Annotated in this window: 52 protein-coding genes and 1 tRNA gene (1 of these 53 only partly in view); 22 read left to right on the plus strand and 31 right to left on the minus strand. The window is 65.8% G+C overall.

The features are described from left to right. Together AC1RQC_RS24085 and AC1RQC_RS24090 are read right to left on the minus strand one after the other, a co-directional pair. Positions 1–223 (minus strand): hypothetical protein (locus AC1RQC_RS24085; protein ID WP_492884835.1); only part of this gene is annotated, 223 nt, incomplete at its 3' end. Positions 224–228: 5 nt separating this feature from the next. Then, a complete protein-coding gene (locus AC1RQC_RS24090) occupies positions 229–2,289 on the minus strand; it encodes a hypothetical protein (protein WP_492884837.1) in 2,061 nt (686 codons plus the stop codon). 294 nt (positions 2,290–2,583) lie between these two features. Between AC1RQC_RS24090 and AC1RQC_RS24095 the strand changes: the two genes are divergently transcribed. Together AC1RQC_RS24095 and AC1RQC_RS24100 are read left to right on the plus strand one after the other, a co-directional pair. Continuing rightward, positions 2,584–2,784, plus strand: coding sequence for a DUF6566 family protein (locus tag AC1RQC_RS24095; RefSeq protein ID WP_492371160.1), 201 nt, complete (start codon positions 2,584–2,586; stop codon positions 2,782–2,784). Between the two features lie 142 nt (positions 2,785–2,926). After that, positions 2,927–3,002: transfer RNA gene (locus AC1RQC_RS24100), tRNA-Met, on the plus strand. Between the two features lie 65 nt (positions 3,003–3,067). Here AC1RQC_RS24100 and AC1RQC_RS24105 read toward each other — a convergent pair. From AC1RQC_RS24105 to AC1RQC_RS24130, 6 genes are all read right to left on the minus strand, one after another. Further along, a complete protein-coding gene (locus AC1RQC_RS24105; protein ID WP_492371161.1) occupies positions 3,068–3,253 on the minus strand; it encodes a hypothetical protein in 186 nt (61 codons plus the stop codon). 244 nt (positions 3,254–3,497) lie between these two features. Beyond that, complete coding sequence (locus AC1RQC_RS24110) at positions 3,498–4,823, minus strand: CsgG/HfaB family protein (RefSeq protein ID WP_492826757.1); 1,326 nt, start codon at positions 4,821–4,823, stop codon at positions 3,498–3,500. A 37-nt stretch (positions 4,824–4,860) separates the two neighbouring features. Further along, a complete protein-coding gene (locus tag AC1RQC_RS24115; RefSeq protein WP_441631495.1) occupies positions 4,861–5,535 on the minus strand; it encodes a hypothetical protein in 675 nt (224 codons plus the stop codon). Between the two features lie 80 nt (positions 5,536–5,615). Beyond that, positions 5,616–6,689: a hypothetical protein gene (locus AC1RQC_RS24120; protein WP_441631497.1), complete on the minus strand. Its 1,074-nt coding sequence runs from the start codon at positions 6,687–6,689 to the stop codon at positions 5,616–5,618. Beyond that, positions 6,680–7,840: a hypothetical protein gene (locus AC1RQC_RS24125; RefSeq protein ID WP_492371163.1), complete on the minus strand. Its 1,161-nt coding sequence runs from the start codon at positions 7,838–7,840 to the stop codon at positions 6,680–6,682. The genes AC1RQC_RS24120 and AC1RQC_RS24125 overlap by 10 nt, the downstream gene beginning before the upstream one ends. A gap of 312 nt (positions 7,841–8,152) precedes the next feature. After that, positions 8,153–8,803, minus strand: coding sequence for a TetR/AcrR family transcriptional regulator (locus AC1RQC_RS24130; protein WP_492371164.1), 651 nt, complete (start codon positions 8,801–8,803; stop codon positions 8,153–8,155). Positions 8,804–8,995: 192 nt separating this feature from the next. Here AC1RQC_RS24130 and AC1RQC_RS24135 point away from each other — a divergent pair, with 192 nt between their 5' ends. Together AC1RQC_RS24135 and AC1RQC_RS24140 are read left to right on the plus strand one after the other, a co-directional pair. Further along, on the plus strand, positions 8,996–10,567 hold the full coding sequence (locus AC1RQC_RS24135) for a flavin-containing monooxygenase (RefSeq protein ID WP_492884839.1): 1,572 nt from the start codon (positions 8,996–8,998) through the stop codon (positions 10,565–10,567). Positions 10,568–10,620: 53 nt separating this feature from the next. Next, on the plus strand, positions 10,621–11,559 hold the full coding sequence (locus tag AC1RQC_RS24140) for an alpha/beta fold hydrolase (protein WP_492811858.1): 939 nt from the start codon (positions 10,621–10,623) through the stop codon (positions 11,557–11,559). 41 nt (positions 11,560–11,600) lie between these two features. Here the strand turns inward: AC1RQC_RS24140 and AC1RQC_RS24145 are convergent, their stop codons facing one another. Next, a complete protein-coding gene (locus AC1RQC_RS24145; RefSeq protein WP_492371167.1) occupies positions 11,601–12,578 on the minus strand; it encodes a tripartite tricarboxylate transporter substrate binding protein in 978 nt (325 codons plus the stop codon). A gap of 193 nt (positions 12,579–12,771) precedes the next feature. On the opposite strand from AC1RQC_RS24145, the gene AC1RQC_RS24150 reads away from it, so the two are divergent. Further along, positions 12,772–13,029: a hypothetical protein gene (locus tag AC1RQC_RS24150; RefSeq protein ID WP_416052717.1), complete on the plus strand. Its 258-nt coding sequence runs from the start codon at positions 12,772–12,774 to the stop codon at positions 13,027–13,029. 26 nt (positions 13,030–13,055) lie between these two features. Here the strand turns inward: AC1RQC_RS24150 and AC1RQC_RS24155 are convergent, their stop codons facing one another. The 4 genes from AC1RQC_RS24155 to AC1RQC_RS24170 form a co-directional block, all read right to left on the minus strand. After that, on the minus strand, positions 13,056–13,262 hold the full coding sequence (locus AC1RQC_RS24155) for a hypothetical protein (RefSeq protein WP_492371169.1): 207 nt from the start codon (positions 13,260–13,262) through the stop codon (positions 13,056–13,058). Between the two features lie 187 nt (positions 13,263–13,449). After that, complete coding sequence (locus AC1RQC_RS24160) at positions 13,450–13,986, minus strand: MFS transporter (RefSeq protein ID WP_492884841.1); 537 nt, start codon at positions 13,984–13,986, stop codon at positions 13,450–13,452. A gap of 132 nt (positions 13,987–14,118) precedes the next feature. Then, positions 14,119–14,874 (minus strand): hypothetical protein, encoded by a 756-nt coding sequence (locus tag AC1RQC_RS24165; RefSeq protein ID WP_492371171.1) that lies wholly within the window; start codon positions 14,872–14,874, stop codon positions 14,119–14,121. A gap of 255 nt (positions 14,875–15,129) precedes the next feature. Further along, positions 15,130–15,306, minus strand: coding sequence for a hypothetical protein (locus AC1RQC_RS24170; RefSeq protein WP_492811863.1), 177 nt, complete (start codon positions 15,304–15,306; stop codon positions 15,130–15,132). A 312-nt stretch (positions 15,307–15,618) separates the two neighbouring features. Between AC1RQC_RS24170 and AC1RQC_RS24175 the strand changes: the two genes are divergently transcribed. Further along, entirely contained in the window at positions 15,619–17,043 is a 1,425-nt protein-coding gene (locus AC1RQC_RS24175) for a DUF1254 domain-containing protein (protein ID WP_492884843.1), read from the plus strand. 74 nt (positions 17,044–17,117) lie between these two features. On the opposite strand, the gene AC1RQC_RS24180 is transcribed toward AC1RQC_RS24175, so the two are convergent. Both AC1RQC_RS24180 and metE read right to left on the minus strand, forming a co-directional pair. Then, positions 17,118–19,235, minus strand: coding sequence for a TonB-dependent receptor family protein (locus AC1RQC_RS24180; RefSeq protein WP_492884845.1), 2,118 nt, complete (start codon positions 19,233–19,235; stop codon positions 17,118–17,120). A gap of 258 nt (positions 19,236–19,493) precedes the next feature. Further along, entirely contained in the window at positions 19,494–21,881 is a 2,388-nt protein-coding gene (gene metE / locus AC1RQC_RS24185) for a 5-methyltetrahydropteroyltriglutamate--homocysteine S-methyltransferase (protein ID WP_492884847.1), read from the minus strand. A 153-nt stretch (positions 21,882–22,034) separates the two neighbouring features. Between metE and AC1RQC_RS24190 the strand changes: the two genes are divergently transcribed. Continuing rightward, positions 22,035–22,958, plus strand: a complete 924-nt coding sequence (locus AC1RQC_RS24190) for a LysR family transcriptional regulator (RefSeq protein ID WP_006156332.1) — start codon at positions 22,035–22,037, stop codon at positions 22,956–22,958. A gap of 10 nt (positions 22,959–22,968) precedes the next feature. Here AC1RQC_RS24190 and AC1RQC_RS24195 read toward each other — a convergent pair whose 3' ends face one another. After that, entirely contained in the window at positions 22,969–23,898 is a 930-nt protein-coding gene (locus tag AC1RQC_RS24195) for a diacylglycerol kinase catalytic domain-containing protein (protein ID WP_150984653.1), read from the minus strand. Positions 23,899–23,978: 80 nt separating this feature from the next. Further along, entirely contained in the window at positions 23,979–25,010 is a 1,032-nt protein-coding gene (locus AC1RQC_RS24200; protein WP_492884849.1) for an SPFH domain-containing protein, read from the minus strand. A gap of 182 nt (positions 25,011–25,192) precedes the next feature. On the opposite strand from AC1RQC_RS24200, the gene AC1RQC_RS24205 reads away from it, so the two are divergent. Further along, entirely contained in the window at positions 25,193–25,906 is a 714-nt protein-coding gene (locus AC1RQC_RS24205) for an NUDIX hydrolase (RefSeq protein WP_492884851.1), read from the plus strand. A 54-nt stretch (positions 25,907–25,960) separates the two neighbouring features. Here AC1RQC_RS24205 and AC1RQC_RS24210 read toward each other — a convergent pair whose 3' ends face one another. Next, positions 25,961–26,281: a hypothetical protein gene (locus tag AC1RQC_RS24210; protein ID WP_492371179.1), complete on the minus strand. Its 321-nt coding sequence runs from the start codon at positions 26,279–26,281 to the stop codon at positions 25,961–25,963. A 172-nt stretch (positions 26,282–26,453) separates the two neighbouring features. On the opposite strand from AC1RQC_RS24210, the gene AC1RQC_RS24215 reads away from it, so the two are divergent. Then, complete coding sequence (locus AC1RQC_RS24215) at positions 26,454–26,924, plus strand: Lrp/AsnC family transcriptional regulator (protein WP_045240794.1); 471 nt, start codon at positions 26,454–26,456, stop codon at positions 26,922–26,924. 16 nt (positions 26,925–26,940) lie between these two features. Here AC1RQC_RS24215 and bluB read toward each other — a convergent pair whose 3' ends face one another. The 7 genes from bluB to AC1RQC_RS24250 form a co-directional block, all read right to left on the minus strand. Next, entirely contained in the window at positions 26,941–27,618 is a 678-nt protein-coding gene (gene bluB / locus AC1RQC_RS24220) for a 5,6-dimethylbenzimidazole synthase (protein WP_492371180.1), read from the minus strand. Between the two features lie 121 nt (positions 27,619–27,739). Further along, positions 27,740–28,159 carry a type II toxin-antitoxin system VapC family toxin gene (locus AC1RQC_RS24225; protein ID WP_492371181.1) on the minus strand — a complete coding sequence of 140 codons (420 nt, stop codon included), beginning with the start codon at positions 28,157–28,159 and terminating at the stop codon, positions 27,740–27,742. Beyond that, complete coding sequence (locus AC1RQC_RS24230; protein WP_492371182.1) at positions 28,156–28,401, minus strand: FitA-like ribbon-helix-helix domain-containing protein; 246 nt, start codon at positions 28,399–28,401, stop codon at positions 28,156–28,158. Before AC1RQC_RS24230 ends, AC1RQC_RS24225 begins: the two co-directional genes overlap by 4 nt. A gap of 57 nt (positions 28,402–28,458) precedes the next feature. After that, positions 28,459–29,676 (minus strand): cystathionine beta-lyase, encoded by a 1,218-nt coding sequence (gene metC, locus AC1RQC_RS24235; RefSeq protein WP_492884853.1) that lies wholly within the window; start codon positions 29,674–29,676, stop codon positions 28,459–28,461. Positions 29,677–29,781: 105 nt separating this feature from the next. After that, on the minus strand, positions 29,782–30,789 hold the full coding sequence (locus tag AC1RQC_RS24240) for a Bug family tripartite tricarboxylate transporter substrate binding protein (protein WP_492811876.1): 1,008 nt from the start codon (positions 30,787–30,789) through the stop codon (positions 29,782–29,784). Between the two features lie 284 nt (positions 30,790–31,073). Beyond that, entirely contained in the window at positions 31,074–32,714 is a 1,641-nt protein-coding gene (locus tag AC1RQC_RS24245) for a rhodanese-like domain-containing protein (protein ID WP_492884855.1), read from the minus strand. Positions 32,715–32,850: 136 nt separating this feature from the next. After that, the gene (locus AC1RQC_RS24250; RefSeq protein WP_492371186.1) at positions 32,851–33,438 is read right to left on the minus strand and encodes a cysteine dioxygenase family protein; all 588 of its coding nucleotides are present in this window, start codon (positions 33,436–33,438) and stop codon (positions 32,851–32,853) included. Between the two features lie 137 nt (positions 33,439–33,575). Between AC1RQC_RS24250 and AC1RQC_RS24255 the strand changes: the two genes are divergently transcribed. Beyond that, the gene (locus AC1RQC_RS24255; protein ID WP_492884857.1) at positions 33,576–34,442 is read left to right on the plus strand and encodes a LysR substrate-binding domain-containing protein; all 867 of its coding nucleotides are present in this window, start codon (positions 33,576–33,578) and stop codon (positions 34,440–34,442) included. A 51-nt stretch (positions 34,443–34,493) separates the two neighbouring features. Here AC1RQC_RS24255 and AC1RQC_RS24260 read toward each other — a convergent pair whose 3' ends face one another. Next, positions 34,494–36,050, minus strand: coding sequence for a methyl-accepting chemotaxis protein (locus AC1RQC_RS24260; protein ID WP_492371274.1), 1,557 nt, complete (start codon positions 36,048–36,050; stop codon positions 34,494–34,496). Positions 36,051–36,295: 245 nt separating this feature from the next. Between AC1RQC_RS24260 and AC1RQC_RS24265 the strand changes: the two genes are divergently transcribed. Both AC1RQC_RS24265 and AC1RQC_RS24270 read left to right on the plus strand, forming a co-directional pair. After that, complete coding sequence (locus AC1RQC_RS24265) at positions 36,296–37,837, plus strand: methyl-accepting chemotaxis protein (protein WP_492371188.1); 1,542 nt, start codon at positions 36,296–36,298, stop codon at positions 37,835–37,837. Between the two features lie 264 nt (positions 37,838–38,101). After that, positions 38,102–41,095, plus strand: a complete 2,994-nt coding sequence (locus AC1RQC_RS24270) for a transglycosylase domain-containing protein (protein WP_492811883.1) — start codon at positions 38,102–38,104, stop codon at positions 41,093–41,095. A gap of 23 nt (positions 41,096–41,118) precedes the next feature. On the opposite strand, the gene AC1RQC_RS24275 is transcribed toward AC1RQC_RS24270, so the two are convergent. The 3 genes from AC1RQC_RS24275 to AC1RQC_RS24285 all read right to left on the minus strand — a co-directional run bounded on the left by AC1RQC_RS24275 (position 41,119) and on the right by AC1RQC_RS24285 (position 42,877). Beyond that, positions 41,119–41,298, minus strand: coding sequence for a hypothetical protein (locus AC1RQC_RS24275; protein WP_492371190.1), 180 nt, complete (start codon positions 41,296–41,298; stop codon positions 41,119–41,121). Between the two features lie 123 nt (positions 41,299–41,421). Then, positions 41,422–42,564 carry a DUF1275 domain-containing transporter gene (locus AC1RQC_RS24280; protein WP_492371191.1) on the minus strand — a complete coding sequence of 381 codons (1,143 nt, stop codon included), beginning with the start codon at positions 42,562–42,564 and terminating at the stop codon, positions 41,422–41,424. Between the two features lie 25 nt (positions 42,565–42,589). Beyond that, positions 42,590–42,877, minus strand: coding sequence for an HPr family phosphocarrier protein (locus tag AC1RQC_RS24285; RefSeq protein ID WP_492371192.1), 288 nt, complete (start codon positions 42,875–42,877; stop codon positions 42,590–42,592). A gap of 220 nt (positions 42,878–43,097) precedes the next feature. On the opposite strand from AC1RQC_RS24285, the gene AC1RQC_RS24290 reads away from it, so the two are divergent. Further along, the gene (locus tag AC1RQC_RS24290) at positions 43,098–44,465 is read left to right on the plus strand and encodes a M20/M25/M40 family metallo-hydrolase (RefSeq protein ID WP_492371193.1); all 1,368 of its coding nucleotides are present in this window, start codon (positions 43,098–43,100) and stop codon (positions 44,463–44,465) included. Positions 44,466–44,506: 41 nt separating this feature from the next. Here the strand turns inward: AC1RQC_RS24290 and AC1RQC_RS24295 are convergent, their stop codons facing one another. Next, positions 44,507–47,074 (minus strand): sensor domain-containing protein, encoded by a 2,568-nt coding sequence (locus AC1RQC_RS24295; RefSeq protein ID WP_492371194.1) that lies wholly within the window; start codon positions 47,072–47,074, stop codon positions 44,507–44,509. 242 nt (positions 47,075–47,316) lie between these two features. On the opposite strand from AC1RQC_RS24295, the gene AC1RQC_RS24300 reads away from it, so the two are divergent. The 8 genes from AC1RQC_RS24300 to AC1RQC_RS24335 all read left to right on the plus strand — a co-directional run bounded on the left by AC1RQC_RS24300 (position 47,317) and on the right by AC1RQC_RS24335 (position 54,894). Continuing rightward, entirely contained in the window at positions 47,317–48,006 is a 690-nt protein-coding gene (locus AC1RQC_RS24300; protein ID WP_492371195.1) for a cobalt-precorrin-7 (C(5))-methyltransferase, read from the plus strand. A gap of 164 nt (positions 48,007–48,170) precedes the next feature. Beyond that, positions 48,171–49,022 carry a universal stress protein gene (locus AC1RQC_RS24305; protein WP_492371196.1) on the plus strand — a complete coding sequence of 284 codons (852 nt, stop codon included), beginning with the start codon at positions 48,171–48,173 and terminating at the stop codon, positions 49,020–49,022. A gap of 96 nt (positions 49,023–49,118) precedes the next feature. Beyond that, positions 49,119–49,439 (plus strand): metalloregulator ArsR/SmtB family transcription factor, encoded by a 321-nt coding sequence (locus AC1RQC_RS24310; RefSeq protein ID WP_492371197.1) that lies wholly within the window; start codon positions 49,119–49,121, stop codon positions 49,437–49,439. 14 nt (positions 49,440–49,453) lie between these two features. Continuing rightward, on the plus strand, positions 49,454–49,888 hold the full coding sequence (locus AC1RQC_RS24315; RefSeq protein ID WP_492371198.1) for a YeeE/YedE family protein: 435 nt from the start codon (positions 49,454–49,456) through the stop codon (positions 49,886–49,888). An 8-nt stretch (positions 49,889–49,896) separates the two neighbouring features. Beyond that, positions 49,897–50,361 (plus strand): DUF6691 family protein, encoded by a 465-nt coding sequence (locus AC1RQC_RS24320; protein ID WP_492371199.1) that lies wholly within the window; start codon positions 49,897–49,899, stop codon positions 50,359–50,361. Between the two features lie 24 nt (positions 50,362–50,385). Continuing rightward, positions 50,386–51,336, plus strand: a complete 951-nt coding sequence (locus AC1RQC_RS24325) for a cation diffusion facilitator family transporter (RefSeq protein WP_174425909.1) — start codon at positions 50,386–50,388, stop codon at positions 51,334–51,336. Positions 51,337–51,487: 151 nt separating this feature from the next. Further along, the gene (locus AC1RQC_RS24330) at positions 51,488–52,912 is read left to right on the plus strand and encodes a DHA2 family efflux MFS transporter permease subunit (RefSeq protein WP_492884860.1); all 1,425 of its coding nucleotides are present in this window, start codon (positions 51,488–51,490) and stop codon (positions 52,910–52,912) included. 269 nt (positions 52,913–53,181) lie between these two features. Continuing rightward, entirely contained in the window at positions 53,182–54,894 is a 1,713-nt protein-coding gene (locus tag AC1RQC_RS24335; protein ID WP_492884862.1) for an ABC-F family ATP-binding cassette domain-containing protein, read from the plus strand. A gap of 16 nt (positions 54,895–54,910) precedes the next feature. Here the strand turns inward: AC1RQC_RS24335 and AC1RQC_RS24340 are convergent, their stop codons facing one another. After that, positions 54,911–55,855, minus strand: coding sequence for a LysR substrate-binding domain-containing protein (locus AC1RQC_RS24340; RefSeq protein ID WP_492371202.1), 945 nt, complete (start codon positions 55,853–55,855; stop codon positions 54,911–54,913). A gap of 157 nt (positions 55,856–56,012) precedes the next feature. On the opposite strand from AC1RQC_RS24340, the gene gtdA reads away from it, so the two are divergent. Continuing rightward, positions 56,013–56,127: the beginning of a gentisate 1,2-dioxygenase gene (gene gtdA / locus AC1RQC_RS24345; RefSeq protein ID WP_492371203.1), read on the plus strand. Its footprint extends 932 nt past the window's final position; 115 of the gene's 1,047 nt are visible here — the first part of the coding sequence; the start codon lies at positions 56,013–56,015; its stop codon lies off the right edge, out of view.

Raw genomic sequence — 56,127 nt, forward strand, 5'->3', positions numbered from 1 at the left:
GGTAATCGCCAGGCTCTCCCTTGAAACCCCTCAGTACGAAAGTACTGGGGGGTTTTGCTTTTGCGCGATCGAAAGTGTGACGGAAAGTGCGACGGAAATCGCGATGAATTGCCGAGATGGAGATATCCAGATCATTCCAGATCATTCGTGATGAAAAAGGCCGGCAAGCGCCGGCCTTTTTCCATGCGTAATCGCCGCTGACCATTGTCAGCGGCGATAGCATCTCAGTTACCGCACCGTACCAACAATACGCACGAACTTCTGCGTGTCGTCCGCGCTCGTGGATCGGATTTCGACAGTGCGCTGGTCGCCCGCCAGGCCGAATGCCGGGAATACCGCGGTGTTGCAGGGCGTCAGCTGCGCGCTCGATGCCGAATTGGTTGCACTGACCGTATCGCTGCGAGCGGACCGCGCGACAGGCAATCCCTGAATCAGCACGCGCTCTGGCAGTGGCAGCGCACTCTGCAGGGAGCCAAACGCCAGGGCGCGGTCGACCGTCTCCGCGTTTTGCGTCCAGCTGATCTGCGTGCCGGACTGCGCCGCAGTTTTGCTGCCCCCCGTGGTGACAAAGTCCAGGCTGCCTTCGTCGATGCTGTTCCAGGTCTGCCGCGCCAGTACCGACGGCGTGAGCACGCTGCCCGACGTAGTCACGTAGAACGTATCGTCAGCCGCTGCCAGGCTGGTTTTGTAGCTGGAGTTGAGGTTGCGGTTCCACACCTCGAACTTGTAGCGGCCATAGGCCGGAAGGCTCTCGATGGCGGAGTCCGACAGGGCTGCAGGCAGGTACGTGTTGCCGCCGGTGGATAGCCCGCCCCACTTTACTGCCTGGTTGCTATCGATTGCCGTGGCCGCCAGGACCACGGTGCTGCTCGATTGCCCGCTGTCGCCGATGATCTGGTTGGGCATCACAGGATCGTCTGTGGCGTAGGTCAGCGATCCGGCCAGATTTTGTACCACCAGATTGCTGTAGCTGCCGCAAACGCGAGAGCGCGAGAGGATAATGCCCACAGCCGGCAATCCCGGGCCCGTCACCCGTACCAGTTGCACATTCATACCTGCGCCCCGGGCGGGGTTGAACAGAAAACGCAGCGAACTCTCATAGCGCGATACGATCCCCTGCGCCGATAGCGGATTTAACTCAGTGACCTTGCTGATTCGCCGCGTGACCGCAGCTTCGTAGCTGCGCTGGTTGCCCGTCAACTGCCAGCCGGCGGGCGCACGGTTGGTGACAATGCGTGTGATGTGGTCGGTGGATTTGTCGGCGCGAACGAAGGGCAGGCGTACCAGCGCGGTTGCCTGGTTCTGGGCATTGGTCGAATTGAACAGGACAACTGGCGCCTCGAACTTCGCGCCCTTCATGTCGCTCGCTGCCAGCAGGGTGAACATGTCGTCGCGAGCGGTATAGCTGTTGTTCAGGTAATCGCTCGAGAATGCGGTGCTGCAAGCGCCAAGCACGCTGGTGCCATCCGCGCGGGCCGTGGGATCCAGCGCAAAACAAGCCTGCAGGGCAGCACGGATGCCTTCAAACGTCGCGGCATTGGTTTTGACTTCAGGCTTGGGCAACGCGGGCGGAGGCGATGTCAGCGAGTCCGCTGTCAGGATGACTTCGTGTGCGGCATTGTTGCCGGCGATCACGGAGCCGGTACTTGTCAGCTTTGCGCCACTCGTTGTCAGCGTGACCCGGATGACGTCGAGAACGCTATCGGCACCTTCCCCCTGTTTGCTGAGTGGCGTGGAAATCGGATCAAACGCGGCGGGGTCCAGTCCCGCATCGCTCGTGACATTGGCAAGCACGGAGCGCAGCAAGCTGACGAATTGCTGCACCTGGGCGCTGCTTGCTTTGCTGCCAAGCACCGACGGCTTCGTCAGGTCCAGGGGGTTGCCACCAACCAAGAGCGCAGCAACGGCAGTCGTCAGTGGCGTGACATTGACGGTTGCAGAGCCATTTGTTGGCTTGGTCGCCAGCACCGAGACATAGGTCAGCTGGTCGCCGCCGCTGCTGCCCGTTGCGACAACCGCAAACGGTGCACGGAAGGCGGTGACATCGAATTCAAAATGGCCACTGCCATCTGCCGTGTTGCTGCCCACGACTTTTCCGTCAGCGTCATAGACGGTGACCAGGGCATTGGCCATAAAGGCGCCGCTGGCTGCCGTGCCTTGCAGCGTTACCTTGGCAGCCTGGCTCGCCGGGGTCGTCGCCGTGCCGCCGTCTCCACCTCCGCCACACGCGCTCAATACGGCAAGCGTGATCGCTGCCACTGCGGGCGTCAGCAGGGTGCGGCGATTCATCCCCGACCTGGATTTCCCTCTAATACTCATTGGATTTTCCTTTCCTTATTATCTGTAGATACAGCGGGTTTTCGAGTCCCTGACCACGCTGCGCATGCAGATTACAGGAAGAGACGTCGAAGGCACCCCCCCCGGCGGTGGGGTGATTCGGCAATTTTGCAAAAAATGACAATTGGCATTTCGTGTCGGGGATACGCCGGTGCTGATGTGAATGAAAAACCCTGCGCGTGCTAGGATCCAGCGAGATTTCGACGAGAAGCATGCAGGGGAGCCAGGACACCGATGGAAAGCGGCATGACAGAGTACAAAGGGTACGTAGTCCACGTCTTCTGCAAGACGATCAAGGACGGTTTGCACATCGCGTCATGCGCGATCTGGGAGGACGGGGCGGTAGTGCAGGATTCCAAATCCATCGGCCGCAATCACGCCACCGCAGCCGACGCAAAAATCGCGGCTTACGAGTGGGCGAAGCAGTGGATAGATGGAAATAGCTGAGTGGCGCTGGCGCGGCTGCGTGCACTCGCGAGCGTACATGGAGCGGCCGCCGCCGCACGCCAAAAAGAATGGGCGCTAGCACTTTTCAGTTCTTTTTGTATTAAGGCTATCCAGATGCCGCCAATCCGCGTATATTCTCATTCGCGGGGTGGAGCAGTTGGCAGCTCGTCGGGCTCATAACCCGAAGGTCGCAGGTTCAAGTCCTGCCCCCGCAACCAAATTCCAAAAGCCCGTCCGGTTCAAGCCGCACGGGCTTTTTGCATTGTCGCCTTGCCGTTGTGCGCTAGGCGAAATCACCCGGCGGGTCGTCCGGGATGGTCCACTTGATCGGCTTTTCTTCAGTGGCCGGTGGCGGCTTCTGCGATCGCGAAAGGGGTTGGGGCGCAATCTGAGACAGGAGTTGAGCGGACGATACATTGACGGTTTCCTCATCGCCGTCTTCTGACCAATACCTGAGCGTCACTGACATGTTCCTCTCCGGTAAGTGACTCAAAGAACCCCAACTGCCAGTCGCGCAGGAGGGGGCCAACTCTTACCTTAGGACCATTTCGCGTGCTTGCCTGTCGTCAATGGCGATGGCGATGGCGATGGCATGCGCAGGCGGCGCCCAGAATGGACAAAGCCGCACGCCAGGATGGCGTGCGGCTTTGTAGTGCGAGCCGTTCTTCAGCCCGGCTGGCGCTAAGGCTTCAACAGATCACCCGATCACCCGATCACCAGTTCGAGTCGCTCTTGGGCGGGCCCAGGGACTCTTCCTTGCGCGGTGCTGCCTTCTTCTTGGGCTTGGTATCAGCCGCCGGCGCAGGCGGAATTTCCGCGCGCAACTGCAGGGAGCCAGCTGGAACATCGTCAAGCTTTACCTTGACGTCTTCCAGATGCCCGTACGACAAGGAGGGCGTGACCCGGTCCACCACCACGGTGCAGCATTCCTGCTCGGTACGTCCGAGCGAGCGGCCGGTCTGCGGATCGCGCAGCTCGTTGCCCAGCATGACGACCTGATAGGCTGTGCCGCTGCTCACCGACTGGCCACCCTGGCTCAGCACCACGTTGTGGCCATCGCGGGAGGCTACGCTGACCGGGTAGAGGCGCACCAGGATGTCGGCTACCACCTTGGAGACGACGGCGCCTTCCATGGCTTCCACGCGCTCGCCTGCCGCGCGGCCGGCGTCGCCCTTGGCGGTATTGCTGAACAGGACTTCGCTGGTGGTCACGTTGACGAACTTCTGCGAGACCGACCAGTGCCCTGGCACGCTGCCCTCGCCATCTGCATTGGCGCGGCGTCCCGGCTCGAAGGCATTGACGCGGCCAAACCAGATCAGGTCCGCGCCGAGTCCCTGGCCGAGCTTGGCGAACTGGTCCGCCGAGGTCTGGCCGTTCGAGATGCGATCCATTTCGTCACCGAGCTCCGGCGCAACATCGCGCTCCAGCACGGTGAAGCGTCCGCTCTGCGTCAGCGCGTCCATAATGCGCTGGCGCAGCTCGGCGGCGATGCGCACGGTGTCGCCGCCGGCGCGGCTGTCCACGCGCAGCGGGGCGATGGCGATGCGCAGCTTGCCTTGGTCCGCCGGCGCCTTGTACTTGGCCACATTGGCTTCGATGGTGGCCTTGATCATGCGCTCGGTCAGGCCGGGCTCGCTGATCTCGATCACCTTGAAGTTGCTGATGGCGCCACGGCTGCTCTGGCTCACCAGCTCCGCGAAGCCGGCCGAGCTCAGCGTGAGCGGATCGCGTCCCACGGCCAGGCCCAGCACCGACTTGAACTGCGTCGACGACTGCTCGATGGTCATGCCATTGACCTGCATGACGGCCTGGCGCAGTGCCTGGTCGATGGCTTCGGCCGGCGTATGGCCAAGACCGGTGGTGGTGACCCGCACCTTTTCGACCTGGCCCACGTCGGGTGCGCCACTGCCGCTTGCCGCCGGCGCGGAAGCGCCGGCGGATGCGGCGGCAGGTGGCGGCTCTGCGTCACGGCCTTTGCAGCCAGCCACCGACACCGTCAATGCGAGGCCGCAGACGGCCAGCGCACGATGCCATTTCATGGGGAGTGTTCCGCTCTGGTTCACGATGGCAACAGGCTTAGAACTTGGCCGAGAGTGCCGCAGTGGCATCCTTCGGCACGGGGATTTCGTTGCTCTTCGCGTAGGCCGTGGCAGCCTGCAGCGTGCTGCCCAGGCGGGTCACGTGGCCCGGTGCTTCGCTAGCGATGTAGGTGCCCGTCGACAGCTTGTTGGTCAGCGTCAGCTTTTCCATCACCGATGCGCTGGTGAGTTGCGACTGTGCGGCATCCTTGAAGGCGATCAGGCTGGGACGCAGGCCCACATAGCGCAGCACGCCCAGGCCAAGGTGCTTCATGCCTTCGACGTACGATTGCTTGCCGGCGGCGTCGATCTTGGTGTTCGAGTCTTTCAGCTTGGCTTCGATGGCGGCCGAGGCTTCGCTCTGCAGCTTGTCGGAGTCTTCCAGGTTGCCCTTGGTGGCGCCGTCGGTCAACGCGTCAGCCGTTGCCTTTGCCTTGGCCGACAGTTCCTTCAGGCCAACCGCGTCCGCCAGGTGGGACTGGGCCACCAGCACTTCGCGGCCGGCAGCGACGTAGGCCTTGGACAACTGATCTTGCGCGCCGCTTGCGTCGGCGGTGGCGCCGCTGCTGGACGAGGACGAACCACCCGTCAGGCTGCCCAGCGAAGGCAGGGCGTGGGCCTGGCCAGCGGCCAGCAGGGACAGTGCAGCGATCGAGATGACTTTCTTCAACATGTTTGTTCTCCAGGGAAAGCAAAGGGGTAGGAAGGCCGGCCCTACGGCACCGTGACGCGCTTGCGCCGGCCTGGGAGCAATTAGCGGACCTTGGCGTTGTTCAGTTGCGCCGCCAGTTCGCGTGCCGCAGAATCGGCCGCGCGCTTGAGCGCGTTGGTCTGTGCCACGCTGGCGTCCGGGCCGGTGCCGGCGTACTGGACCGGGCCGACCGACGACACCGTGCGCGGGAAACGCGTGGTCACGTCAAGCAGCTTGGCCGTTACCGTCACGTACACGCGGGTCAGGCCGGTGACCGGGTCGCTGTCCTGCATGCCGATGTCGAGCGTGCCGAGCGCCAGGTAAGGGACCTGGGCGGTCTGCAGGCCCAGCACGGCCTCTCGCATGGTGGCGGGTTGCAGGTCGTTGCCGCTCTTGTAGTCGTTTTCCAGCGCGCTGATGCGCAGGTGCCCACCCGAGGAGGGCTCGACATAGGCGGCTTCCACCACCTGGAAGCCCGACTGCGCGAACACGCCGGTGAACACCGAGTTCAGGTTGCCCGACGGCACCAGGCGCCAGCTCACGTCATCCGCTTTGCGGGTGCGGCTGCCGCCAGTTTCGACGGAGACGGAGGCATTGGCCGAATAGCTGTTGCGGGTCGACTTCTCGTTGACGTTTTCTTTCATGTCCGCGCGCTTGTAGACGCGCGTATCGAAGGACTTGACGGAGTCCTGCTGGCGCGCCACGAACAGGAAGGTCAGCGGGGATTTCTGCGCGTCCGAGGCGGTGGCCACAGCCGCGCCGCCCTTGACCGCGTTGCGCAGCTTGGCGACGTTGATGTCGACGCGGACCACCACCGAATACTGGCTGGCGTCCTTCTTGTCTTCCTCGCTGATGATGGTCGCGCCCAGCACGAACTTGTCGAGGTTGGCCGCGACCTTGTCGCGGATGCTGTCGAAATTCTCGGCTTGCGACTCACCGCTCTCGGCGTAGTAGCGCTCGATGGCGTTGACCTGCGCGGTCTTGAAGGCGCGGTCCTTGTCCTCGGCGCTGGCCTTGCTCGAGAACACCGAGCTGTCGTACTTCACGTTTGCCATGCCCTTGGATGACACCACCTGTGCCGACGCCAGGCTGCACGCGAACAAAAACAGCCAACAGAGCTGACGGATTACTTGCATGACTTGACCACTCCTCTTGTGACATCTACTTGTTTACCAACGTTATCGCCCGACGATGCCGCAGCCAGCCAGTCGCTGTCCTGGCCGCCCAGCGAACTGGACAGCTTGGTGAACAGGCCTCGCAGGGAATCCGCGTATGCCGGGAAATCGTCGATCTCTGATTGCGTGACGGGGACGGCTTTCACTTCGCCGTTCTTGAAATCGGCGTCGAGGTACTGCTTGCCGGACATCGGCTCGCCCAGCTTGACGTGGCTGTACACCGCGTAGATGTAGCTGGTGCCGGCCGCGGAGCTGCCGTACTCGACCCGCTTGAAGCCCTTCAGGTCCACCTGGATGGTGTAGTCGGGCTCAGGCAGCTTGAGGTTGAAGACCTCGCCGTCGGCAAAGCGCATCGCCATCGCATTGCCAATGGCATAGCCTTTGGTGAACGGCAGGATCGGTACGCCAGCCTTATCCAGCAGGGCTTCGCCGAACATGTCGGCGAGCCAGCCTTCGGCCACGCCAGAGCCCGACTTCAGGCCTTCGGGCAACTGGGCCAGCGCTTCGGGCGCCACGTTGACTTGCGACACTTGCAGGTAGCGGGTGCCCGACGACGGCAGCTTCGCGCCCGACAGGACCTGAGCGTAACGATCGAACAGGCCCGGCTTGTCGCCGCCGAGCAGCAGGCGCTTGACGCGGTCGCGCTTCTCACGCTCGCTGGGCTGATGGTCGAGCACGTCGAGGTAGGTCACGTTGATCGGGTAGGCGCGCAGCACCGTCATGGCCTTGAAGTCGAACACCAGGGCTTGGCCACGCACGTTGGCCAGCACTTTGTACAGGCGGCCGAAGCGCTCGGACGAGATAGTCTCGCTGGTTACCACCAGTGCGGTGGCGAGAGCCTGGTCGCTATTCTTCAGGCTGGCCATGCCGTCGCTGGACAGCGTGAAATTGGCGGGCGGGCGCGCGGCCAGGGACCGGCTGATGGCCTTGTTCGGCGCGCTGCCGGAGGCGGTCAGCTCGGCCTCGACCTGTCGCGTAACCGGGAAGCGGGCCGCGATCTGCTGAGCGTCGCCGGCATAGGCAAAGCCAGCAAAGGCGACGCTGTCGGCAGCGGCTGCCTGGGTCGCCGCGAGGGCAGTAAACAGCAAAACGACAAGTCGGAAAGCTTGCATGGGCAGAGTCAAAAATGAAGGGAGGGCAGCGAGAGATGCAAGGTGCCGCGCATTCAAGCGAACGCGCTGGCCTATGAACATTGGCGGGTATTCGGAAATGTCTTAGGACTCAATCCGAAATGTCTTAGGACTCGCGCGCTCGCAAGGCCGGGATTCTACTGTAGAAAAACAGCAAAAATGACTTTAGTGGCTTTTTTTAGAAAAATTGAGAATTGCCTTATTGACTTCTGTGTGCCTTTAATGGCATGCCATGCTGGCGTTGGCAATTAGAGGGCGGTGGAGAATTGCCTCTCAAGGTCGCGGCGCGCTGCGTCAGCCTTCGCTTGGCTGGATATTCAGCAAGCCGGTGCCGGCCTGCGTGAGGAATGGCGAGAACAGGCTCATGACCTGCGACGCGCCCCAATTGATGTGTTCGCGCTTGATGGCATCGATGCCATGGCGTGACCGCAGGTAGTCGATCCAGTAGGTCGATACGATCCACGTGTTGACGACTAACTGGTCAAGTTGCTCGGGCGTGGCGCGCAGCAATCCTTGCGCTTGCATGGCGCCGAACACCCGACGGACATGGTGCTGTCCGTCGTTGGCCAGCGCTTCGGTGCGCAACCTCAGCGTTGGCGCCAGGCCGCGGATGGACGCCGCATCGCGATAGAAGAAGCGCCACTCCCACATCAGGTTGAACCAGCCGCTCAGGTAGCCCGCGAAACGGTTGGGGGCATCGCCTTGTGCCAGATCCGCAACCGAGGTGTCGCGCAGCGCCCTCTCGAAGTTGTCGAACAGGGCATCGAGGATCTGTTCCTTGCGGTGAAAGTGATAGTAGAGATTCCCTTCCTGTATGCCGACAGCCGAGGCGATCTCCGCGGTGGTTACGACGACTGGCCCGCGCTCGTTGAACAGGCTCAGGCAAGCGTCAAGGATGCGCTCGCGCGTTTTGGGGCGCCGGGCTGGCGCGATTTGCACCGTCATGGCTGGTAACTCCCTGCATATTCCGTTATCTGCATGTTTGCACGACAGATGGTTAGGGGTAAGCCCTAGTTTTGGCAATCTCGGTTGATTAATTAGGGTGAACACCCTAGTCTAGTCTGAATACAGCACGGATGCACCGTGAGAATTCGACGCGACAAGCGCCGGCTCGGTTTGGCCAACAGGAGACGATCAATGCTTTCAGGCAATGCGAAGCACCCGCATCCCGACGTTCACGACGGCACAGCGGTGCCGGAGCGCCAGGACGAGCAGGCGCCGGGGCAGGCCGCGGCGCAGCACATCGATGTGCTGGTAGTCGGGGCGGGGCTTTCCGGCATCTGCGCTGGCTACCATCTGCAGACCAGTTGCCCGGGCAAGACTTACGCGATCCTGGAAGGGCGCGACGCCATCGGCGGGACATGGGACCTGTTTCGCTACCCCGGCGTACGGTCCGATTCGGACATGTACACCCTGGGCTTCAGCTTTCGCCCATGGCGAAGCGAAAAATCCATTGCCGATGGTGACTCGATCCTCGAATACATCCGCGGCACGGCGAAGGAATTCGGCATCGAGCGGCACATCCGCTTTGGCCATCGCGTATCGCGTGCGTCGTGGTCGTCCGAGACCGCAAGGTGGACGGTCGATGCCACGGTAGGCCCGCAAGGCACGCCTGCCCGTTTTACCTGCAGTTTTCTCTACCTGTGCAGCGGCTACTACGACTATGCGGACGGCTATATGCCCGGGTGGCCGGGCATGGAGCGCTTCAATGGCCGTATGGTGCACCCCCAGCACTGGCCGGCGGACCTGGCGTACGACGGCAAGCGGGTGGTCGTGATCGGCAGCGGCGCCACGGCCGTCACGCTGCTGCCGGCGATGGCCGAGCGGGCGGCCCACGTGACCATGCTGCAGCGCTCGCCAACGTACATCGTGGCGCGCCCGTCCAGCGACGCTGTCTCCGCATGGTTGCAGCGGCGGCTGCCGGCGTCCATGGCGCATCGGGCCACGCGCTGGAAGAACGTGCTCCTGGGCATGTATTTCTACAATCTCTCGCGCAAGAAGCCGGACCTGGTCAAGAGCAAGATCCTCAAGGGGGTGCGCGCGCAACTTGGTCCGGACTACGATATCGACAAGCATTTCACGCCGTCTTACAAGCCATGGGATCAGCGGCTCTGCCTGGTGCCCGACTCGGATCTGTTCAAGTCCATCCGCTCAGGCAAGGCTTCGGTGGTCACAGACCAGATCGAGTCGTTCACCGAGACTGGCCTGCTGCTGCGCTCCGGCGAGCGGCTCGACGCGGATGTCATCATCACGGCTACCGGGCTTCAGTTGAAGGTGGCCGGGGGGATGAAGATCGAGGTGGACGGCACCCCGATGAACCCGGCGCAGGCCTTCATGTACAAGGGCATGATGTATAGCGACATGCCGAACCTGGCGGTAGCCATGGGCTATGTCAACGCTTCCTGGACGCTGAAGGCCGAGCTCTCGTCGACCTACGTGTGCCGCCTGATCAATCATATGGACGCGAAGGGCCATGCCTGGTGCGCGCCGCGCCGCACAGATCCGGCATCCGATGAGGAGCCTTCGCTCTCGCTGAGCTCCGGCTATGTCCAGCGGGCCAGCAACATCTTGCCCAAGCAGGGCTCCAGGCGGCCGTGGAAGGTGCATCAAAACTACCTGTTCGACCTGATGGCCCTGAAGTTCGGCAAGGTGGAAGACAGCGAGATGGCCTTCGGCCGCGCGGGCACGGCTGCCTCGGTGGATGGCTAATGGATAATGCTTGAACGTCAAGGTTGAATTTCAAGGGTGAAGGTACATACACAATGACCATATTGATTGCCTGCGTCGCCGTGGGCGCCGTCGTTCTGCTTGGGTTGGTGGCATTCTCCGGCCTGATTGCGCGCAAGGTGGAAAATGCGCTGCCGCCCAAGGGGAAGTTCATCGAGATCGATGGCGCCCGCCTCCATTACATCGACAAGGGCGAGGGCCCGGCCATCGTGATGGTTCACGGGCTGGGGGGGCAGACCGGCAATTTTTCCTACGCACTGCTTGAAAAACTGACCGGCCGGTTCCGTGTGATCCTGGTCGACCGGCCCGGCTCGGGCCATTCGACCCGGCCATCGGCGATGTCGGCCCGCCTGAGCGTGCAGAGCACCGTCGTGGCCAAGTTCATCCGTGCGCTAGACCTGCAGAATCCGCTGTTGGTCGGGCACTCCCTGGGTGGCGCGGTGGCGCTTGGCGTCGCGCTCGATCATCCCGGCACGGTCGGCGGACTGGCGTTGATTGCACCGCTGACGCATCCGGTGGAGGGCGTGCCGCCCATGTTCCGTACGCTGTCGATTTCCTCAGCCACCATGCGCCGTGTGATCGCGTGGACGTGGGCGATCCCACGATCTATCTTGCGCGGCAAGACCATGGTTGAACTGGTCTTCAGCCCCGACCGGCCGCCGCAGGATTTCGGCACCGTAGGCGGCGGCCTTCTCAGCCTGAGGCCGCGCAGCTTCTATGCCACATCGACGGATATGGTCAGCGTGGAGGAGGACCTGCCATCCATGGCGCAGCGCTATGCCTCGCTGGCCTTGCCGATCAGCATCCTGTACGGGACCGGGGATGCCGTGCTCGACTGGCAGGCGCAGGGCAAGGCGATGAAGGACAAGCTGCCGGCGCTGGATCTCGAACTTGTCCCTGGCGGCCATATGTTGCCGGTCACATTTCCCGACCAGACCGCGGCCTGGCTCACGGCGGCTGCCGCGCGGCTCTGACGCGGCACCGACGGGGCGCACGGCAGTCGCCGCGCTGCCGGTCAAGCGTCGATGGTGAATCCGATCTCCTTGATGAACTCGCCCCAGCGCAGGTAGTCCGCCTTGACCTGCGCGGCGAAGGCGGGCGGCGTGATGGCCTGCGGCGGCAGCACGCCGACCGCGAACAGCCGCTTGTGATAGGCCGGGTCGGCGAGCACCTTCTGGATCGCCGCCGAGACCGCGCCAACCACGTCCGCCGGCATGGCCTTGGGGCCGAACAGCGCGAAGTAGCCGCTCAATTGCTCCATGCCCGGAAACCCCAGTTCACGGAACGAGGCGACGCCCGGCGCCATGTCGGAGCGTTCGGGCGTGGTGATGGCCAGCGCCTTGGTCTTGCCCGACTGATAGAGCGGCACGGCGGTGGTCAGCCCGTCGATCATTACCGGCACCACGCCACCCACCAGGTCTTGCGTGGCAGGAGCCGAACCCTTGTACAACACCGGCTCGAGCCGGCTGCCAGATAGCTTGTTCAGCAGCAGCGGGCCAAAGTGCGACGATGTGCCCGGACCATACGAGGCCGAATGCAGCGGCGACTTCGCGCTCTTGGAGTAGGTGATCATCTCCGCCAGCGTGGAGAAGGGCGCGTTCCTGGTGGCGACCAGTAGGACGGGTGCCCGTGCGGCTTCGGCCAGCGCGGTCAGGTCGGTGAGCGGGTCGTAGGGAACCTTGTTGATATGGGCACCCGAAGTGGCCGAGGAGCCGAGCGTCATCAGCAGCGTGTGGCCGTCCGGCTTGGCGCGGATCACGTCGAGCGTCGCGGGAATCGTCGCGCCGCCCGGCTTGTTCTCGACCACGACCGATTGGCCAAGGGCCTTGCCAAGGAAGTCCGCGAACAGCCGCGCGACCACATCGGTGCCGCCGCCAGCAGGGTAGGCCACGACCAGGCGCAGCGGGCGGCTTGGCCAGCCATTGGCAAAGGCGGGGGCTGCGCCGAGCGCGGCGGCTGCAACCGCGGTGGTAAGGAAATGACGACGATCCATGCTTTTGTCTCCTGGCGGTGATGCACATTCATGTGCTCTTTAGTGCGCAAGGAAGATACTCATGGAAGAGGGGATGGTCATGGAATCGGGCGATACCCTTCCCATGACGGCGTGCATGGACGCCGATTGTGCATCTCGATCGCGCGGAGTCGCTCATGCTACGATCCAGCCTCCGAATCAACGTGAGCTAACGATGTCGACAGCCTTCCTGATACTCAATCCGGCCCCGTCCGACGATGGCGAGCAAATCGGTTTTTCCATTGTGGCAAACGGCGTGGACAGCAGCGGCTTTGTTTCGCGCTCGGCGCTGGATGAACTGGCTCAGGGCCAGATTGGCAGCCACCTGGATATTTTCGAGCGTAATCTCGACCGCATCCAGGAAGTGGCCTTGCAGAAGTGGTCTGCGGACCCGTCTATTAACCCCGTCATGCTGGGGGACCACGATTTCTGATTGGGTCACGCGGCCCGCCGCACGCGCTACGCCTGCGAGAACGAGCGGACCAGCTTGGATTTCAGGGGCCAGGGGCGTGAGGCGAGAATCCAGATGCACAGCAGCGGCCCGATGAACGGCAGCAGCGCCAGATACGCGTAGAGGGGACCAAAATGGGCAGCCTTGAATACCTTCCTGAACGGGAAGAACCACAAGGCTTCGAAGAATAGGAATCCGAGTAGATAAAGCGTCATGGTTGTGCTTCCTGTGCGGCTCGCCTGGCGAAGCGTATGCCCCGCGCAGCCGCATTGTAGAACCCATTCGTTCGCTCACAATCCCGCCACTTCGGGGGATTTTTGCCGGTCCGGCATCCATACTTACGTCGCAATTCCGTGCGCCGCTGAGTCCTCCGCCCCCTCCCGCCACCTTCTTTGAAGCGGCTTAGCGCAGCGCGCGCTGCGCCACGGCGATCAGCGCCACGCCCATGCCCAGCAATATGACGGTCACCCAATCCATGCCGCCGGCGTTGAAGCCCAGGAAGAGGGGCCGGCGCTCTTCACGGGCGGCTGCCAGCTGGATGATGATGCGCGACGCGGTGAACAGGCCACCCGCGCCAAGACCCTGCACCGCGCGCGCCAGGCTCAGTTCGAGCGGTGTATTGCAGACGGCGCAAAGCGCGGCGCCCACGGTGGCGATGAGCAGGCCGAGCAGGGTAAATCCGCGATAGCTGATGTCCTGCGCGATGCGCCGCAGCACCAGGTTGGCAACGGTGGCCGCGGCGGCATAGGAGGTGAGGCTCCAGAGAAAGTCCTCAGGCGAGGCGTGAATGCCACCCCGGATATGGGTGCCCGCGACGCCCATCATGGACGACGCCACGAAGTCCACGCCGGTGGTGCAGCCCAGGGTAAAGGCGAAGAGATAAACCTGCGCAGCCGACAGGTCAGGGTGCTTGCCCAGCATCGCACTGCCAGTTGCCATGACGGTCCCATCGATCGCGTAGATGCAATTCGCAGTCTGGCGCCGCTGGGGCGACGACCCGCTTACCCAGTATCGGCGAAATGATCCGGGCGCCCAAGCGGAACCGATGGGGGATGACAGGAGGGCGTGGCTTCAGGCCCGCGGCCTGGTGTGCTGGAACGCGTCAAGCAGCCGGTCGCGCAACGCGCGCCACGCGCGCGGCACCGTGCTGAGCCCGGCGGTCAGGCCGGGATCATAATAGTGGACGATCAATGAGCGGCGCTCGCCCGCCTCGGCATGCAGGTTGGCATGCAGCGTGACGAAGCCGTTGAACGCATAGACATTGCCCGGCACACAGGCGATGCGGTCGCACTGGTGCTCGGCAAGATGGCGGAAGGTCTGCGCGCGGCGGATGACGAACGGCAGGTTACGCAACAGGATCAGCCGGATCTTCGCAACGATATTCGACATGGCCGTCACCGCATGGCGCTGGCGCCGGTAGATGATCAGGTCCCCGTTTTCCTGGGTGGCCTGCGCCTCTTGCAGCGGAATCAGCAGCGTCAGGATATGGGAGTCGTAATGCCGCAGGTGGCTCTGGGCGGGCAAGCCGCTATTGACACAGCGCAGCACGCACAGTGGCGGCTCGCCGTTGAGCTCCCAGCCGGCCTTGCGTGCCCATCGTCTTGAGATCTCGCAGGCCTGCCGTTCGGCCAGTTGAAAGCCTTCGTTTTGCCGCAGCATGTCTGCAAATTGCACGGCTGCCTGCGTGGCGCGGCGGCCATCCGCCGGCCGCCACGTTTCCCGGCTGGCGTCGATTGCCGCATTGATCTCGTCGAGCAGATGTCGAGTCACGACGCCTTCGAATACCTGGAGCCCGGGCGGCTCCGCGTCGATGTCGTAGTCATGCATCGCATGTTGCTCCGCTTCCCGCTCCACTCCGGCCAGTGCAAGGGCCGGGAAGGGGGCGATATGTTGCGGCCGGCCACAAATGGCCCGCCGCTACCGGACGAGGCGCGGCTCGCGTTGCCGGCCTTCCTCCTGATGATCTTGCGCAGGCCGCCGCTGGCATCGATTGGAGTTGCCAGGGAAGAAAACGCGGGCGGTCCCATGTCCGGTGTTATGAATCTACGGCTTCCGAGCGTTACCGAACGGACAAAACTACTTTCAGATCCGCCAGACGACACAATCCGAGTCGCTTCGCTTGTGCGCTTTGTCATGCACTTCTGGATGTTGCGCGTACGGGTGCGCGCCGCAGCCCCACGCGCTCAGGCTCCGGCTTTGCCGGGCAGCGATCCAGGCCGAATATGTTGGGAAAATAATGGATTCCAGGGGCTTGGTCATATTAATTTCATCAGACGGCTCTTATCGGTAAGATAATCATCAAGGTAATCGCCAAGGTAATTTCCAAGATAAGCGCAGTCGTAATGAGAGGCTGCACCGGACCATCAGCTTTCCAGTCAAATGCATTGCTTGGGGGCAGCGTTGGTGGGCGTTGGTGCGTTTGCCCTCACTGTTTACCGTTGTTCAATTGACAACTCCGGTTGCCGGGAACATCATCGCTCGGGAAAATAGACGCGCCTCTGTGCAACGATGTCGCCCGTTCGTCGGCGAAAATTGCATGGAAGGTAGCCATTCCGACGAGGAACCGGGGTCATGATTATTTCGCTACGCCGAATTGCGAGCGCGCTTGCGCTCGGTCTGCTGTTGTCTGCCTGCGCCGCGGGCCCGCAAACTTCCGCGGCGCCGCAGCCAGCTTCGCCGCCGTCCGATGGGGCGATCAAGGCTTTATCTGCCCGGATTTTTGTCTACGCCTATCCGCTGGTGCTGATGGATGTCACGCGTGAGGTCATGAGTGCCCGCGTGCCGGCCAATACCTTCTCGCATAAGCGCAGTTTCCCGGATGCCACCTTCACCGACGTCGTCAGCCCGAATGCCGATACGCTCTATTCGACGGCATGGCTGGATTTGTCCGGCGGCCCGGTGATCCTCTCGCTGCCCGACACGCACGGGCGTTATTACCTGATGCCGCTGATGGACGCCTGGACCAACGTCTTCGCGTCGCCGGGCAAGCGCACCGCGGGCACCAAAAAAGCGGTCTACGCCGTAACGGGGCCGATGTGGAACGGCACCTTGCCGCCAGGGGTCACTGAAATCCGCTCGCCGACCGAGATGGTGTGGCTGATCGGCCGTACGCAAACCAATGGCAAGCAGGATTACGCAGCGGTCCGCCGCCTGCAGGACCAATATCGCCTGGCGCCGCTCTCCGCCTTGCAGCGTAGCGGCAAGGCGCGGCCCAAGCCCGCCGAGGCGATGCTGCCCGAAGCGGTTCCGGTGGATGTGGAAACGCCGCCCGTTGAGCAGGTGGCGGCGATGGACGCGCAGGCGTTCTTCACCCGTTTCGCCGAACTGCTGCCGGCCAATCCTCCGGCCGCGGCCGATGCGGCCATGGTGGAATCGATCAAGCAGTTCGGGATCGTTTCGGGCATGCCCTTCTCCGTGACCGCGCTGGAGCCATCGACGGCCCGCGCGGTGCAGGAGGGCGCCACCGCTGCCCTGGCGGGTATCGTGGCCATGGCCAAGCGCGGTGGCGGCGAAGGGGACGGCAAATGGACCGTGCACCGGGATCTCGGCAACTACGGCACGGCCTACGGCAAGCGCGCGCTGGTGGCCTGGGTTGGGCTTGGCGCCAACCTGCCGGCGGACGCGCTGTATCCCAGCACGCGGGTCGACGCCGCCGGCAAGCCGTTGAACGGGGCAAACCGCTACGTGATGCATTTCAACAAGGGCCAGATGCCGCCGAGCATGGCCTTCTGGTCACTGACGCTCTATAACGACAAGCAGGCGTTTGTCGCCAATCCGCTCAACCGCTATGCCATCGGGGACCGCGACCGGCTGCGGTACAACCGTGACGGCTCGCTCGATATCTATATTCAGAATGCGCGCCCAGCGGGCAAGCGGGTGGTCAACTGGCTGCCGGCGCCGCCTGATGGCTTCAACCTGATGATGCGGGTGTATTGGCCCCGGCAGGTGATGCTGGACGGCACTTGGAGCACGCCGCCGGTGATGCGGGTGGAGTGATTGCGGGCCCCAAGCCGCGCCTTGTCATGAAAAAAACCCGCCGAGGCGGGTTTTTTTCATGACAAGGCGCAGGCTCAGAACTTGTATTTGACGCCGGCATAGAGCGCGCGGCCTGAACCGGGATAGAACACCGCGGTGTTGGCTGTCCGCGCATCGGCCACGGTGCTGAAGTCGCTCACATAGCGCTTGTTGCCGAGATTGCGTGCATCCAGGAACACCGTCACGCCGCGCTGGAATTCGTAGCTGGCCTGCAGGCCAAACAGCACGTAGCCAGGCGTACGCAGCGTGTTGGCGTAGTCGACATAGGCGCCGCCCGGCACCCAGTCGATGGTGCCGGCAACGCGCAGCCCGGCCGCGCGGCTGTAGGCAATGGTGGTGCGCAGCACGTGCTCGGGTATGCCGGCGATGCGGTTGTTGCCGTACTGCGGATCCTTGTCGAAGCGCAAGTCGCTGTAGTTCCACAGTTGCGACAGCGTGAGCTTGTCGCCGGAGCCGAACAGGTTTTGCAGCACGTCGCCGCTGACGCCGAGCTCCACGCCTTGCAGCGTGGTGCGGTTGGCGTTGAAGGTAGCGGCCGGGATATTCGGATTGGTGGTGTATTGCAGCAACTGGTCGCGCACCAGCGAGCGATAGGCCGTCACGTCCCAGGAGAACCGTTCGCGCTTGCCCCGCGTGCCCAGCTCAAGTGTCCAGCCGCGCTGCGCGCTTAGTGGCACAAAGCGGGTGGTGGTGGCCATGGTCTGGCTCAGGTCGGTAAAGTCGGGTACGTCCGCGCTGCGCGTGATGTCGGCAAATGCCTGCACGTCAGGCACCGGCTCCCACAGCACGCCGAATTTCGGGTTCACGCCGCTGTAGGTGGCGCTATCGGACTTGGCCGTGGGATTGGCCGGCAGGCCACCGTAGTCCTGATAGCGGCGGACATTGCGGTAGGCCTTGGCACCGGCCATTAGCGCGATGGTGGGGGTCACGTAAAGGCGGTCTTCGAGATAGGCCTCGTAGTTGTACGCATCCTGCGCGGCGTTAAGCGTCTGCGCGCCGCGGTTGCCGGCGTTGTTGACGTACTGGCGCGCATCGTTGTTGCCGCCGAAGAAGCGCGCGCCGACGATGAGCTGGTTGCGCAGGCCGCCGATGGTCTGGGTGCCGGTGTAGCGCGGCGCGAAGCCATAGGTCCAGTAGTCCTGGTCGATGACCTGGAAGATCGGGTGGTACAGGCTCTTGTGGATGACCCAGGTGCTGACATCGAGCTGGCCGCTGTCGAGCTTGACGGTGGTGACATTGGCCACGCGCTCGGTGCGGGTGTTGCGCGCCTGGTCGCCGGACAGCGCGGCCGGCGCGGCCTTCTTCGGATCGTTCAGCGCATCGGTGAGCGACAGCGCGCCGGGCAATTGCTGGTCGACGATATAGGCGCCCACGTAGAAACGGGTTTCCACCGCCGGGCTGAACCGATAGCCGAAGTTGGCGTTGAACTGCTCGTACTGGCCGCGCTCGTGCGCACGGAATCCGTCCGAGTGGTTGACGCTCAGGTTGGCGAGAAAGTCGAAGGCGCCGATCTGGCGCGAGACCTGGCCGCTGGCGCGCGCCGTGCCGAAGCTGCCGCCATCGACGCGCACCTGGTTGGGCGCATCGGCGGTGAGCGCGGTGGGCGTGGTGAAGTTGATCGCACCTCCCAGCGTGGTGGTACCGTAGGCCAGCCCGTTGCCGCCCTTGTAGATCTCGGCCGCGCTCAGGCCGAGCGGGTCGATCTGGTAGTAGTCGCCGCTGCCGTCGGCAAAGTTGGTGGGCACGCCATCTTGCAGGAGATCCAGGCCGCGCGCGTGATAGCCGCGCGCAACGCCCGAGCCGCGGATCGACAGGCGCAGTTCCTGGCCGTAGCGCTCCTGCACATACACGCCGGGCGCATCCTTGAGCACGTCGCGCAGATTGCTGGCATAGGTGTCGCTGTAGGACGCGGCGTCGACAAAGCCGACCGAGCCGGCCGTCTGGTCCAGTGCCTGTTGTTGCTGCTGCACGTTCGGCGCGGTGAGCGAGCCTGGGGCCTTGGCCGTAACGGTCGCCGCAGGTAACGTGACAGCTGCATCGGGTGTGGCGGGCGCGCTGGCCTGTGCGAGCGCGGCGGTGGTGAATGTGGTGAATGTGGTGAAGGCGGCGGCGGGCAGGGCGGCGCGCTGCTTCCAGTGTCTGGCTCGTTTCATGATTTCCCTTGTGGCGCCAAGCCTGCTTTGGGCCGCGCCTTTTAACCGTGCTTGGATAGCCGCGTACGATACGGAGGGAAGCCTGGTGTGCGCTATGTGACACAATGCCGCAACGTGCGCCCGGGGCAGTCTGTCCGTCGCGGTGCGGCGTTTTGCCGCTTTGCGTGCAAGAGAAAGTAAGACGGCCAACGGGCCGGCATGCGAGGCATGCCGGCCCGTTGGCTTGGTAGGACTTGATCGGACCCGACTGGGCGCGGATCAGGCTGCCTGGTTAGCGCAATCGACGCAACCCGCTGCGTGCGCGGCGCCATGGTGTGCCGCGTGCCCGCCCAGCCCGGTGCGGCGGGTGGCGCGCTGCCACTTGGTCGCGCTGTCCTTGCCGATCTGCTCGCGCAGACTGCGCGCGGCGGCGACCATATTGGCCAGCGCGGCTTCGGTTTCGGGCCAGGCGCGCGTCTTCAGCCCGCAGTCCGGATTGACCCACAGCCGTTGCGGCGGAATCACCTCGCAGGCGCGCTCCAGCAGGTGCGTGATGGCTTCCACGCTAGGCACGCGCGGCGAGTGGATGTCGTATACGCCCGGTCCGATCTCGTTGGGGTAGTCGAACTCGCCGAAGCCTTCGAGCAGCTCCATGGCGGAGCGCGAGGTTTCGATGGTGATCACGTCGGCGTCCAGCGCGGCAATGGCGGGCAGGATGTCGTTGAACTCGGCGTAGCACATGTGGGTGTGGATCTGCGTTTCATCCGCCACCGAGGCGGCCGAGATCTTGAACGCATGCACGGCCCAGTCCAGGTACGCGGCCCAGTCGCCCTTGCGCAGCGGCAAGCCTTCGCGCAGCGCGGGCTCGTCGATCTGGATGATGCGGATGCCGGCTTGTTCCAGGTCCGAGACCTCGTCGCGGATCGCCAGCGCGAGTTGCAGCGTGGTGGTGGCGCGCGGCTGGTCGTCGCGCACGAAGGACCATTGCAGCATGGTGACGGGGCCGGTGAGCATGCCCTTCATCGGACGCTCGGTGAGCGATTGCGCATAGCGCGTGGTTTCCACCGTCATCGGCTCGGGGCGATACACATCGCCGTAGATCACCGGCGGCTTGACGCAGCGCGAGCCATAGCTTTGCACCCAGCCGTTTTCGGTGAAGGTGTAGCCGCACAGCTGCTCGCCGAAATACTCGACCATGTCGTTGCGCTCGGCTTCACCATGCACCAGCACGTCCAGGCCGAGCGCTTCTTGCTTGCGCACGGCGGTCTCGATTTCACCGCGGATGCGCTGCAGGTATTCCAGCGCGCCGATCTCGCCGCGGCGGTAGGCGGCACGGGTCTGGCGGATTGCCGGCGTTTGCGGGAAGGAGCCGATGGTGGTGGTCGGCAGTGCCGGCAGCTGCAGCGCGGCGCGCTGGCGTTCGATGCGGGTCTGGAACGGGCTCTTGCGCTGGGCCATGGCAGCGGTGACTGCCGCGACGCGTGCCTGCACCTGCTGGTTGACCACGCGGCGCGAGCTGCGGCGCGAGGCCAGCGCGGCATCGGCGGCGGCCAGCTCGGGGGCGATCGCCGCCTCGCCTTCGTTCAAGGCGCGGGCCAGCACGCTGACCTCGGCCAGCTTCTCGGTGGCGAAGGCCAGCCAGGTCCTGATTTCCGCATCGAGCTTGCGCTCGGCCTCTAGCGAGACCGGCACGTGCAGCAGCGAGCAAGACGGCGCGACCCACAGGCGCTCGCCCAGTTCGGCATGCAGCGGTGCCAGCGCGGCCAGCGCGCGGCGCAGGTCGGTGCGCCAGATGTTGCGGCCGTCGATGACGCCGGCGGACAGCACCGCGCCGGCCGGCAGCACCTTGCGCCAGGCGTCGAGCTGCTGCGGTGCGCGCACCAGGTCGATGTGGAAGCCTTGCACCGGCAGGGCGGCGGCGCGTGCGGCGTGGTCGGCGGCGCTGTCGAAGTAGGTGGCCAGCAGCAGCTTGGCGCCGGACTTGGCCAGTTCGGCATAGGCGCCGTCATAGGCATCGAGCCATGCCGGCTCCAGGTCCAGGCACAGTGCGGGCTCGTCGATCTGTACCCATTCGATGCCGCGTTCGCGCAGGCGGGCCAGGATGCGGCCATAGGCGGCCACCAGGCTGGGCAGCAGGCTCAGGCGGTCGAAACCGTCCACGTGGGTCTTGGACAGCCACAGGTAGGTGACCGGCCCGATCAGCACCGGCTTGGCCTTGAGGCCCAGCGCCAGCGCTTCTTCCACTTCGTCGAAGAACCAGTCCACGCCGCCGTCGAAACGGGTGTCGGGGCCGAGTTCCGGGACCAGGTAGTGATAGTTGGTGTCGAACCACTTGGTCATTTCCATGGCCGGCTGGCCTTTGTTGCCACGGGCCAGCTCAAAATACTGCGCCAGGCTCAGCTGCTTCGGGTCGAAGCCGAAACGCGCGGGCAGGGCGCCGAGCAAGGCGCTCAGGCCCAGCACCTGGTCGTAGTAGGCGAAGTCGCCCACCGCCACGCTGTCCAGCCCGGCTTGCGCCTGCGACTGCCAGTGGCGCTGGCGCAGGCCGGCTGCTACCTGGCGCAGGCTGGCCTCGTCCGTTTCGCCGCGCCAGAACGCCTCCTGGGCGAATTTCAGTTCGCGCTGGGCGCCGATGCGCGGAAATCCAGCGATATGAGTGCGTGCCATGCAGTGCTCCGTATTGGGATATTGGGAATGTGACGATGGCGCACAGTGTGGAATCCAGCGTAAAATGAATCAAGCGATAAGATTTAATCAACGTATGAATCAATTTCATATCCTGCCATCCAGGCGCCATTCCTTACATTCCAGGAGCAAGCCGTGATCGAAGTCAGGCACCTGCGCTCGCTGGTAGCGATTGCCGAATCCGGCAAGCTCGCCACGGCCGCCGAGCGCGTGCACGTCAGCCAATCGGCGCTGTCCCATCAGATCAAAGGCATCGAGGCACACTACGGCCTGCCGCTGTTCGACCGCACCCGCCAGGGCCTGCGTTTCACGCCGGCCGGCGACCGGCTGCTGGCGCTGGCGCGCGAGACGCTGGCGGCCATCAGCACGGCCGAGCGTGACCTGGCCCGGCTCAAGGGCGACACGCGCGGCGAGTTGCGCATCGTGCTGGAGTGCCATACCTGCTTTGACTGGCTGATGCCCGTGATGGACGAATTCCGCCGGCGCTGGCCGGAGGTAGAGGTGGACCTGGTGGCGGGCTTCCACGCCGATCCCCTGGCGCTGTTGGCCGAGGGCCGCACGGACATGGTGATCGGCTCGATGCCGCCGGCCAAGCGCGGCCTGGCGGTGGCGCCGCTGTTCCGCTTCGAGATCCTCGCGGTGATCGCCAACGAGCACCGGCTGCGCAACAAGCGCCGGATCGAGGCGGCCGACCTGGACGGCGAAACGCTGATCACCTACCCGGTGCCGGAGCAGCGCATCGACCTGATCCGCGAAGTGCTGGAGCCCGCCGGCATCAAGCTGCAGCGGCGCACGGCGGAGCTGACGGTGGCCGTGCTGCAGCTGGTGGCCAGCCGCCGCGGCGTGGCAGCGCTGCCCAACTGGGGCGTGAAGAACTACGTCGACCACGATTACGTGCTGGCCAAGCGCATCGGCGCCAAGGGTTTGTGGAGCGAGCTCTATGCCACCACGCCGGCGCCGCTTGCGCAGCGCCCTTATGTGCGCGACTTTGTCTCCATCGTGCGCGATACCTGCGCGGCCGAGCTGGATGGGATCGAACTGCTGCCGGAGGGCGAATAAGGGGGCGGCCCTACTGCACGAGCTGCCCGCTACGCTCGGCCACGCCAATGCGGGCCTCGGTGCCCGCGTTGAATTGCAGGAAATCCGCTTCGATACCGTCGCTGAAGATCACGCCGGTTTCCGGCATCAACGAGCGCAGCACGATCTGCTCGCCGCGCGGCACGTTGCCGTAGACCAGCGTGGCCTGGCTGGCGCGGCTCGGAAAGGGCTCACGCACCGCAAACACCAGCCGGTCGGTATCCCATGGCAAGGGTTGATACGCGGCTTCGGCGCCACCGTCTGGCTGCGCAATGGCGCGCGCGCCGGTGACGATGCTCTTGAGCCAGGCAGTGGACCCAAGTCCCGTGGAGACAATGACGCCGCTCGACGACTGCACCTCGCTGCGCGCGCCGAGCTGGATCTCGTAGCGCGCCGAGGTGTGGCTGCGCGGCCCGATAAAGAAGTCGTTGACCGCGTACAGTACCTGCTGGTCCGATAGTTCGGCACGCGCCATGGTGACCGGGCGCGCGGGGCGGCGGTCCTGCATGGCTTCGGCCAGCACGCGCGCCAGGTCGCCCACCTTGAATGGCAGCAGCACACCGTCGTGGCGCGCCGGATCCGGGTTCACGCCGATTAGCGGCTGGCCGTTCAGGTATTTCATGGTGTTGGCAACCAGGCCGTCCTGGCCCAGCGCCACCACGATGTCTTCCGGGCCGAACAGGAAGTTGGGCAGGAACTGGCGGTCCACCACCTGCCGGCGCAGGTAGCGCGACAGCACGGCTGCCACCTGTTCGCGCGCGGCAAGATAGGTGTCGTGCTCACGCTGGTAATCGGTAATGTCCGCGCCCAGGTGTTCGAGGTAGAAGCGTGCCTGCGCCAGCGAGTGGTAGCGCGCCAGCAGCTCTTCCAGCCGTGTCTTGCGCGTCACCAGCACTACCTTGCGATCGGCGGTTGCGCTCATTGTTCTGGCTCCTTTTTCATTTAACTGCTTAATCCCGCTTGAAGCGTCTTAAAGCGTCTTGAAGCTGCGCGGATCTTCGGTTATTTTGCGCGGCCGCTGCTCTGTGGTGCCAGCAGCGACTGAAGCAGTTCCGGCGACATATTCAGCTGCCCGATCTTCTCGGCCTTGTCGGCAATCCCGCCGAAGGCCTGCGCGATCAACTGGCCCGGCGCCATGCCCGATGCGGCCAGCGCCTGCACGATGCGCGCGTCGGCGCCCTGCAGGGCCTGCATCACGGCGCCCAGACGGTGTGCCTCGGCCTCGGCGGTGGTGCGCGTGTTGTCGGCCTCCAGGCCCACGAACTCCTTGCGGCGTGCCTCCAGCGTGATCTGTGCCTCCATGGTGCTGGCCTCCAGTTCCGCCTGTTTCTTCTGCACCGCGGCTTCGGCTTCCATCTGGGTTTCCCGGATCGTGCGCTGCTTGAGCTCCACCGCGACTTCGGTGTCGAGCTCGCTTTCCTTGATGGCGCGTTCGTTTTCCACCGCGGCGTTGCGGCGGGCGTAGATGGCGTCGTCGGCCGCCTTCAGGATCTGCTCGCGGACCTCGGCTTCCAGCGCCCGCGCGGTTTCGGCGCGCGGCTTGACGGCCACCATCGAGAACGACAGGATTTCCAGGCCGAGGGCCAGCACGTCTGGATGCGCCTTGAGCGCGCCTTCGACCTGGCAGGCCATGCGGTCGGACGCCTGCAGCGCGGAGCGCAGCGTTTCGGCGCTCACGGCCTGCTGCACCAGTACCTCCACCACGCCCTCCACGCGGGTGCGCAGGTTCTGCGGATCCTCGGAGATGTAGTTGCGGCCGTCCGGCTTGAGCGCGAAATTGAGCATGGCGGCCGTCTTGCGCGGCTCGGTGATGCGGTAGGAGAGGTTGCCTTGCACGGTGACGGACTGGAAGTCGGTCGTGATCAGCTCGAAGATATACGGCAGGATCTGGCTGCCCACGGGCACCGCAACGAGGGATGTGGTGGGCGCGTAGTAGTAGAACGACTGGCCGCTGCCTTCGCGGATGATCTTGCCGCTCTTCATCTGCATCAGATAGGTGGTGGGATCTGCCTTGATGAATCGGATGCCGAACATGGTGGTCCTTTCCGGTGGTGGTGTTGGATTCGCCCGCGCCGGGCGCCTGGCATTAAGTGTGTCTGTGCCACTAATATAAGTGTGGCTGAGACACTTGTCAATCTATAATCCTGCGTGAATCGCTTCAATCGCTTCAATCGCTTGAGCCGCTTGAACCGCCTCCTTCCAGGAACGCCCGCCCGATGACGAAACCCACCACCTCCGCATTCCCGCGCCCGCTGACCACCGTCGACGTGGTCATCCTGACGATCCGTGCGGGGGCGCTGCAGGTCCTGCTCGTGCAGCGGCCGCAACAGTCCGGCGAGCCATTTCCTGGCCAATGGGCCTTGCCGGGCGGCTTTGTTGATATCGAACGCGACCAGGATCTGCAGGGCTGCGCGTTGCGCAAGCTGGCGGAGAAGACCGGGGTCAATAGTCCCTACCTGGAACAGGTAGGTAGTTGGGGCAGTGCCACGCGCGATCCGCGCGGATGGTCCACCACCCATGTCTACGTTGCCTTGCTGGCGGATGACACGCTGGCTCTGCAGAAGGGCGGCAACGCCGCCGACTTGCGCTGGGCGCCGGTGGAGGGCGATGGCGTGGGGATGGCGCTGGCCTTTGATCACGCCACGCTGCTGAGCGCCGCGCTCGGGCGCGTGCGGGGCAAGACCGAGTACACGTCGCTGCCCGCGCATTTGCTGCCGGCCGCGTTCACGTTAGGCGAACTGCAGCATGTCTACGAGATCGTGCTGGGCCGCCCTCTCGAAAAAAAGGCTTTCCGCACCCGCATGCTCGCGGCGGACTTGCTGGAAGACCTGGGCGCGCAAAAGGAGACCGGGCGCCGCCCGGCCTCCTTGTACCGCTTGCGTGAGCAGGCCGGCCTGGTCTACTTCACGCGCAGCTTCGAGCAGCGCTGAATCAGGCGGGCGCGGTGCCGGGTTGCGTACCGGGACCGGTTCTTTGGCAACGGCCTAGGCCAATGCCAGCGAAGGTTCCGCCACGTCACGCCGTGCCTCGATGCGCGCCGGCGCCTCGGCGGCACCCTCGCCCGGCGCCGCTATCTCGAAGACCTCCAGCACGTCCACGCCGTTTTCCAGGCGCCTGACGAACAGGTCCAGCCGGTCCGCATCTTCCGCGCCGACCGACAATGTGAGCTGGTAGGGCGCGGCTGCTTGCCCGAAGCACAGGTCGATCAGGTGCAGGCCGGTGCGGCGGGCGTTGGCCAGCGTCCATTCGACGGCGCCGAAGAGGTCAGTGCGGTCCAGCCGCAGGGCGAGGTTCAAGGTTGACATGGTATCGGCGGCAGTTTTAGTGGGGTTTGTGGCCGGGAAGGCATGCGACAAATTTACCAGCGCCACCCCAGAATGGGTTTCTTTATTGCCTCCTGTTTTGATTAATTTGGAGATGAATTATCTGTGAGTGGTAGAGTTGATGGTGATTCCTTCCTTATCGTAGGCAGAAGACATGGCAACCTCCCCAAAACTGGACGAAACCGACCGCCGCATCCTGCGTGCGCTGCGGCGCGACGGCAGGCTCTCCAACCTCAAGCTGGCCGAGCAGGTTGGCTTGTCGCCCACGCCGTGCTGGAACCGCGTGCGCGCTTTGGAAGAAAGCGGTGTAATCGAGGGCTATGCGGCCCTGCTGAACCAGAAGGCGCTCGGCCTGCCCGATACGGTGCTGATCGAGGTCACGCTGGACCGGCACGACGATGACATGCTGGATCGCTTCGGCGAAGCGCTGGCCGAATTGCCGGAAGTGATGGAGGCGTACCTGCTCACCGGTGAATACGATTACCTGATCAAGGTAGCGGTGGCGGGCACGGAAGGGTATGAGGAATTCCTGCGCCACAAGCTCTACAAGCTGCCGGGCTTGCGGCACAGCCATTCCACTTTCGTGCTGCGCTGCATGAAGCGGGAGCCGTCAGTGGCGCCTTGAGTGGCCAGATGGGGCTTCAGGCGTCCGGCCGGTCCCAGGTGTCCGTGGACATCAGGTCCGCGAGCGGGCGGCCCTGGCGCCAGCCTTCCAGCTCCAGCATCGGCGCGGGATAGAAGGCCTGCACGGGGCCGAGGCAGAGAATGGCGATAGGCTGGCCACCCGGGGGCAACCGCAACAGCGCCGCCAGCGCGTCGGGCGCGAACATCGAGACCCAGCCCAGCCCGAGGTTCTCCACGCGCGCCGCCAGCCAGAGGTTTTCAATGGCGCAGGCCGCCGAGCACAGCGCCATCTCGCGCGGCATGGTGCGCCGGCCAAACACGGTGCCGTCATCCGGTGCCATCGCCACCACCAACAGCTCGGCGCACTCGCGCACGCCTTCCACCTTCAGCCGCAGGAATTCGCCATCGCGCTCGCCCAGTGCCACGGCGGTCTTTTGCCGTTCGGCCTCGACCAGCGCGGCGATCTCTTCCCGCAAGGCGGCATCGGCGACGCGGATAAAGCGCCACGGCTGCATCAGCCCCACCGAGGGCGCACTGTGCGCGGCCCGCAGCAGGCGCATCAGGACAGCCTCATCGACCGACGCGCCCGCAATGAAATGCCGCATGTCGCGCCGCGACGCGATGAGACGGTAGAAGCTCTCCTGTTCCTCGGGCGAGAAAACGGCGGAGTAGCTTTCGGTCAGGGGTGCAGGCATCGCGGGGCGCAAGGGCAAAAGCCGGCATTGTATGCCTGTGCGAAGCGGCGGATCGCAAGGTGGGCTTGCGAGGGCCACGGTCAGGACGTAGCGCTGAGTCTTTGCGCTGACACGCTTGATGTTACTCGAGCCAAGGATTCACCAAGCTCAGGCCTATTCCTTCGAAGTCCTTGCCGTTGCGAGTGGCAAGCACGGCGCCGTGGTGACGGCAAATAGCTGCAATCTGCGCATCTGCCATGCTGACGGGCCGTCCAGATCGCTCCCGCTGAGCTACGACTGCGGCGTAATGGGGGGCCGTATGTTCGTCGAATGGAAGCACCATGCCCGCGAATTCGTCTGCGATCATTTGGAGTGCCGCTTCCTGGAGCCCGCTTTTCCTTTGCCCTTCGGGCAAACGGGCAATGCCATATAGAAGTTCAGCAACAGTCACCGCCGTAATCGCGTATTCATGTTGTGAGTGCAGGTCGAGCCAACGTATTACCGCTGGCTCTGGCTGGCCTCGCATGAATTCGGATAGCACATTGGTATCAAGTACGATCATTCGGGTAAATCCGCGGCTCGCGGTTGGTCGTCGCGCGGGGGAAGCTCGAGCCCTGGATCGGACAGGCTTGCGAAGCGCTGGCGCAGTCGACTTCCAAATGCGCCGGGGCCAGGGGGTTTGTTCAGCGCACGCCGCAGAATGGCGCGAACTTCCTCTTCCATCGAGTGGCCGTGCTGCGCGGCCTCCATGCGCAAACGTGCCTTGAGTTCCTCATCAAGATTCCGGATGGTCAATGTCGCCATGTCAATCTCCTGTGCTAGCAATGCATGCAATGCTAGCACAGGGCGCAGATTGGTTCACTACGCCATATCCAGGCGCGCCTCCAACGCCTGCCCGGCAACCCGGCCGGCGCCAATCACCTCGAACCCCCGCGCCAGATCCACCAGCAGGTCGTCCACATCCTCCAGCCCGATATGCAGCCGGATCACCTGGCCGCGCTTGGACCAGTCGGTGACGCTGCGCGCGCCGCGCATGTCGGCGATCACGGCGAGGCTTTCGAAGCCTCCCCAGGAGGCGCCGATGCCGAACAGTGCAAGGCTGTCGATAAAGCGTTCGGCGGCGTCCGGTGCTGCTGCGCGCAGCGAGAACGACAGCAGGCCGTTGGTGCCGCGGCAATCGCGCTGCCATAGTGCGTGGCCGGGGTCACCGGGTAGGGCGGGGCAAAAGACCTCCGCCACTTCGGGACGGGTGCGCAGCCAGCGTGCGACCGCCAGCGCGCTGCGCTCGTGCTGGGACAGGCGCGCGCCGAGGGAGCGCATGCCGCGCTGGACCAGGTAGGCGTCGTCCGGGCTGACGCTGATGCCGAAGGCGTCGGCCACTGCGGCGAGTGCCGGCCAGGCGGCTTCCAGGGTGCAGACGGTGCCCATCATCACGTCCGAATGCCCGGACAGGTATTTGGTCGCGGCCATCAGGGAGATATCGGCGCCCAGCGCAAGGGGCTGGAACAGCAGGCCGGAGCCCCAGGTGTTGTCAGCCGCCACCAGCGCGCCGTGCCGGTGGGCGATGTCGGCGATGGCCGGCAGGTCGCACATTTCATAGGCCAGCGATCCGGGCGCCTCCACGTACACCAGCCGGGTTTCGCGCCGCAGCCTGGCTTGCAGGTCGTGGCCATCGGCCGCGTAGAAGCTGGCGGCGATGCCGTGCTGCGCCAGGAAACCTTCGGCCAGCTTGCGCACCGGCTCGTACACGCAATCGGGCAGCAGCACGTGCTGGCCGGGGCGCAGGTAGGCCAGCAGCGTCATCGCAGCGGCTGCCAGCCCGCTGGGAAACAGGCGCGTGCGGTAGCCGCCTTCCAGCTCGGTGACCATGTCTTCGAGCGCAAATGCCGTGGGATTGCCGCGCGCGCCGTAGGTAAACAGGCGTTCGCTGCCGCGCCGCGAGCGCATCTCGCGCATCTGTGCCACCGAGTCGAACAACACGGTGCTGGCGCGCACCACGGGCGGGTTGACGGGCTGTCCGCCATCCACGGCGCTGGCGCGGCCGGCGTGCGCGAGGTGGGTAAGGATGCTGGGCTTCATGGCTTGGCCTGGTGGGGTGCCGCGCCAGGGTGGCGCGGCTGGTATGACAACTTGTGGTGGCAGGCAGCAGCAAGAGCCATGCCGCCTGCACCGGCTGCGCCCGGATCAGTCCACGCGGGCGCCGGAAAGCTTGACGATCTGCGACCAGCGCGCGATGTCGCCCTTGAGCTGTGCGGCGAATGCCTCCGGCTTGCTGCCCACCACGTCGCTGCCGCCTTCGTTGATCAGCTTCACCACCTCTGGCATCTGCAGTACCTGCAGGATGGCGCGGTTCAGGTAGGCCACGCGCTCGGGCGAGGTGCCGGCGGGGGCGAATACGCCGTACCAGTCCTCGAAACGGGCATTGCGGTAGCCCAGCTCCTCCAGCGTCGGCACCTTGGCGAACACGCCCAGGCGGCGCGGGCTGGTGACCGCCAGCGCGCGCATGCGGCCGGCCTGGATAAAGCCCGCCACCGAGGAGGTCGAGGTGATCAGCACGTTCACCTGCCCGCCCAGCAGGTCATTGATGGCCGGGCCGGCGCCTTTGTAGGGCACGTGCTGCAAGGCGATGCCGCCATCCTTGTCCAGCACCACGCCGACCAGGTGCGAGAGCGTGCCGTTGCCGGGCGTGGCAAAGGTGATCTTTTGCGGCTGGGCCTTGGCCTGCGTGGCCAGTTCGGCAAATGTCTGCCAGGGCGCGTTGGCTGCCACCACGATGGCCAGCGGCGCCGCATTGATTTGCGTGACCGGCATGAAGTTCTTGATCGGGTCGAAGCCAGGCGCGCTGTACAGCGTCGGGTTCACGGCCATGACCGACACCTGCGAGGTCAGCAGGGTGTAGCCGTCCGGCTTGGCCTCGGCGACGAAGCGCGTGCCGATATTGCCGCCGGCGCCGCCGCGGTTGTCAGTGACGGCGGTCTGCCCCAGCACTTCGCCGAGCCGCGTGGTGACGATGCGCGTGACGGCATCGTTGCCGCCGCCGGCGGGAAACGGCGAGACGAAGCGCAGCGGCTGCGAGGGAAAGCCGCCGACCGGCGCCATCGGCTGTGCGCTGGCGGAGGCGCCGGCCATGGCGAGGGTGACGGTGGCGACGGTGGCAAAGGTGCTGGTCAGGACTTGCTTGATGCGTGACATGAAAAACCCCTGTGTATGTAGAGAGATGTCAGAGCGAAGGGCGGCTGGGCAGGCTTCTTTGGCCCCGCTGGCCGCTGTGGCGTACCGGCTGTTGCCTCTTGCCCTGTGTCCCCGGAGTGCCGGGGCGTCCCCTTGGCGCTGCACCGTCGAGCCGGATGGGAATCAATGCCTTGCGACTCGCCTTGCCAGCCATGCGTACCGTTGCCCGCCGCGAGAGGCGGGAGGTGGCTGCGTGACGGGCTCGGTCGCTGATGGCGGGTCATGTTGAAAGGACGCTGTGCGGATCAGGCGAAGCGGAAAGTGGCCAGTTCCTGGGCGTCGAGCTGGCCGATCAGGTTGGTTTCCCAGGCCAGGTAGCGGCGAGCGGCCTCCTTGTTGCCGTCGTGACGGTCGTGGACGAAGAACAGGAAATCGATGCAGCGCGCGTCTGGCAGGCTGCTTGCTGCATCGCCATCCTCGGCATCGCTTGCCAGCGCATGGCCTGCCGCCTGCCAGGCGCCTGTGCCACCGGCGAGCAGCCTGATGTCGCTGTAGCCCAGTGCGGCCAGTTCGCCGGCGGCCAGCGTGGCCACACCCGGTTGATCGTCATCGCCGATGAGCGCGATCGGCGTGTCGCGCGGCACACCAGCGAGGTCGCGGGCAAACACCGGGCGGATCGACCAGCGGCTGCCCGGCACGTGCCCGGCGCGATACGCCATGCTGGCGCGCACGTCGAGCGCCAGCAGCTGCCGCCCGGCCAGGCCCGCCGCCAGCGAGCTGGCATCGATGCCCGGCAAGGCATGGGAGGGCGCCACGGGGCCGGCGGGCGCGGCGAGGCCGCAGGCAAGCGCAGCCGCAAGCCCGCCTTCGAGCACCACGGCGTCATGGCCCATCTGGCGCAGCCAGCTCGCCACCACCGTGGCGCGCACGCCATCGGCATCGATCAGCACGAGGCGCGCGCGGCGCACGCCCACGTATTGGTCGGTGGCCTGCATCAACTGGCCGCCCGGCGCGTTCTGGGCGCCGGGCACTGAGCCGGCGCGGTATTCCTCCGGCGTGCGCACGTCGCACAGGAAAGTGGTACGCGAGCGGTCGTTCAGCCACGCGCCCGCTTCGGCGGCATCGATGCGCGGCACCGCAAAGCGCACCGCCATTGTCTGCGCCGCGGCCTGGGCGGCATCCAGCCCGGCAGGCGCGGCGCTGTCGGGATAGCGCCGGGTGCCGCCGTGCTCCAGCTTGTAGTCGTTCAGGTACCAGCCCTGGGTGCCGTTTTCCAGCGCGAACACAGGGTTGGGCACGCCGAAGTTGATCAGGGTTTGCGCGCCGATAATGCTGCGCGTGCGGCCGGCGCAGTTGATCACGATCGGCGTGGCCGGGTCCGGCACCAGGTCGCGCAGCCGGTAAGCCAGCTCGCCGTTGGGGCAGCAGATGGCGCCGGGGATATTCATCTTGCGGAATTCCGAGACGGGCCGGCCATCAAGCACCACCGGAGCTGGCTTGCCTGCCTGCATGGCCGCCAGCTCCGCGGCCGAGACGCGCGGCGTGCCGTAATGGTGCTCGGCCAGCTCGCCGAAGGTCTTGGAGGGCACGTTGACGCCAGCGAACAAGGCGTAACCGGCGGCCTGCCAGCCCGGCACGCCGCCGTCCAGCACGAACAGGCGGGTGTAGCCGAGGGTGGACAGGGCCTGCGCGGCGCGCGCTGCCACGCCGTCGGCGTTGTCCGCCAGCACGATGCGCGCCGCGGTGTTGGGCGCCAGGCGGCCGATATCCAGTTCCAGCCGGCTAAAGGGGAGCGGCACTGCGTAGAACGGATGGCCCTCGCCGTACTGGCCATGCTCGCGGATATCGAACAGGGCAATCTCGTCCTGGTCGTGCAGCCAGGCCTTGAGGGTGACCGGGTCGACCTGGGTGTTGCGGGTGTCGGGCGTGTTCAGGATGGCGGGCATGCGTTTGTTCAGGCAAGAAGGGGGCCAGGCCTCCTGGCCGCACGCGGGCGGGAGGCAACTGGAAATGCGTTGGATATGGGCTTCGGCTGAAGCCGGGAGGTGGGGGTTGCTTAGCGCCGCACCTCCCGGGTGCCGTTTAGCGGCGCGTCTTGACGCCCACGCTCATGGCCTGGCAGCGGCCGGTCTCGAGGTCGTAGGCGGTGCGCCCGGTCAGGGTTTCCAGCGCGCGGCCGTACATGTGCAGGTGGCGGATCACGGATTCGCCGCGGATCTCCACCGAGTGGATGTCGTCAGGCAGCAGCGCGATGCCCGACCCCGGGCCCACTTCCACCGTGTGCGAGTGCTTCAGCGTGCCGACGCCCGGCTCGCTGCCATCGTCGGTGCGCAGGTAGACGTCGTTGTACTCGGTGCCCACCACGCCGGCCACGCAGGCCCAGGTGGTGTGGTCGTGCGGGGGGATGCGCTTGCCGGGGCGCATCACGTTGAGGTACAGCGCGAAGGTCTGGTCGGGGTCTTCGGCGATCAGGTAGCGGGCCTGGCGCTCGCCTTCCTCCGGCGGGGCGAATTCGCTCTGCGCCCACAGGTGCGGCTTGGCCGCGAGCTGCTCCACCTGGCCCAGCACGCTGGCCAGCGATTCGCGGGTGACGCCACCGCTAGCCACGATTTCCTTGATGGATTGAATCGTCTCCCCGACGGCGGCCTGGCGTTGTTGTGCGATCGACATGTCTCTAGAATCCTTGCTGAGTCTTGATGGTTCTTGGTTTACGGGGTGGTACATCACCTTGCATGGTTTCACTTTAATGAAGCCCGGCACCTGAAACCACTTAATCACCCATGAAAATACTTAAGCAAGTCTAATGAATGCGTAATCTCGATCTGGACCTCTTGCGCACGTTGGTGGCCATCGCCGACCACGGTACCTTCGGCGCCGCGGCGCAGCGGTTGCACCGCACCCAGTCCGCCGTCACCCAGCAGATGCAGCGGCTGGAGGAGCAGGTGGCGCTGGTGCTGTTCGAGCGGCAGGGGCGTGGCAAGCAGCTCACGCGGCATGGCAACAAGCTGGTGGAATACGCGCGGCAATTGCTGAACCTGAACGACGAGGCGCTGCGCGTGCTGCGCGAGGGCGACCTGACAGGCTCGCTGCGGATCGGGGCGCCGCACGATGTTGCCGACACGATCCTGCCGCCGATTCTGTCGCATATCGCGCGTGCGTCGCCCGCCCTGCGGCTGGAGATCCATGTGGGGCGCAGCCCCTTCCTGATGGAATCGTTGCGGCGGGGGGAGATCGACCTGACCGTTTCCACCCGGGAAGACACCAGCCTGGACGGCCTGGTCTTGCGCACCTCACCCACGATCTGGGTTTGCGCGGCGGATTTCGCCTATGAGAGCGGCAGCACGGTGCCGCTGATCCTGGCTGACGAGCCCAGCCTGTTTCGCAAGCTGGCGCTGGATGCACTGAAGGAGGCTGGCGTGCCCTGGCGCGCGGCGTATTTCGCGCCGAGCCTGATCGGCATCAAGGCGGCGATCCGCGCCGGGCTGGGGATCACGGCGCGCAGCATCGACCTGCTGGGCGCCGACATGCGGGTGCTGGGCGACAAGGACGGGCTGCCGCGCTTGCCCGATGTGACGTACTACTTGTGGGCGCGGCCCAATGCGGCCAACCCGGTGGCGCGGCAGGTGTTTTCCATGCTCAAGACCACCTTGCAGCGCGGCATCACGGCCGTGTGAAGGTGGCTTGAGGTTGGCTTGAGCTTGGCCTTGGGGGGGCGCCGCGGTCCCTCAGGCTGCCGGCGCGAGCCGGAAGGCACCTACCGCCTCGGCAAGCTGGCGCGCCTGCGCTTCCAGCGATCCGGCCGCGGCGGCTGCCTGCTCAACCAGCGCCGCGTTCTGCTGGGTGACGGCTTCCATCTGCGTCACCGCCTGGCTGACCTGCACGATGCCGGCACTTTGTTCCAGCGACGCCGACGAGATGTCTTCCATGATCCGCGCCAGGCGGCCCACGGCATCCACGGTCTCGCTCATGGTCTGGCCGGCCTGGGCGACGAGCGCGTTGCCGGCACCCACCTTGCTGGCCGAGTCGTCGATCAGCGACTTGATCTCCCGTGCCGCGTTGGCGCTGCGCTGCGCCAGCGCGCGCACCTCGCCCGCCACCACGGCAAAGCCGCGGCCCGCCTCGCCCGCGCGCGCCGCTTCCACGGCGGCGTTGAGCGCCAGGATATTGGTCTGGAAGGCAATGCCGTCGATCACGCCGATGATGTCGGCGATCCGTTGCGAACTGCTGCTGATGTCGCCCATGGTCTGCACCACGCCGCGCACGTCGTCGCCGCCGCGCGTAGCCAGCCGCGCCGCTTCGGCGGCCAGCGCGCTGGCCTGGCGCGCGCTTTCCGTGTTGTTGCTCACCGTGGAGGTGAGTTCTTCCATGCTGGCGGCGGTTTGCTCGAGCGACGCGGATTGCTGTTCGGTGCGCGAGGACAGGTCGGTATTACCGGCGGCGATCTCGCGTGCGCCGATGTTGACCGAGTCCGAACTGGATCGTACCTGGCTGACAGTGCGCGTCAGCGCCACCTGCATGCGCGCCACGGCGGCGAGCACGCGGCCCACCTCGTTGTTGCCGGCGGCCGCGGCGGGATGGCTCAGGTCGCCCTGCGCCACACGGTCGAGGTGCTCGGCGGCCGTGGCCAGAGGTGCCACGATGGCCGCGCGCAGTCCGAGGTGCACCGCCACGATCAGGCCCAGCGCGGCGGTGATGCCAACCACCACGAGCCGCACCACCCACTGGTAGCGCGCGCTGCTGGTCTCGGTTTCCTGCCGCGCCAACTGGCTCGCTTGCTCCTGGAAGCGCTCGACGCCCACCGAATACTCGGCCCCGGAGGCGGTGATGTCGCGGTCGTTGATCGCCGCGTAGGCGGCGGGGTCTCCCGCGCGCAAGGCGGCCAGGGCTCGCTCGACCGTGCCGGCATGCCGGCGAGCGGCATCCGCGACCTGTCGGCGCTGGGCATCGTCCTGGCCTTCCTGCGCGGGCGCGGCCTCGAAGCGCTGCAACGCCTCGGCTGAGTGCTTGAGCGATTTGCCGGCGGCATCGAGCGCGCTGGCGTTGACTTCAGTGCTGCCCTCGCGGGCCGAAGCGTAGGCGCGCGCGAGCGCCGAGCGCGCGCGGGTCATGTCCTTGTACGCATCGTTGAGCAGCAGGGCGCTGGCGGAGAGTTGCTCCACGCGCCCGGTCGCCTGGTCCGCGGCGCGCAGCGCGAGCACGCCAACGCCCGCGCCGAACACGATCATGCAGGCAAAGGTCACCAGGACTGCCAGCAGGGCAGTGCGCACGCTCAGGTTTTTCATCATCGTCTGGAACAGGGGTTTGAGATCACTGGGCTAACGGACGGCTTTGGCCGGACTTGACCGAAGCCGGCGCGCGGACGCATGAAAGTTTGCGCAAAATCAATCGCGGTGTCTGAATTCGCCCTTCAGGTGCCGTCTTGCGCACAACCGATGGCGCGGCCTCAAGTTGTTGTTGCACCTCACCGATAGACAGGTTTTCCGCCCAGCGCGCCATTTCAGCCTTTCACTATCCGGGCCTCTTTCACATGCTTGCCAGCCTTACCATCCGCGCCCGCCTCATTGCCACCGTCTCCCTGCTGTTCCTGCTTGCGCTTGGTGTGGGCGTGGCCGGCTTGCTTGGCTTGCGCGCCGCCAACGACGCCCATGAGTCTACTTACTCGAACCAGCTTGCCTCTGCCCTGGCGCTGGGCGAGGCGGACCTGAGCCTCACCCGGGCGCGTACCGCGCTGGACCGCGCCATGCTATACCCGGACAGCCCGGAAGCCCCGGGCCTGCTGGAGCGCACCGAAGAGCTCACGCGGCGCTCTGATGAGGCCTGGAAGCGTTTCATGGCCCTGCCGCGCGACAGCGAGGAAGACCAGCTCGCGGTGGCCGTGTCGGCCAAGCGGGAGGCCGCCAACCGCGAAGGCATCGCCGCCATCATCGCCGCGCTGCGCGCCAAGGACCGCGCGCTGGCCGACCAGATCATGGATGGCAAGCTGTCCCGGCTGTTTCGGGACGCCAACGACAGCAGCCTGAAGCTGAGCCAGTTCCAGCTCAAGATGGCGGCAGGTAATTTCGAGGCGTCGCAGGTGGCGTACCGGGTTTTCCGCCATGGCGTGATTGCCGCGATCGTGCTGGCACTGCTGGTCGCGGCCGCCTGCGCGGTGTTCCTGCTGCGTGCCATCGTTGGGCCGCTGGAGCAGGCGCTGACACAATTCGACCGCATCGCGGCCGGCGATCTGAGCCACCCGGTGCAGGTCACCCGCCGCGATGAAATGGGCCGCTTGCTGGAGGGCCTCGCGCGCATGCAGGCCAGCCTTGCGCTGACCGTGGGGCGGGTGCGCCGGGGCTCGGATGCGATCACGTCGGCCACCCGGCAGATCGCCGCAGGCAACTCGGATTTGTCCAGCCGAACGGAAGCGCAGGCTGCCTCGCTTGAGGAAACCGCCTCTAGCATGGAGCAGATGACCTCCACCGTGCGCCAGAACGCAGACAACGCGCGCCAGGCCAGCCAGCTTGCTGTCAGCGCGGTCGAGGTGGCTAGCCAGGGCGGCGCGGTGGTGGGCGATGTGCTGGCCACCATGGGCGATATCAGCACGGCGGCCAGGACGGTCGCGGAGATCATCGGCGTGGTCGACGGCATCGCCTTCCAGACCAATATCCTGGCGCTCAACGCCGCCGTGGAAGCTGCCCGCGCCGGCGAGCAGGGGCGCGGGTTCGCGGTGGTTGCGGGCGAAGTGCGCGGCTTGGCCCAGCGCAGCGCCGGGGCGGCCCGCGAGATCAAGTCCATGATCGAGACGTCGCTGGCGCATGTGGCTTTGGGCAGTGGCCAGGCCGGGCGCGCGGCCAGCACCATGGAGGAGGTGGTTGCGGCGATCCGCCGGGTGACCGACATCATGAGCGAGATTGCGGCGGCTTCAGTCGAGCAGAGCAGCGGCATCGAGCAGGTCAATCAGGCGGTGGCGTCGATGGACCAGTCCACCCAGCAGAACGCGGCGCTGGTCGAGGAGGCTGCTGCTGCCGCCGCGTCGCTGGAGGACCAGGCGCGCCAGCTTAACCAGGCTATCGCGGCGTTCCGCGTATAGGCGGACCAGGAGCGCTGGGAGCGCCGGGAGCGGCGGCGCGTGGCAGGAAATGGCGGGAAGACAGCAGGAAACGCCGGGATGGCGCACGCGCACTTTGTGCGTTAGGCCCCATTGGACTAGGGTATACGTTGTGACGAGAGTGGTGGAATAGTGCCATCGTTGCCAGCAGGCGCCCGGCATAGGCCGACGCGCCGGGAAAAGCCCCGGTTTCCTCGCAAATGGACCTGAATCGTGCGTCGACGTGTCTGGCCCAGGCTCCTGGTATTGGCTCTGCTCGTAGGGGGCGGTTACCTCCTTTGCGCCGTCGTTGCCGAGGAACTTGCCACCTCGCGGTTGCAGGCGCGCTACTTTGCCGGGCGGGCGAAAGACGTCGCCTTCGCGGTAAAGGACGGCCCGAGCGAACGCATCCGCTTTCCGGACGACGGCCCCTATGACCTGCGCTTCGGCTATAGCCGGATGCCGCAGTTCACCGAATTGCTGGAAGCGCGGGGCTTTCGGCGCGAACGCCAGGCGCAGTGGTCCGACCGCATGCTGGAACTGACGGACTCCGGCCTGTTCGCGCCCTATCACGAGAAAACCCAGGCCGGCCTGGACCTGCTTGACTGCAATGACCTGCCATTTGGCGCCAGGCGCACACCGCCTCGTACCTACGCCAGCTTCGAGGACATTCCGGCCCTGCTCGTGAACGCGCTGCTCTTCATCGAGAACCGCGATCTGCTCGATCCCGAATTTCCCACGCGCAATCCCGCGCTGGACGTGCGGCGCTTCACGCGTGCCGCATTGGATCAGGGCGTGCATTTCTTCAACGATAAGCACGACGCCGCTGGCGGCAGCACGCTCGCTACCCAGATCGAGAAATACCGGCATTCGCGCGCCGGCCGCACCGGTTCGCCCAAGGAAAAGCTGCGCCAGATGGCCAGCGCATCGATGCGCGCCTACCTGGACGGCCCGAACACCGTGGCCGCCAGGGAGCGCATCCTGCTGGATTACCTCAACACCGTGCCACTCTCGGCCCGGGCCGGCCTGGGCGAGGTCAACGGACTGGGCGATGGCCTGTGGGCCTGGTACGGGCAGGACTTCGACGAGGCCAACCGCTTGCTGGCGAATGCCGCCGGGCCGGGACCCGGCGCGGGACAGGGCGAGGGCGAACTCGGCCAGCGGCAGGCGCGGGTGTTCAAGCAAGCGCTCTCGCTGATCATTGCGCAGCGCGGGCCATCGCATTTCCTGCGGCGCGATACAGCCACGCTGGTAGAACTGACCGACAGCTATATCCGCTTGCTCTCGGCCGCCGGCGCCATTCCGCCCTGGCTGCGCGACGCTTCGCTGGCCCAGTCCTTGACGCTGGGCGCCCCGGCGCTGGACCGGCCGGAGGTGTCATTTATCTCGCGCAAGGCCATCAGCGGGGTGCGCACCGATTTGCTGCGCTATCTTGACCTTGGCAGCAGCTACGAGCTGGACCGGCTCGACCTGACTGCCCACAGCACCATCAATACGGGCCTGCAACGGGTGGTCACCGAGGCGCTGCTGCGGGCGGGCACGCGTGACGGCGCGCATGGTTTCGGGATGTACGGCCACAACCTGCTGCGCGAGGGCGACGACCCGGGCAAGCTGGCGATCAGCTTCACGCTCTACGAGAAGGTCGACGGCGCCAACCTGCTGCGCGTGCAAGCCGACAACCTGGACCTGCCGTTCGACCTGAACCGCGGCGCGCGGCTGAACCTGGGCTCCACCGCCAAGCTGCGCACGCTGGTGACCTATCTGGAAATCCTCTCCGAGCTCCACGAGAAATATGCCGGCATGTCCGCCGCCGAGCTGCGCGAAATCAAGCCGGCCAAGCTGGATGCGCTGACCCAGTGGGTACTGAGCTACCTGCTCGCCGCACCCGACAAGAGCCGCCGCGCCATGCTGGAAGCCGCCATGCTGCGCCGCTATTCCGGCAGCGCGGGAGAGGCCTTCTTTACCGGGGGCGGGCTGCAGACATTCACCAACTTCGAGCGCTGGGAAAACATGAAGATCATGACCGTGCGCGAAGCGTTCGAGCACTCGGTGAACCTGGTCTTTATCCGCCTGATGCGCGATATCGTGCGCTACGAAACCTATCGCTTGCATCCCGATGCCGACGACTGGCTGAACAATCCGGCCGCGCCGCAACGCCGCGCCTACCTGGTGCGCTTTGCCGACAAGGAGGGCAGCGACTACCTGCGTGCCTTCTACGGGAAGTATCGCGGCATGAGCCAGCAGGAAGCGGCCAGGCGCGTGCTCCAGAACCGCCACTTCTCGCCGGTGGGGCTGGCGGTGACGCTGCGCAGCATCGATCCCGACATCGATCCGGCGCAGTTCAACAAGGTCATGCTCGCCACCCTGCCCAAGGCGGGGCTGACCGATGAGAAGCTGGCCAAGCTGTACAGCAAATACGGACCGACCAGTTTTTCGCTGAATGACCGGGGCTACCTGGCGCGCGTGCATCCGCTTGAGCTATGGCTGCTCAATTACCTGCGCCAGCGCCCCGATGCCAGCCTGGATGAAGCCTTGCGCGACAGCACCGAGCAACGCCAGGAGGTGTATGCGTGGCTGTTCAAGACCCGCCATCCCGGCGGCCAGACGCGCCGCATCCGCAGCCAGCTGGAGCGCCAGGCCTTTGTTGAGATTGCACGCCGGTGGCAGCGCCTGGGCTATCCGTTCAGCGCGATCACGGCGTCCTATGCCTCGGCGATCGGCGCGGCGGGGGACCGGCCGGCTGCGTTGGCCGAGCTGGTCGGCATCGTGCAGGGCAATGGCGTGCGCCAGCAGGCCACGGCGCTGCGCAGCCTGGAATTTGCGGCGGGCACGCCGTACGCGACTGACTTTGGCTTGGGGCAGAAGGGCACGCGCTTGCTGAGCGAGGATATCACCGAGGTGGTGCGTGCCGCGCTGATCGGCGTGGTGGATTCGGGCACGGCGGGCATGCTGAAGTCGGCGCTGGTTGGCAGCGGCATCGTGGCGGGCGGCAAGACCGGCACGGGCGATCATCGCTACGAAGTCTACGGGCCAGGCGGCAGGCTGATTTCCTCACGCGTGGTCAGCCGCTCGGCCACCTTCGTGTTTTTCCTTGGCGACCGTTACTTCGGCAACGTCACGGCGTACGTGCAAGAGCCCTATGCCGCGCGCTATGCCTTCACCAGCGCGCTGTCCGTGCAGTTGCTCAAATCGCTGGCGCCAACCATCCTGCCACTGGTGCGCGACGGCGGCGTGCGTTCACCGCTGGCATGCAAGCACTGAGCGGCAGCGCTGCCGGGGCGAGTCTAATCCCAGCTATGTCGTCGGGCGCAGTACTCGTCTTCGGAGGTGCGGGCGTGCCGTTCGTACTCGGCAATGACCTGCAAGGTGGCGGACTGGAGCAGGGAGCCTGCGGTGAGCAGGGCCGCGAGATCGCGCAGGCCCTGCAGGCAGGTCACGGTGGGGGGTAAGGCTTGGTCCTGCATGATGCGTTGCTGGCTCGGTGATGGGCGGGATGTGCCTCCCGACAATTCGATTGTAGGTAGCACCGGCCGTGCCAAATGCAAACCAATGTGTCCGCGCGTACCTTCAGGGCCTGGAATCGCAAATCAGTTGCTTCGGAGCCACGGAACATAGCGCGCGAGCAGCGCAGCCATCACAAGCGTGCCCCCAATCCACAGCACGATGATGACCGCGGCCGCCACGCGGCTGCTTGGGCGTTGCCCGGCCGCAACGGCGGCGGCCCGGTGCTCGCGCATGAGGTCCGGCGGGATCATCCGGATGGCCAGCATGACCCCGAGCGGCACCAGCACGACATCGTCCAGGTAGCCGAGCACCGGGATGAAGTCGGGGATCAGGTCGATGGGCGACAGCGCGTAGCCCGCCACCAGCAGGGCCACGGCTTTTGCGTACCACGGGGTGCGCGGGTCGCGCGCGGCCAGCCACAGGGCATGGACATCGCGCAATACCTCGCGCGCCCATTTGCGCCCGTAGGCGGTCAGCCGCGCGCCGTGGGCCCGCACATCGTCCACCACCGGCACGAACGCCAGCACCAGCAGCAACGCCGCCAGCGCCAGCGTGGCGCTGAATCCCAGATGCTTGAAGCCCAGCGCGCCGACGACGCCGCCGAAGAAGAACAGCGCCACCAGCATGGCCAGCATGCGCAGCCGGGACCGGTTGGCCAGCACCGGCGGCCTGGCCTCGTCGGATTTGGCGAGGTTCCAGTAGAACAGCTTGCCAAGCTCGATGCCAATATCGGTCACCATCCCGGTGATATGGGTAGTGCGGATCTCGGCGTGGGAAATCTTGGTGATCATGGCGTTTTGCAGGCCCATGATGAAGCACAGCACCATCACCGTGGCGGGTATGAACAGCCATTGGTGATTGCCAAGGTTGCCGCCGAGCAAGCCAAAGCACAGCAACAAGAAGGCCTCCAGCATCAGCGGCAGGGCATATTCGCTGTTCAGGTGCTCGCGCCGTGCCCAGTTGATGAGCACGGCGGAAGTGGCCGCGCCCGCCAGGAAGGACAGCAGCGCGCCAAGTCCCTCCAGGATCAGCCCGACCTGCCCCAGCGCCAGGTGGTCCGCCATGGCCGAGACGATGCCCGTCATGTGGGAGGTGTACTGCTGCACGGCAAGGAAGCCGCCGGCGTTGGTGGCGCCGGCCACAAAGCTGAGATAGCCGGCAAGCTGCCGGTTGGCGTGCGGGCTGCGTACCCGTCCGGTGAGGTTGCGCAGGTAGGTGATGGGCATGGTCGCTGACTGCCGGGCCGGCCGCTTAGTCGGTCAGCAAGGCGCAGATGACGCGCAGCGCCACCGACTCGTCCGGGCCGCTGGCCTGGATGTGCAAACGCAGGCCGGCGCGCGCCGACAAGCGCATGACCTCGGACACATTCTTGGCGTCCGCCGCGCAGTCGTTGCTGCTTAGCTGGATGTTGCACTCGAACTGGCTGGCCGTGGCGGTCAGCCGTGTGGCCCTGCGGCCCTGCAGGCCGTGAGGACTGGACATCTCAATCGTTGCTTCTACCACATCACCCTCGGTAAAACCTCTATGCAGCGTGGACACCGGGCAAGCCGGAAGGCGGGCAACTGGCGCGGCATGGCCTGCCGCCAGGTATTGAATGGTAATCCAATTACCTTGCCTGGCACATGGATGCCTCATGCAGCCCACTTCTTGCAGCCCACTATCTCCCGCCTCGCTGGCAGAATATGGCTTCGCCCGGCCACAACCGATGCCTGTGCCGTTCGCCATGCCGCCATGTCCTTTCCGGAGCCATCGCCCCACCATGCAAGCACGCCCCCAATCCGTTGCCGTCCCGTTCCGTCCGCTTTCCCTGATGCTCGCGGGGCTTGCCCTGGCAGGCACCCACGCGGTTGCGCAGACCATCCCCGTGCCTGCGGTCTCGCCTGTGGTGGAGCGCACCTACGCCACACTCGAAGCCGCCCCGCTAGTCAAGAAGGTGCTGGCCGACGTGAAGGCGGATGACGCGCGCTCGCTGGGCGATCTCAAGACGCTGACCGAGATCCCCGCGCCACCGTTCAAGGAGAAGGCACGGGCCGAGCATTTCCTCTCCCGGCTCAAGGCGCTTGGCCTTGCCGATGCGCATATCGATGCCGAGGGCAATGCCATCGGCATCCGCAAGGGCAGCGGGAACGGCCCCAAGCTGCTGATCTCGGCGCACCTGGACACGGTCTTTCCCGAAGGCACTGATGTCACGGTCAAGCCGCGCGACGGCCGCCTCTATGCGCCAGGCATCTCGGATGACACGCGCGGGCTGACAGTCCTGTTGTCATGGCTCAAGGTGCTCAACGACAACCAGGTGCGCACCGTGGGCGACCTGGTGTTCGTTGGCAACGTGGGCGAGGAAGAGCTGGGCAACCTGCGCGGCATGAAGGCCGTGTTTCGCGACCACCCGGATATCGACGGCATGGTCGGGCTGGAGCCGGGCGTGGGCGACCGGGTGCTGTCGCTCGGCACCGGCAGCCATCGCTATGAGGTGACGTTCCGTGGCCCGGGCGGCCACAGCTTCGGCGCCTTCGGCCTGCCCAGCGCCATCCACGCGATGGGACGGGCCATTGCCAAGGTGAGCGACGTGCGCCCGCCCGAGGATCCCAAGACCACATTCACGGTGGGCACGGTGGGCGGCGGCACGTCGGTCAACGCGATTGCGGGCGATGCGCGCATGGCGGTGGATATCCGCTCCAACGCTACGCCATCGCTGCTGGAAACCGAGAAGCAGATCATGGCGGCCATCGAGGCCGGGGTTGCCGAGGAAAACCGCCGCTGGCATCCGGCCGACGCTGCCAGCCAGATCACCTACCAGGTCAAGCTGATCGGCGACCGTCCGGCGGGCCGCACGCCGCCAGACGCCACCATCGTGCAGGCAGCGGTGCGCGCCATCAAGGGCTACGGCAAGGGCACGCCCAGCCTGCGCGGCGGCAGCACCGACGCCAATGTGCCGATGTCGCTTGGCATTCCCGCCATCATCATCGGCAGCGGTGGCAAGACCGGCGGCTTCCATGCCCGCGATGAGTGGTACGACCCGACCAACGCCTGGGAAGGCGCCCAGGTCGGGCTAACCACCGTGCTCGGGCTGGTGGGCGTGCAGGGCGTGAGCCAGCCGTTGCTGGAAAAGCGCGCCGCCGCCAGGTAGCCAGCGGGCGGCGCCGGCCTAAGCCGCCACCGCCTCTTCATTCAACGCCGGGAATGCCGCTCCCCATGTTCCGCTGGCTGCCGCTCGACCGCCTGCGGCGCGGCGATCCATTTCGCCACCGCCAAGGCATCCAGCGGGCGCGAGAACAGATAGCCTTGCCCCATATGGCATCCCTGCGATAGCAGGAAGCGCCGCTGGGCTTCGTTTTCCACGCCTTCGGCGATCACCGCGAGCTTCAGGCTGTCGCCAATGCGGATGACGGCGCTGGCCAGCTCGCGGGCGGCGGCATCGCTTTCCAGGTCGATCACAAAGCTCTTGTCCAGCTTGAGCTGGTGCACGGGCAACTGCCTGAGGTAGCCCAGGCTGGAATACCCCGTGCCGAAGTCGTCCATGGACAAGCGCACGCCTTGTGCGTGGATGGCGGCAACGGTGGCGGCGAGGCCCGCGTCGTCTTCCATCAGCAGCCCTTCGGTCATCTCCAGCACCAGCGCCTGGGCGGGCAGCCCATGGCGGGCCAGGGTCTCGGCCACTTGCGCAGGCAGCCCCGGGTCGCGGAAGCTGGCGGGCGAGATATTGACGGAGATCGTGGGTACGGAAAGCCCTTCCCGGCGCCAGGCAGCTAGCTGCGCGCACGATTGCTCCAGCACCCAGCGGTCCAGCGTGCCAATCAGGCCGCTGTCTTCGGCCAGTGGCACGAAGCGGTCCGGCGACACCATCCCAAAGTGCGGGTGGTGCCAGCGCACCAGCACCTCCAGGCCATAGAGGCGCCCATCACGCAGGAACACCTGGGGCTGGAAGTTGAGATGAAGCTCCTCGGCCAGCAGGGCGTCGCGCAGCGCGGACTCCAGCGCCAGGCGCTCCTGGGCGGCCCAGTTCATCTCGATGCTGAAGAAGCGGAACAAGTTGCGCCCCGCGGCCTTGGCGTCGTACATGGCCATCTCGGCGCAGTGCAGCAGGTAGTCCAGCGCATCGCCGTCGGCCGGGAACATGCTGATGCCGATGCTGGCCGAGGGCGCAATGCTGGCGTGGTCGATGCGCAGCGGCTGGCGCAGCGCGGCCAGGATGCGCTTGCCCGCAGCAATGGTCTGGGTGCGGTCGCAGTCGGGGAGCACCAGCGCGAATTCGTCGCCCGACAGCCGCGCCACCAGCGCGGTATCCCCGGCGTGCGCGCTAAGGCGTTGCGCAACCTCGCGCAGCAGCTTGTCGCCGCCGACGTGGCCGAGCGAGTCGTTGATATGCTTGAAGCGGTCCAGGTCGACGAACAGCACGCTGAGCGTGGTGCCGGCCGAGCGCGCCGCGAGCAGCAGGGTGCCGGCCTGCATCTGCAGCAGGCTGCGGTTGGGCAAGCCGGTCAGTGAATCGTAGTGGTCGAGCTGCAGGATCCGCTCGGCGGCTTCCTCGCGCTCGAACGCGAGCTTGCACAGCGAGGCGCATACCTCGGCCAGCTGCTGGTGGAAGGCGTCGGGCTGGCGGACGGTGCGGCAGTAGAAGGCCAGCGTGGCAAGCACGCGGCCATCGCTTGCCTTGATCGGATAGGACCAGCATGCCGCCAGGCCGAGGGGTAGGGCAAGATCACGAAAATCCGCCCATAGCGGATCGTTGGCAATATCGCTGACCATCACCGGCTCGCCCAGCCAGGCGGCCGTGCCGCAGGAGCCCACGGATGGCCCGATGGTCAGGCCGTCCAGCGCGGCCGAATACTCGGGCGGCAGGCCAGGCGCGGCCAGCGGGTGCAGGCGCCCATCGGCGGCCACCCGCAGCACGGACGCGATCACGGCGGGTGCCACGCGTTGTACTTCTTCGCAGATCAATTCCATCACGGCGGGCAGCGGCTGCTCCATCACCATGGCTTGCAGTACCTTTCGCTGCAGCATCTCGTAGGTCCGCTGCTGGGTGATGTCGGAGAGGATGACGATGGCGTGATGCCGGTCGCCGGTCGCGCTGACCAGATGGCGCACGGTGGCGCTGACCCAGAGTGCGCTGCCGTCGCGCGCATACACCAGAGCCTCGTGGCGCTCGCCGCCCGGGGATGAGCGCTGGGCATGCAAGCGTTGCATCACGCCGGGATCGGTGAACTCGCCGGCCAGTATCTCGCGCGGGGTCTTGCCCCTCAGCTCGCAGGGCTTGTAGCCCAGCATGCGCGTGAGCCCGGCGTTGCCGTACACGATGTGCCAGTCGGCATCGACCACCAGCACGGCACTGTCGATCTCGTCGGCAATGACGGATAGCAACGGGTGATGGTCGCGGCTGGCATCCGGGTGGTTGGCCACCTTTACCAGCAGCGTGCGCAGTGTCACGTCGCCCAGGCGGGTGCTGGATTCCGCGACATGGCCAAAGCGAAGTTCGCCATCCGGTCTCAGTATCCGGACGGCGGGCAAGGGCTGGGCGCGCTGCGCGTCGGCATCCGGCAGCTTTTGCACGAGCGCCTCCACGTTCATGCCGAAGACTTGCGTACGGGATGCGCCATAGAGTGCCTCCGCAGCAGCGTTCAGGAAGATCACCTTGTTGTCCGTGTTCAGGATGAAGACGGCATCGGTGGCTTGCTCGAGCGAATTGCGGAACAACTGATGGGGGTCGGCTATGCTGAGCGCTTTGTCTCTATCTGGCATGAGTGAGGTAAACGTCGCTAACGACCGAGGGTGCCTGCCTTGCCCGGTGGGGGCTCGCGGGACATTGACTCGGCTCTGAAGCAGCTATCGGCATCCAGTGCCGGATCCTGAAGTACTTTTTTTTGCGCCAGGCGTTCCTCGGCGCAGGCCTCGCGCTCCGATGGCTTGGCATAATTGCGCCCTGTCTTGACGGGGCGATGCGCGCGCCGTCCCCTTTTGCATCGATCGAACCGGGATTCTTCATGATCATCTGCGCCGGCGTTGGCCCCGGGCACCTCGACTTCCTGACCCACGGCGTGGCGGAACTGGTCCGTGGCGCCGACATCGTGGCCGGCTTCGACACGGTCATCGACGTCATCCGCCCGCTGGTGCCGCCGGCGGCCCAGGTGGTCACCATGGGATACCAGGACCAGGTGGAGCGGCTTGCCTGGGTTGCCGCCGAGCACCATGGCGGCCGGCGCTGTGTGGTGCTGTTCATGGGCGACATGCACTTCAGCGGTTTCCAGTACCTGGAGCGGGTCGAGCGGGCATGCGGCCATCCGGTGGATACCGTGCCCGGCATCTCTTCGGCCCAGGTGCTGGCTGCGCGCGGCAAGGTTTGCTTCGACGAGACCACCTTCCTGACCTTTCACCGGCGCGGAGACCTGGAGCCGTTCAAGCGCCATCTGGTGCACGTGCTGGCGGACCAGCGCAACGCCATCGTGATTCCGCGCCCATGGGATTTCATGCCCAGCGATATCGCCGCCTGGCTGGTGGCGCAGGGCGTGCCGCCCGAGCATCCGGTCGAGGTCTGGGAGAACCTGACGCTGGCCGATGCGGACTGGCGTGGCACGCTGGCCAGTTGCACGCTGGCGTTCACCGATATGAGCATCATGCTGATCCGTGCGCTGGCGCCAATGGCCAGCCAGATCGAGCTGGCGCCGCTTGCGTAGTCCCGCGCGCCGGCCGCGCGGGGCAGGCTTTCGGCATTGATCTGCCGCAATTCGCCCGCATTGCCCGCTTGCGCTGCCCCGCGCACGGAGTAGAGTCCATTTTCGGATAGTCGGAAAAACGTCTGCAACCGTGTGCAGGGGTCTCCAGATCGGAGGAAAACATCATGGATTTCAAGACCGTGCTGGTCGAACTCGGTGCGGATCCCGGCTGTGCGGATCGCGTCAACCTGGCTGCGGAACTGGCGCAGCGCTCGGCCGGCCATGTGATCGGGGTGACGGCCACCGGCATGCGGCTGGAGCCGTTCCGGGGCGCGGGCGACGAGGCGGGATACTACGCGGAACTGGCCCGGCGCCAGTTGCTGGCGCAGGGCGCCGAAGCCAGCGCCGCATTTCATCGGGCCATGAGCGAAGCGGCGCCCGGCGTGGGTTTCACCCACCGGGTCATCGAGGACGACGTGGGCTGGGCGCTGGTCCAGCAGGGGCGGGTGGCGGACGTAGTCGTCCTGGCCCGCTTGCCCGGGCCGGAGTCCATTCCCGTGCTGGTGGCACAGACCCCGGAATATGTGTTGCTCAACACCGGCCGCCCGGTGCTGCTGGTGCCGCCGGGCGTGCGGCATCTACCCTGCGAACATGTCGCCATCGCATGGGATGGTGGGCGGGAAGCCGCCCGGGCCGTGGCCGATGCGATGCCTCTGCTGCGCCTGGCCAAGCGTGTCACCGTGGTGTCGGCGTCCAGCGCGCATGACGGCTCGGCGACCCACGGCATGCCCGATGTGCCCGGTGCGCACGCCGGCCTGCGAGATCACCTGGCGCGCCAGGGCATCACCAGCGTCATGCACGCCGTGCAAGGCAGCCATGGGATTGGCCAACTACTGCTGGAGGCGGTGCGGCACTTGCAGGCCGACCTGCTGGTGGCGGGTGGCTATGGGCACGCCCGGCTGCGCGAGCTGGTCACTGGCGGCACCACCCGCACCCTGATGCGCCACGCCGACATTCCGGTGTTGATGTCGCATTGAAGGTCGGTCTCGACTGGCATCAATATACTTTTTAATATAATATTAAACCGTATATTGATTAGCAGGCCGGGGTCTCGCCCGGCCTTTGCCGAACCCATGCAAGCGGCTTCTCCCTCCCTGAGCCTGGACACGATGCGCGCCGCCGCGGGCGACGCCACCGCCATGTTGCGCGCCCTCGCCAATGAAGACAGGCTGCTGCTGCTTTGCCAGCTTAGCCAGGGCGAGATGTCGGTGGGCGAGCTCGAAGCGCTGCTTGGCATCCATCAACCCACCTTGTCGCAACAGCTTGGTGTGCTGCGCGCGGAAGGGCTGGTCAACACGCGGCGCGACGGCAAGCGGATTTTTTACGCGGTTGCCGATGCGCGGGCGCTGGCCGTGCTCGAAACGCTTTACGCCCTGTATTGCCCCACTGAATGAAGGAGCCACTGGCCATGATCATCGACTGGACACACTTCACGCCCTGGTCCGCGCTGGGCGGGGGCCTGCTGATTGGACTGGCCGCCGCCGCGCTCGTGCTGTTCAACGGGCGCATCGCGGGCATCAGCGGCATCGTTGGTGGCTTGCTGCGGCCAACGCGCGCGGAAGCCGGCTGGCGTATCGCCTTTGTGCTTGGCCTGCTGGCGGCACCGCTGCTCTGGCGCCTGTTCGGCGCGCTGCCGGAGATCCGGGTCCATGCCGGCGCTGGCCTGCTGGTCGTAGCCGGCTTGCTGGTGGGATTGGGTACCCGCTACGGCGCGGGCTGCACCAGCGGGCATGGCGTTTGCGGGCTGTCGCGGCTCTCTCCGCGCTCGCTGGCGGCCACCGCGGCCTTCATGGGGGCCGGTTTTGCGACGGTCTTTGTCGCACGGCACCTGCTCGGCGCATGAGGAGCGACATGAACCGCCTTTCTTCCTTGCTGATCTCGCTGGCCTCTGGCCTGGTGTTCGGCCTCGGGCTGATCCTGGCCGGCATGGCCAATCCGCAGAAGGTGCTCGGATTTCTCGACCTTGCCGGGCGCTGGGATCCCTCGCTGGCGCTGGTGATGGGCGGCGCGATCGCGGTGGGCGTAGTGGCGTTCGGTATCGCCCGGCGGCGTGCCGTCTCGCTGCTGGGCATGCCCATGCAGCTGCCGGCGTCGCGCCGGATTGACCGGCGCTTGCTTGGTGGTGGCCTGTTGTTCGGCGTGGGCTGGGGGCTGGCGGGGATCTGCCCGGGGCCCGCGCTGGTGCTGCTGGGCGCGGGCGCATGGCAAGGCGCAGTCTTTGCGCTGGCCATGCTGGCCGGCATGGCGCTGTTCGAGTGGCTAGAATGGCTGGGGCGCGGCCGCGCTTTACCCGGCAAGGCATTAACCGGACATTAACCGGACAACAGGAGTCATCCATCGATGCGAACTGACGAGGTCATCGACGAGGCCGAGGTAGAAACGCCCGCCAGAGCCCAGGCGGCGCGGCGCAGCACCTGGGTGAGCGTGGCCGTGAATATCCTGCTGACCTGCATGCAACTGGTGGCGGGCGTGGTGGCCGGCTCCCAGGCGTTGATCGCGGATGCCATTCACTCGCTCTCCGACCTGGTCTCGGACTTTGTGGTGCTGTTCGCCAGTCACCATAGCCGCAAGGGCGCGGATGCCGACCACCAATATGGCCACCAGCGTTTCGAGACCGCCGCCTCGCTGGCAATCGGCCTGCTGCTGCTTGCGGTCGGCGTCGGCATGCTGTGGTCGGCCGTGCAAAAGCTGGAGCATCCCGAGTTGATCCAGCCGGTCAAGGGTGTCGCGCTGTGGGTGGCATTGGGCGCGCTGGCGGCAAAGGAATCGTTGTTCCGCTACATGCTCGCCGTGGCCGAGCGCGTGCGCTCCAGCATGCTGGTTGCCAACGCATGGCATGCGCGCTCGGATGCGGCATCGTCGCTGGTGGTCGCCGTGGGCATCGGCGGCAACCTGCTTGGCTACCACATGCTTGATCCAGTGGCCGCCCTGGTGGTCGGCCTGATGGTGACCAGGATGGGCTGGAAGTTCTCCTGGGATGCCCTGCATGACCTGATGGACCGCGCCGTGGATGCGCAGAGCATCGAGGCGATCCGGCAGGCCATGCTGGCCACGCCAGGCGTGCTGGGCCTGCATGACCTGAAGACCCGCAAGATGGGCGACGCGATCCTGGTCGACGTGCATCTGGAGATCGATGGCGCAATGACGGTCGAGGCGGGGCACCGTATTGCGGTGGAGGCGCGCCTCGCCGCCATGCAGATTCAGGACGTGCTGAATGTGATGACCCATGTCGACCCGGTGCGCGTGCCGCAGCGCCAGGCGGAAGACCCGGCGCGCGCAGGCGCGGCATGATGGACTGGCCAAAGCGTGGGCCGGGCGGGGCAAACGTCCTTTGCCGATGCCCGGTATGATTGCCATCCTGGCTTGAAACGGCTTTCCCGGTGGCAAAAAGCGGTCCGCCCGCTTCGCCGCGCAGACACGCACCCCCCGCACCCGCCGCTCCATGGACCACACGCAAACCCAGTCATCGTCGATGAGATTCCTGCCGTATCTCGTCGCGGCTACCTTCTTCATGGAGTACCTCGATACCACCGTGCTCGCCACTGCGTTGCCGCAGATGGCGCAGTCGTTCGGGGTCGGGCCGAATGACCTGAGCCTGGGCATGACGGCCTATATGCTGGCGCTGGCGGTGTTTATCCCGATCAGCGGATGGATCGCTGATCGCTTCGGGTCAAGGACGGTGTTCGGCGGGGCGATCGTTGTTTTCACGGTGGCCTCGGTGCTGTGCGGCGCATCGAACGGGTTATTCGCGTTCACCGCGGCGCGCGTGCTGCAAGGCATTGGCGGCGCGATGATGGTGCCGGTCGGGCGGCTGATCGTGGTGCGCAACACGGATAAGCGCCAGTTGATCAAGGCCATCTCCACCATCACCTGGCCGGCCATCGTGGCGCCTGTGGTGGGGCCGCCCATTGGCGGGTTCATCACCACCTACGCCTCCTGGCGCTGGATCTTCCTGCTCAACGTGCCATTCGGCATCGCCGCGCTGATCGCCACCTTCATGATGATCCGCAACGAACGCGCGAGCGAGCCCAAGCCGCTTGATATCGTCGGCTTCCTGCTCAGCGGCGCCACGCTCACCTTCGTGCTGTACGGCACGGAGCTGGCCAGCCAGCAAGGCTCCAGCCTGGCAACGGCGGGCGCGTTCGTGGCCGCCGGCCTCGCCCTGGGCGTGCTCGCCGTGCGCCATGCAGCGGGCCGCGAGCATCCGCTGCTCGATTTCACGACGCTGCGCGTGCCGACGTTCTCGGTCACCGTGATCACCGGGTCCGTCACCCGCATCGGCATCGGGGCGGTGCCGTATTTGATGCCGCTGCTGTTCCAGGTTGGCTTCGGGCTGTCCGCGTTCCGCTCCGGGCTGTTGCTGCTCGCCAGCGCGCTCGGCAACCTCGGCATGAAGGCCTTGACCACGCGCGTGCTGCAACACTACGGCTTTCGCGCCACCGCGATCGTCGACGTGGCTTTCGCCAGCGTGTTCATCGTCGCGTGCGGCTTGCTCACGCCCGAGACGCCGCTCGCCATCGTGCTGTTCGTGGTGTTTATCTACGGCGTGACGCGCTCGATGCAGTTCTCCACGCTCGCCACGCTGGCCTACGCCGATATCCCGCAAAACCAGATGAGCAGCGCCAATACGCTATGGAATGCTGCCCAGCAGATGTCGATCGGCCTTGGCATTGCGTTTGGCTCGCTGTCGCTGAGGATTGCCGCATCGCTGCGCGGCGAGGCCAGCGACGTGCCGCACTTTACGCTCGGTGATTTTCGCTGGGCGTTTCTCTTCGCGGGCGCGCTGACGCTGGTGTCGTTGATCGGGTATGTCCGGCTCGCGCCGGATGCGGGGCGGCATCTGTCGAGCCGGCGGGCGGCTGGATGACGGGTTCCTCCCGATATGAAGTGAGTGGCGGGCGAGCGTGAGCCGGGCGAACGCTGCGCAATGCTCGCCCGCTGCGGGCTACACAAACTGAACGGAACTCGGCAGGGGCCTGACCGGTCACACCATCCGCATCCACCGGAGTCAACGCAAAATGATCCTGTAAGCCCACTTCAAACCTGTTCGCGCTTGTTGAACCCTTGTTAACCCTTGTTGTGCCCTCGTTGAGCACTTGGGTTCCAGGCGCGCTACCTGTCTTGTCTGGAGCTTGCATGGCTGACTTCACATCGATTCCGTTCGCGGTTTTCTCCGCGCCGCAGTCCGGCGGTAATTCTGGTGCCACCCCCCTGGATTCCCACTCAGCTTCGCAGCCGGCGTTCTGGATTTCTTTGCGCCACGTCACCGTGGCGCTGCCCGATGGGCGGGTGCTTCTGGACGACCTGAGCGACACCTTCCCACCCCGGCGCATCGGCCTGGTTGGCCGCAACGGCACCGGCAAGAGCGTGCTGGCAAAGGTGCTGGCGGGCCTGGTCACGCCGGATGCCGGGCGCGTCGTCAGGCATGCCACCGTTGCCTATGTGCCGCAAGACGGCAGGCTGGCAGCTGGCGCGACGCTGGCGGATGTCGCCGGCCTGACGCCGGCTTTCGATGCGCTCGCCCGGGTGGAGCGGGGCGAGCCGGAGGGGGCGGACTTCGACCTGCTGGAAGGGCGGTGGGACCTGCGCGGCCAGCTGCGGCTGGCCTGCGAGGCGGCTGGCCTGGGGCATCTGGAGCCGGAGCGGCTCGCCGCCAGCCTCAGCGGTGGCGAACTCACGCGCGTGGCGCTGGTGGGGGCCTTTCTTTCCAGCGCAGATGGACTGGTGCTCGACGAACCCACCAATCACCTCGACTTCGTCGCCCGGCAATGGCTGCGCGCTCAGTTGCGGCAATGGCGCGGCGGCGTGGTGGTGGTCAGCCACGACCGCGAATTGCTGGAAGACATGGACCATATCGCCGCGCTGACGCCGGATGGCTTGCGCCACTACGGCGGCAACTACACGCTGTATGCGGTGCAGCGCGATGCCGAAGCCGCCGCCGCGCAAGCCGCGCTGGATCACGCGCGGACCAGCCGTAACTCGGCCTTGCGCGACTTGCGGCGCCAGCACGATGCCCATCAGCGCCGTGCCGCGCGCAACGACCGCGCGGGCACGATGGCCAACCTGCCCGGCATCCACCTCGGCCGGCTGAAGGACGGTGCGCAGGGGTATTCCGGCCGCGAGCAGCGGCGCCAGCAGGAAACCCGCGCGACGCTGGACGATGCCGTGCGGCAAGCCGCGCAGCGCATCGAGGCCGGCCCGCCGGTGGCGCTGATGCTGCCCGGCGCGGTGGTCGCCGCGGGCAAGCGCGTGGTGCACGCGCAAGATGCGATCCTGCCGTTTGCGGCCGGCGCAAAGCCGCTCAGCCTGACGCTGGCGGGGCCGGTGCGCGTTGCCGTGACCGGGCCGAACGGCTGCGGTAAAACCACGTTGCTCAAGCTGCTGGCCGGCGTCGAGAACCTGGTGTCCGGGACCTGCTCGGCAGGTGTTCCCAATGCCTGGCTCGATCAGCAGGCGGCGACCCTGCTGCCGCCGGCGATGTCCGTGCTGGAGCGGCTGCGCGAATTGGACAGCCCCTTGCCGGAGGGCGTGCTGCGCAGTCATTTGTCGTTGCTCGGGCTGGGCGCGGCGCTGGTGCGGCAGCCTTCCGGCGAATTGAGCGGGGGCGAGCGCCTGAAGGCGGCGCTTGCCTGCGCTTTATGGGCCGCGCAGCCTGCCCAAATGCTCTTGCTCGATGAGCCTACCAATCACCTCGACCTGGATTCGGTGCGCGCGCTGGAGCAGGCCTTGAGCGCCTATCCCGGCGCCATCCTGGTGGCGTCGCACGACCGGCGCTTCCTCGACGCGCTGGATTTGACCCACGTGCTGGCGTGGCAAGGCGGGGACTGGCAACTGGCGGCTTGCAGGTAAGCCGCGCGGGCTGGTGTCACCCGTGCGTGTCGTCGGGGATTTCATCGACCGAGCGCACCGCCGCGCGCCGCAGGGCGTCCAGCGCGACACTGACCGCGATACGGCCAAAGCCGTCGTCGCGCCAGTACATGGATACCGAGCCAAAGCCCGCCAGCCGCAGCGGCAGGATGCGCAGGGCGCCGAGATGCTCCAGGCGCCGCGCGGTCCGGTGCGAGGCCACGCCGATCATGTTGCTGTGGTTGAGCAAGGTCAGGTTGAGGATGACCGAGTTCGACTCCACGCAATCGGCCGGCATGCCCTGGCCAGCCGCGTTCAGCGCCGACTCCAGCGTGTTGCGGATGGGCGTGCCGCGTGGCCACACGATCCACCGGTATGCCTGCAGGTCGCTCCAGCCCGGTTCGGCCAGCTCAAACAGCGGATGCCGCGGGCGCGTGACGAAATGGATCGGCTCCATGTAGAGCGCCTCGGCGCGCATTTGCCCGTCCTGCAGTTCCGGCGCGGAGCGGCCCACCACGATATCGACCTCGCCCCGGGCCAGTTGCGCCATCAACAGGTTCATGGTGCTTTCCACCAGCCGGACATGGGCTTTCGGCAGGCGCTGCAACAGCGAGGTGACGGCTAGCGGCACGGTATCGGCAGCCGACGCGCCGGAGGCGCCGATCACCACCAGACCGCTGCCGCCTTCGCGCATGGCCTGCATGTCGTCGCGGGCGGTATCCAGGTGCGCCTCGATGCGCCTGGCATGGGCAATCATCGATTCGCCATAGGGCGTGGGGCGCAGGCCGCGCGCGTGGCGCTCGAACAGCGGCAGCCCGATGTCGTCTTCGAGTTCCTTGAGCCATTTCGACAAGGCGGGCTGCGTAGTGCTGAGCGCCGCGGCTGTCTGGCTCATGTTTCCGGTCTGCGCCAGGCTAAGCAGCATCTGCAAGTTGCGCAGCCGGAGCCGCTGGGTCCAATCCATCAGGGTATTCCCTTTGAGGTATATCCATATCCATATGGATAAGAGGAATCCATCATTTTACAAGGTATATCTCCGGGCGTATAAATCTTCCATCGCACCCCGCAGCCCACGGCGGCTGCCCAGCGCCCCGACCGGGCGATGAATCGGAGACAAGGCCATGCCAGACGCAAAGAAGAGCACCGACCGTTCAGCTTATTACAGCCGCATCGGCCGCAACCAGATGGCGCCCCTGTGGGAATCGCTGCACGCGCTGGTCCCGCGCGAGCCTCGTC

Source organism: Cupriavidus sp. GW822-FHT03E04, assembly GCF_058801495.1.

Coding starts and splice junctions, on each gene's coding strand:
- AC1RQC_RS24090 (WP_492884837.1), bottom strand. CDS start 2,289: ATGAATCGCCGCACCCTGCTGACGCCCGCAGTGGCAGCGATCACGCTT.
- AC1RQC_RS24095 (WP_492371160.1), top strand. CDS start 2,584: ATGACAGAGTACAAAGGGTACGTAGTCCACGTCTTCTGCAAGACGATC.
- AC1RQC_RS24105 (WP_492371161.1), bottom strand. CDS start 3,253: ATGTCAGTGACGCTCAGGTATTGGTCAGAAGACGGCGATGAGGAAACC.
- AC1RQC_RS24110 (WP_492826757.1), bottom strand. CDS start 4,823: ATGAAATGGCATCGTGCGCTGGCCGTCTGCGGCCTCGCATTGACGGTG.
- AC1RQC_RS24115 (WP_441631495.1), bottom strand. CDS start 5,535: ATGTTGAAGAAAGTCATCTCGATCGCTGCACTGTCCCTGCTGGCCGCT.
- AC1RQC_RS24120 (WP_441631497.1), bottom strand. CDS start 6,689: ATGCAAGTAATCCGTCAGCTCTGTTGGCTGTTTTTGTTCGCGTGCAGC.
- AC1RQC_RS24125 (WP_492371163.1), bottom strand. CDS start 7,840: ATGCAAGCTTTCCGACTTGTCGTTTTGCTGTTTACTGCCCTCGCGGCG.
- AC1RQC_RS24130 (WP_492371164.1), bottom strand. CDS start 8,803: ATGACGGTGCAAATCGCGCCAGCCCGGCGCCCCAAAACGCGCGAGCGC.
- AC1RQC_RS24135 (WP_492884839.1), top strand. CDS start 8,996: ATGCTTTCAGGCAATGCGAAGCACCCGCATCCCGACGTTCACGACGGC.
- AC1RQC_RS24140 (WP_492811858.1), top strand. CDS start 10,621: ATGACCATATTGATTGCCTGCGTCGCCGTGGGCGCCGTCGTTCTGCTT.
- AC1RQC_RS24145 (WP_492371167.1), bottom strand. CDS start 12,578: ATGGATCGTCGTCATTTCCTTACCACCGCGGTTGCAGCCGCCGCGCTC.
- AC1RQC_RS24150 (WP_416052717.1), top strand. CDS start 12,772: ATGTCGACAGCCTTCCTGATACTCAATCCGGCCCCGTCCGACGATGGC.
- AC1RQC_RS24155 (WP_492371169.1), bottom strand. CDS start 13,262: ATGACGCTTTATCTACTCGGATTCCTATTCTTCGAAGCCTTGTGGTTC.
- AC1RQC_RS24160 (WP_492884841.1), bottom strand. CDS start 13,986: ATGGCAACTGGCAGTGCGATGCTGGGCAAGCACCCTGACCTGTCGGCT.
- AC1RQC_RS24165 (WP_492371171.1), bottom strand. CDS start 14,874: ATGCATGACTACGACATCGACGCGGAGCCGCCCGGGCTCCAGGTATTC.
- AC1RQC_RS24170 (WP_492811863.1), bottom strand. CDS start 15,306: ATGACCAAGCCCCTGGAATCCATTATTTTCCCAACATATTCGGCCTGG.
- AC1RQC_RS24175 (WP_492884843.1), top strand. CDS start 15,619: ATGATTATTTCGCTACGCCGAATTGCGAGCGCGCTTGCGCTCGGTCTG.
- AC1RQC_RS24180 (WP_492884845.1), bottom strand. CDS start 19,235: ATGAAACGAGCCAGACACTGGAAGCAGCGCGCCGCCCTGCCCGCCGCC.
- metE (WP_492884847.1), bottom strand. CDS start 21,881: ATGGCACGCACTCATATCGCTGGATTTCCGCGCATCGGCGCCCAGCGC.
- AC1RQC_RS24195 (WP_150984653.1), bottom strand. CDS start 23,898: ATGAGCGCAACCGCCGATCGCAAGGTAGTGCTGGTGACGCGCAAGACA.
- AC1RQC_RS24200 (WP_492884849.1), bottom strand. CDS start 25,010: ATGTTCGGCATCCGATTCATCAAGGCAGATCCCACCACCTATCTGATG.
- AC1RQC_RS24205 (WP_492884851.1), top strand. CDS start 25,193: ATGACGAAACCCACCACCTCCGCATTCCCGCGCCCGCTGACCACCGTC.
- AC1RQC_RS24210 (WP_492371179.1), bottom strand. CDS start 26,281: ATGTCAACCTTGAACCTCGCCCTGCGGCTGGACCGCACTGACCTCTTC.
- AC1RQC_RS24215 (WP_045240794.1), top strand. CDS start 26,454: ATGGCAACCTCCCCAAAACTGGACGAAACCGACCGCCGCATCCTGCGT.
- bluB (WP_492371180.1), bottom strand. CDS start 27,618: ATGCCTGCACCCCTGACCGAAAGCTACTCCGCCGTTTTCTCGCCCGAG.
- AC1RQC_RS24225 (WP_492371181.1), bottom strand. CDS start 28,159: ATGATCGTACTTGATACCAATGTGCTATCCGAATTCATGCGAGGCCAG.
- AC1RQC_RS24230 (WP_492371182.1), bottom strand. CDS start 28,401: ATGGCGACATTGACCATCCGGAATCTTGATGAGGAACTCAAGGCACGT.
- metC (WP_492884853.1), bottom strand. CDS start 29,676: ATGAAGCCCAGCATCCTTACCCACCTCGCGCACGCCGGCCGCGCCAGC.
- AC1RQC_RS24240 (WP_492811876.1), bottom strand. CDS start 30,789: ATGTCACGCATCAAGCAAGTCCTGACCAGCACCTTTGCCACCGTCGCC.
- AC1RQC_RS24245 (WP_492884855.1), bottom strand. CDS start 32,714: ATGCCCGCCATCCTGAACACGCCCGACACCCGCAACACCCAGGTCGAC.
- AC1RQC_RS24250 (WP_492371186.1), bottom strand. CDS start 33,438: ATGTCGATCGCACAACAACGCCAGGCCGCCGTCGGGGAGACGATTCAA.
- AC1RQC_RS24255 (WP_492884857.1), top strand. CDS start 33,576: ATGCGTAATCTCGATCTGGACCTCTTGCGCACGTTGGTGGCCATCGCC.
- AC1RQC_RS24260 (WP_492371274.1), bottom strand. CDS start 36,050: ATGAAAAACCTGAGCGTGCGCACTGCCCTGCTGGCAGTCCTGGTGACC.
- AC1RQC_RS24265 (WP_492371188.1), top strand. CDS start 36,296: ATGCTTGCCAGCCTTACCATCCGCGCCCGCCTCATTGCCACCGTCTCC.
- AC1RQC_RS24275 (WP_492371190.1), bottom strand. CDS start 41,298: ATGCAGGACCAAGCCTTACCCCCCACCGTGACCTGCCTGCAGGGCCTG.
- AC1RQC_RS24280 (WP_492371191.1), bottom strand. CDS start 42,564: ATGCCCATCACCTACCTGCGCAACCTCACCGGACGGGTACGCAGCCCG.
- AC1RQC_RS24290 (WP_492371193.1), top strand. CDS start 43,098: ATGCAAGCACGCCCCCAATCCGTTGCCGTCCCGTTCCGTCCGCTTTCC.
- AC1RQC_RS24295 (WP_492371194.1), bottom strand. CDS start 47,074: ATGCCAGATAGAGACAAAGCGCTCAGCATAGCCGACCCCCATCAGTTG.
- AC1RQC_RS24300 (WP_492371195.1), top strand. CDS start 47,317: ATGATCATCTGCGCCGGCGTTGGCCCCGGGCACCTCGACTTCCTGACC.
- AC1RQC_RS24305 (WP_492371196.1), top strand. CDS start 48,171: ATGGATTTCAAGACCGTGCTGGTCGAACTCGGTGCGGATCCCGGCTGT.
- AC1RQC_RS24310 (WP_492371197.1), top strand. CDS start 49,119: ATGCAAGCGGCTTCTCCCTCCCTGAGCCTGGACACGATGCGCGCCGCC.
- AC1RQC_RS24315 (WP_492371198.1), top strand. CDS start 49,454: ATGATCATCGACTGGACACACTTCACGCCCTGGTCCGCGCTGGGCGGG.
- AC1RQC_RS24320 (WP_492371199.1), top strand. CDS start 49,897: ATGAACCGCCTTTCTTCCTTGCTGATCTCGCTGGCCTCTGGCCTGGTG.
- AC1RQC_RS24325 (WP_174425909.1), top strand. CDS start 50,386: ATGCGAACTGACGAGGTCATCGACGAGGCCGAGGTAGAAACGCCCGCC.
- AC1RQC_RS24330 (WP_492884860.1), top strand. CDS start 51,488: ATGGACCACACGCAAACCCAGTCATCGTCGATGAGATTCCTGCCGTAT.
- AC1RQC_RS24335 (WP_492884862.1), top strand. CDS start 53,182: ATGGCTGACTTCACATCGATTCCGTTCGCGGTTTTCTCCGCGCCGCAG.
- AC1RQC_RS24340 (WP_492371202.1), bottom strand. CDS start 55,855: ATGGATTGGACCCAGCGGCTCCGGCTGCGCAACTTGCAGATGCTGCTT.